The sequence below is a fragment of the Isoptericola maris genome, from assembly GCF_048065335.1.
GTDB classification, from domain to species: Bacteria; Actinomycetota; Actinomycetes; order Actinomycetales; family Cellulomonadaceae; genus Isoptericola; species Isoptericola rhizosphaerae.
The window spans coordinates 471,049-527,185 of sequence record NZ_JBLUNY010000001.1; the positions used below are offsets into that span (position 1 = coordinate 471,049).

Sequence of the window (56,137 nt, forward strand, 5' to 3'; positions counted from 1 at the left end):
GCTGCGCCTCGCCCTGCGCGGCGTCTTCGCCGTCATCCGCGCCGTGCCCGAGGTGATCATCGCCCTCGTGCTGCTCACCGTCACCGGGCTGACCCCGTTCACCGGAGCGCTGGCGCTGGGCATCGCCGGGATCGGCACGCAGGGCAAGTGGACCTACGAGACGATCGAGACGCTGCGCGACGGCGCCGCGGACGCCGTGCGGGCAGCCGGCGGCGGACGGACCGCCGTCGTCCGCTGGGCGCTGTGGCCGGCCGCCCTTCCGGCGCTGCTGTCGTTCGCGCTCTACCGGTTCGAGATCAACATCCGCATGTCCGCCGTGCTCGGCATCGTCGGCGCGGGCGGGATCGGGAGCATGCTCGCGAACTACACGAACTATCGTGCGTGGGACACCGTCGGCATGCTGCTGATCGTCGTGGTCGTCACGACGATGGCCGTCGACGCCGTCTCGGGCGCGCTGCGCCGCCGCATCATGGAAGGGCCCTGACACCGTGACCTGGACCGGATCCACCGATGCTCCCCCGACGGTGCGCATCAGCGCCCTGTTGCCCTCGATGCACCCCGGCGAGCGCCGCGTCGCCGAGGCCGTCGCCGCCGACCTCGGTGCCGCCGTCGAACGCTCCGCCCAGCAGGTGGCCGACGTCGTCGGCGTGGGCCGTGCGACCGTCGTCCGCGCCGCGCAGACCCTTGGCTACGAGGGCTACCCGCAGCTACGTGTCGCGGCAGCCCGCGAGCTCGCACTGCGCACGACGGCGGATGCCCCGGCCGACGGCACCATGCTCGGTGTGCTGCGCAAGTCCGTCGCCCGGTTCGCCGCCCGCCTCGGCCACACCGTCTCGGGCCTCACCGAGGAGGTGCTGCAGGACTTCGTCGCCGCGCTCGACGACGCCGGGCGCGTGCTCGTCGTCGCCAACGGCCTCTCCTCGCCGCTCGGCCTCGACCTCGTGCTGCGCCTGACGTCGGCGGGCCGGCCCGCGGAGCTGCTGCAGGACGCGCTCGCGCAACGGATCGCAGCACGCCAGCTCGGCCCCGATGCCGTCTGCCTCGTCGTCTCCGGGTCCGGCACCAACGACGCCACGCTCGCCGTCATGCGCGCGGCGCACGACGGCGGCACCCCGGTCCTGGCGATCACCTCGTTCGCGCAGTCCCCCGTCGCCCAGCTCGCCGACACGGTGCTCGTCGTCCCGCCGGTCAACGACTCGTTCCGCGACGAGCTGATGCACACGTCCCGAGCCGCGCTGATGCTGGTGACCGAGGCGCTCGTCGAGGCACTCGTCATCCGGCGCGGCGACCGCGGCCGCGACGCCCGAGCCGCCGCGCTGGGCGAGCTCGGCTCGACGATCCAGGAGTAGTCGGCGGGGTCCGCAAGGTGGCTGCAGGACGTGGGTGGGTCGAGCGTCGACGCTCTGCTACTCGGCGGGATCGACGACGGTCAGCCCCAGGCCGACGGCGACCTCCTGCATGCGGAGGTCGTGCGTCACCACGGTGATGCCGTCGGAGGCGAGCAACGTGGCCGTCCCCAGATGAATAGCGTCCAGCGAGCGAAGATGCTGCCCGGTGCTGATCGTCGAGGCGGCGCGCACGACGTCGTCGTCGATGTCGATCAGCCACAGCGCCGACAGCACCGGCACGCTCAGTGCCAGCGAGAACCGTTCGCGCTGGAGGACGCGAGACATCTCCACCTGCAGGAGCTTGGACGAGTAGATCTCCTCACCCGCGTTCCGCGCGGCCGTCCACCAGGCGCGCACGGCCGCGCTGCCCGGGTCATCCAGGATCATGCGGAGCGCGATCGACGAGTCGATGTACGCCACCACGTCAGTGGTCGCCCTTCGACTCGTCGATGAGCTGGTCCAGCGAGAGCCCAGACCTGGCCGCGACGAGGTCAGGAAGCGGCGTATCAGGTGCCGACGGCGGCGTGATCCGACCTTCGGCCTTCTTGCGCTCCAGCCACGTCGCCTGATCCGTGGCGGGCACGAGGCGTGCCACCACACGCCCGTGCATCGAGATCTCCAGCTGCTCACCCTCCTGCACCTCACGGAGCACCCGGGAGGTCTGCTGGTTGAGCTCCGTGATGCTGATCACTCGCATGAGTCCAGCGTCCCACAAAGTAGAAGATCCTTCTACTAGTCGTTCCACGCTACCGATCGCACGGTTCCTGCGCTACCGATCTCCCCCCAGTCTGACGCCGTGACCTGCACCGGATCCACCGAAGCGCCCCCGACGGCGCATCAGCCCGCGGCCGCGAGGCCCAGGCCGTCGCGCTGGGCGAGCTCGGCTCCACGATCCAGGAATGACGAGCTGCCTGGAAGCTGCCGATCAGCCGTCTTCTCCAGGCACGAGCCCGAGGTAGCGCGACACGGCTTCCTCGATCTCGGCGATGCTCGCGGGGTCGAGATAGTCGATAGGGTCGCCCCGCCCTGCCCGAGGCACTGCTCGCGCCGTCGTTGGCGTCGTTGCTCGAACGGTCCGGGCTGCCCGCGCCCGCCGCCGCCCGCTACGCCGAGCACATGCGCCAGGAGGGCGCCCTACGGGCCGCACTGAACTGGTACCGCGCGCTGCCCCTGGGCGGCAGGCCCGTCGGCAGGTCCCGTGTTCCCCCCACGTACGTGGGGGGCAACCGCGATGTCGCCCTGGGTCGTCGCGCCGCCGAGGACACCGAGCAGTACGTCCGCGCGCCGTACCGGTTCGTCGAGCTCGATGCGGAGCACTGGCTGCCGGAGCTCGCACCCGACGACGTGGCGGACGCGTTGGTCGACCGCGCAGCGACGACAGGCTGACCGGCAGGACGGACCCGCCAAACGTCGTGACGGCGGGCGACGTCCGAGGCACCATGGAGCCATGCCCCCGCCGACTCGTGACGGAATCGTCGTCAGCCCTGCCCTGACCATCCCCCGGGGCGAGCTGACCGAGCGGTTCTCGCGCTCCTCCGGTCCCGGCGGGCAGGGCGTGAACACGACCGACTCCCGCGTCGAGCTGTCCTGGGACGTCAGCCGCTCGGCGGTGCTGAGCGACGTCCAGCGCGAGCGGCTCGTCGCGCGGACGGGTCATCGTCTGGTCGACGGCGTCCTCACGGTAGCGGCGTCCGAGCACCGCGAGCAACGGCGCAACAGAGAAGCAGCCGCGCACCGCCTGGCAGCGCTCGTCGCCGACGCCGTCGCCCCTCCTGGCCCGCAGCGTCGCGCCACCCGGCGCACCCGCGGGTCCCAGGAGCGGCGACTGACCACCAAGAAGCAGCGCTCCACGACGAAGCGGCTCCGCTCGTCCCGGCCGTCGCGCGACGACTGACCGAATCAGCGCCTACAGATCCACGACGCGACGCAGCCCGGTATCGACGGCACGGAGTAGGTTGTCAGGAAGCACCGCACCCGTCGGGTCGACAACGCTCCGGTCGACCGTCGTCGGCTGCGAGACATTCACCACGGAGTCCTTCGGCAGCCCCGCGGCGGCTGCCGGCACGAATACGTTGCCAGGATGGCGCGCCAACGCCGTGTTCGATCTCATGGGGAGTACGACGACCGTCGCGATCAGCGACGCGTTGTACTGGTCGGACTGAACGACAACGGCGGGCCTCCTCTTGACCGGAGCGCTTCCCCGCGTCTCACCGAAGTCGATCCAGCACACTTCTCCGCGCTGGATCACCACTCGTCCATGCCCTCGACCAGTCGGGCGTTGGCAGCCTGCCGCCACTCGGCGGCTTCATCGCCAGGCTGCCCGACATCGTCGATCGCGGCATCGATCTGCCTCGTCAGGTCGGCTTCGCTGAGCTCGTCCGCATAGCGCTCCGCGGCACGTCGGTAGAACTCCGACCGTGTCATGCCGTGTCGACGGGCAACATCGTCGAAGCGTCCCGCTGCGTGGTCCGGGAGACTGATCGCTGTCTTCATGGCTCCAGGGTATAACTTCTTCTACCCCGCGGCGATACCCCAGCGCCATCAACGCCGGCTTGGTGCACAGACCGTTCGCGAGCGCCGTCGGCGTCCTCAGGCGTGGGCTGACCGGAGCCCGGGACCTCGCAGACGCCGGTCACCGGGTCGCACGCCACGGCGTCGTCGGCCCCGACGAACGCCAGCGGCTGCACGTCGGACTCAGGCATCGACGTGCTCCCATGCCTGGACGATCGCCTGACCGTAGGCCTCGGTCGGCACGGCCCCGGGGATGCCGATCCGGCGTCCGAGCACGGTGAAGGGCACGCCGCGAGCGCCCAGCGCGATCGCCTCCTGGTGCTCGGCACGCACCGCGTCGGCGTACCGGTCGGTGGCGAGGACGTCGCGGATCTCGGACTCGGGGATGCCGATCCCGGTGCCGAGCCGGACCAGGGTGTCATGGGCGAACGCCCCGTCCTCACCACCGAAGAGCGCGGCCTGCATCGCCGTCATGTACTGCCAGCCGACCCCGTGCTCGTTGCCGAGGTGTACCAGACGCAGCAGGTCCAGGGTGTTCTGGACGGGGTGGTTCGGTGCGTAGGCGAGCCCCTCGGCCCGCGCGAGCTCGGCGACCTGCGCCTCCATCTGCTCGGCCTGCTCGACGGGCAACCCCTTCTTGGCCGAGAGATAGTCGACGACGGGCGTCGGCGTCGCCGGGAAGTCGGGGTCGAGCTGGAAGGTGCGGATCCGCACGTCGATGCGGTCGGCGTGCGGCGAGTCCTTGATCGCGGCCTCGAGCCGCGCGTCGCCGATGTAGCACCAGGGGCACAGGACGTCGGACCAGACCTCGATCTCGAGGCGGGTGTCAGGAGAAGTCACGGCCAGTACAACTCCCGTGCGCGCGGATCATTCCGGGTGACGCCTGTGACGCTAGAGTACGCAGACCGAAGAGGGAGGCCAGCCGTGGGTTCGACGATCCGTGACGTCGCGAGCGCCGCAGGCGTCTCGCTCAAGACGGTCTCGAACGTGCTGCACGACCACCCGCACGTGCGCCCCTCGACGCGCGAGCGGGTGCTCCAGGCGATCGACGACGTCGGGTACCGGCCGAACCTCTCGGCGCGCGGGCTCCGCTCCGGCCGTACCGGAGTCATCGGTCTGGCCGTGCCGGCGCTGCGCGAGAACTACTTCGCGGAGCTGGCCGACGCGGTGATCCGCTCCGCGGCGCAGCGCGGCGTCAGCGTCCTGGTGGAGCAGACGGGCGGCGACCGCGAGGCGGAGCTCCTCGCCGTCGCGGGCACGTCCAGGCCGCACTTCATCGACGGGCTGCTGTTCAACCCGATCAGCCTCGGTCAGTCGGACGCGAGCACGCTCGACACGAACATCCCGGTGGTGCTGCTGGGTGAGCGGATCTTCGACGGGCCGACGGACCATGTCACGATGCACAACGTCAGCTCGGCGCGCGCGGCGGTGGAGCACCTCATCGGCATCGGCCGCCGCCGTATCGCCGTCGTCGGGGCAGATCCCGACGCCGAACGCGCCGGGGACCTCAGCTCCGCGACCCTGCGCTCCCGCGGGTACCGCCAGGCGCTGGAGAACGCCGGCCTGTCCGTCGATCCGCAACTGGTCCGGCCCGCCGAGCACTGGAGCCGGGCGGCCGGCGCGGCCGCGACCAGGGCGCTGCTCGACGAGCGCATCGCCTTCGACGCCGTCTTCGCCCTGAACGACACGCTCGGCCTCGGGGCCATCCGCACGCTCGGCGCGTCCGGTGTGTCGATACCGCAGGACGTCGCCGTGATCGGCTTCGACAACATCGAGGAGTCGCAGTACTCCACGCCGTCGATGACGACGGTCGACGCGGGGCGGGAGCAGATCGCGGACCAGGCCGTCGCCCTCCTGCTCGACCGCATCGGTCCGAGCCGGAGCACCGCGCCACCGCAGACGGTCAAGCCCGAGTTCCGGATCGTGCCACGGGAGTCGACCGGGTTCTCGGCCCCCGACTGACGCTCCAGCCCACGCGCGGTGCGGCCGGTGGGACGAACCCTCCGACCGCACCGCGCGTGCGAGCCCGTTGCGCTCAGTCGCCGCTGACCGTGAACAGTCGCGGCAGGAAGTCGATGACCGACTTCTGCCAGACGTCCCAGCTGTGCGGCCCCGGGATGATCGGCGCGAACTCATGGTTCACGCCGCGGCTCTCCATGGCGGACACCAGCTGCAGCGTCGCGCCGTAGGTGAAGTCCTGGACATCGCCCGAGTACACCCGCAGCAGCCGGGTGCCCTCGTTGATGGCCTCGACGTCCGCGTCGGCCGGCGGACCACCGAACGCCGACATGGCGCCGATGTAGCCGAACTCGCCGGGGTGCGCCCACAGGGTGCTGAGCGTGTGGCCCGAGCCCATGGACAGGCCCGCGAGCGCCCGCTGGTCGCTCTCGGAGCTGACGTGGTACTGCTCCTCGGCGGCCGGCGCGATGCGCGTGGTCATCTCCGTGGGGAAGTCCACGCCGTTCCCGTCGGCCATGACGACCACCATCGGCACGATGGTGCCCTGCAGGTAGTGGTTGTCGAGGATCCGGTCGATGTAGCCCACCTCGAGCCAGTCGGTCCAGGTCTGCCCGCCGCCGTGCTGCAGGTAGAACACCGGGTAGGCCTCGGCGCGGTCCGGGTCGTAGTCCGGCGGCGTCCACACGTACGCGGAGCGCTCCTGCCCGCCGCCGGCGGTGCTGGCGTAGCTCATCACGCTGACCTCACCGCGCGCCTCGGCCGGCACCTCGGCCGTGTACCGACCACGCAGGTTGTCGCCCCCGACGGCGAAGGTGCTCCACGTCGGCTCGGAGAACACGCTCGTGGGGTTCACCTCGTCCTTGTGGTCGACGCCGTCGACGACGAACTTGTAGTAGTAGGAGCCGCCGTCGACGGCGAGCGACAGGCGCCACGACCCGTCGTCCTGCTGCACCATGGGGGTACGCGGCCAGCTGCCGGACGGCCCGAAGTTGCCCCAGACGGTGACGTTGTTCGCGTCGGCGAACTCGGGGCCCATCTCGAAGGTGACGACGCCGTTGTCGTCGATCCACGGCGTCGGGGTCGTCCCCGGGGCCGGCAGCTCGTGCTCGACGAACGGCAGGTGGCCCTCGCTCGGGCCCTCGTCCTCGACGTCCTGGAAGAGCCGCTGCGCGAAGTCGTGCAGGTTCTTCTGGTACGTGTCCCACGTGCCACCGGTCTCGGGATCGGACCCGTCGGACTGGAAGTCGACGCCCGCGCCGGTCAGGGTCTCGGCCAGCGCCACCGTGTCGTCGTACCCGGGGTCGGTGACGTTGCCCGCGTAGAGACGGACCATCTCGGTCGACCTGTTGATCTGCTTGACCTTGCCGCGGTGCAGCCGCTTGTCCAGGCCGCCCGAGAACGAGCCCACGTAGGCGAAGTCGCGCGGCTTGTGGACGAGCGCCTGCAGCGCCTGCTCCGCGCCGCGGCCGATCCCGGCGATCGCGCGCTCCGAGCCGTCCTTCGACACGTTGAGCTCACGCTCGGCCGTGCGGAAGAGGTCCCGGGGCACGCCGTGATGCCCGACGGCGTCACCGTCTCCCATGACGACGACCATCGGCTCGGCATCGCCGTCGAGCGTCAGGTTGTCCATGATCTGGCCCAGGCGGCCGAGCTCCGCCCACTCGCGGTGGCTCTGCCCTTCGTCCTGCACCAGGTACAGCACCGGGTAGGGCTCCGCACGGTCCTCGTCGTAGCCGGGCGGCGTCCACACGAGCGCCTCGCCGTCGCGCTTCGGCCCCTTGCCGTCGAGCGGTGCGAGCTCACCGCCGTCGTCCACGTCGGCGAGCCACTCCGCCCCCGGACCGGGGACGAACAGCGTGCTGTACGTGGGCTGCGACGTCACCTCCTGCGGGGCGTCGGGGTTGCGGAACGCGACCGCGTCCTGGTCGGCCGCGGGACGCACGGCGTACTGGTAGTAGTACAGGCCGGGCTCGAGAGGTCCGTGCGTCGCGGTGAGGTCCGACCCGCTGGCCCCCATGTTGAGATCGGTCCATGCCTTGCCGGGGCCGAAGTTTCCTTGCACGGCGACGAGACCGTCCTCGATGCCGGTCGCCTCGGCCACGGCCTCCGAGGGCACCGTGAACTGGTAGACGTCCGAGATCGGGTTGTCCGGCACCTCGCTGACCCAGGGGTCCTCGCTCACCGCGTCCGCCGCGGCAGGCTGGGCGGCCATCATCGCGGACGCCCCCATGCCGGCCGCGGCCACGATCGCGAGTGCTCTTCGCCCTCGCCGGTTCGGCAGGGCAGCGGCCCCCGCGTGAGATTCCATCACCATCGACTTGCCTCTCGTTAGCAGCTCGATTCCGTCGGACACGAGGACCGGCAGCAGTGCCGTGCCCCGCCAGAGGGATCCACGACAGGGAGGAAAGCTGGTTACAACGTCGTAATCCCGCTACGCACAGAATGAGGGCACGTCACAGGCGTGTCAAGAGATGGCGGACGCCCCCCGGCCTGTGCCGGGGGGCGTCCGGTTCGAAGATACGTCGGGGACTACCGGATCACCAGACGCGGGTCCGACCGGCTCCGGCGGGCAGCGTCGCCAGCGGACCGGCCGGGTAGGTCTGCCCAGCCTCCCGCGGGGCGCCGAGGAGGTCGGTGCCGATGACGACCGGCGACCCGTCGGGCTCCTCGAAGTCCGCGTCGGCGACCCTCGCCCGCGGCAGGTCGGCGCCCGTCACAGGACCGCTCCACCCGGTGGTCACCAGCTCGGGGAGGTCCGTCTCGAGGTAGACCTCGTCACCCTCGTCGACGACGGCGAACCGCACCGGGGCGTCGAGCACGACGGCGTCCCGCTCGGCCTCGTAGGAGCGGGCACCGTTGGCATAGACGTTGTGCTGGATGTACGCGGCCTGGCGCACGCCGAGGAACCGCGAGTGGTCCCCCACGGTCTCGTTGACCGCGACCAGGTACCCCTCGAAGTCGCGCGGGCAGCCGTCGTACCCCGCCGTGCCGTAGGAGCTCACGCCGTAGCCGTCGCTCCCGGGACGGTACGCCGCACCCAGGTCTCCACCGAGGAACACGTTGCCGATGTAGCGGTCGTCTCCCCCGTCGATGATGGCGAACCCGGCCACCTGGGTGCTGTGCGGGCGGTGGTACGGCGTGGCACGGTCGAGCACCGCCTCCAGCCGCACGGCGCCGGCGACGAGGTTGTTCACGATCGCGCCGCCCTGGCTGAAGACCTCCAGCGCGACCTCCGAGGCGAGGACGTTGTTGTCCACCACGTACGGACCGTGACTGACCTCGACGAACAGGTCACGGGTGTTCGCGTAGAAAACGTTGCGGGACACGCGCGTCCCCTGGGTCTGCCAGTCGAGCCAGGTGCCCAGGGTGCAGTCGTGGATGCGGTTGTGCACGATCTGCACGTCGATCGCGGCATGCAGCTTGATGCCGCCGATCTCGTACCCGTAGAACTCCCGCTTGGTCCCGATGTGGTGGATGTGGTTGTCCTCGATCCGCGAGAACACCGCACCGAGGTGCCCGACGACGCCGTTCTGCCCGCAGTCGAAGATCGTGTTGCGGCGCACCAGGTGGGAGCCGACGTGCTCGCGGTCCCACCCGATCTGCCGGGCGGAGAACACGGACTCGAGCTGGTACTGGTAGCCGGGCTTGTCGCCACGGTGGAACGAGAAGTTGTGACCGGTCGAGGCCTCCTTGCCGAGCGAGATCGCCGAGCACTTCGCATCGTGGATGACGTTGTCCTCGATGATCCAGCCCTTGGCCCAGCCGGGACCGACCAGACCCGGCTGGTCGGCCGTCGGCGGCGCCCACGGCGTCGCCGCCTGAGCGAGCTCGAACCCACGCACGGTGATGTAGTCGAGGTGATGGTCGGTCGGGTAGAACACCGACCGGCGCACGTTGACCTCCACGAGGTGGGCGTGGGGGTCGGCGCCCTGGAAGTTGGCCCACACGGTGGTCACGTCCGGGCCGACCTCGGCGTACCAGACGTAGCGCGTCTGCTCGGGGTCGTCGATGACCTGGGCCGTCCCCGTCCAGCCGTCGATGTTCTCGGTGCGCCGGGGCGGGTCCGCGACCGCGGCGCGATCCTGCACCTCGTAGAAGCTGCGCCCGTCGAGGTACACGTCCCCGAGGTGCGTGGTGCCGCCTCCGGCCGGCGGCACCAGCCAGTCGCCCTCCATGACCTCGGCGAACGGGTTGAAGTCGCCGAACACGGCGTTCGGCACCTCGGCCCGCCAGACGGTGCCGTGCTCCTGGGTCCAGCTCGTCACCGGCTCCGACCCCTTGATCACCACATGTTCGCCCGGGGCGGCCTCGTAGGTGATGCGACGGGCGTCGCTGAGGCCGCCACGAGCGGGCTTGACCCATTCACGGTACTCACCGACGTGCACGCGGACGGTGTCGCCCGGTCCGGCCAAGGCTGCGGCGCGGTTGATCGTGCGCAGCGGAGCGGTCTCGCTCCCCGCCGCTTCGTCCGATCCGGTGGTGGCGACGTGGTAGATGGTCATGAGGCTTCCCTTCGGGCGACGATGCCTGAGGTCGGGCGGTCTGAGCGAAACCTTTTCGCTCAACCTTTCGGCGCACGTCAGGCTAGGCATCCGGCGCGCGCCCCGGCAACCCTTGACACTCCCCGCCGCGATTCCTACGCTGACGCGGGAAAACGTTCGCCAACAGCGCAGAAACGTTTCGTCGACAAGGGAGTCCGAGAAATTGACCACGCTTCGCAGCAGCGAGTGGTACGGGGGCGACGACCGCAACGCCTACCTGCACCGCGCATGGATGCGCCGCGGCGTCCCCTCCGCCGCCTTCGACGGTCGGCCGCAGATCGCCGTCGCCAACACCGCATCGGACCTCACGCCCTGCAACGCGCACCTCGACGAGGTCGCGCAGTCGGTGAAGAACGGCGTCTACGAGGCGGGCGGGATCCCGCTGAACCTTCCCGTCATGTCGCTCGGTGAGACCCTCGTCCGGCCCACGGCCATGCTCTGGCGCAACATGGCCGCCATGGCCATGGAGGAGATGTTCCGCGCCAACCCCGTCGACGGCCTGGTGCTGCTCGGCGGGTGCGACAAGACCATCCCCGCGCTGCTCATGGCCGCGGCCTCGGTGGACCTTCCCGCCGTCGTCGTCCCGGGCGGACCGATGCTCAACGGCACCTTCCGCGGCGAGCTGCTCGGGTGCGGGACCGGCGTGTGGAAGCTGAGCGAGGAGGTCCGGGCGGGTCGCCTCGACCAGGAGACGTTCCTGCGCTCCGAGTCCTCGATGATCCGCAGCCGCGGGCACTGCAACACGATGGGGACGGCCTCCACCATGGCTGTCATGGCCGAGGCGCTCGGCATGACGATCCCCGGGCTGGCCGGCACCCCCGCCGCGGACAGCCGCCTGCTGGAGTCGGCGCACGCCTCCGGCCGGCTCGCCGTCGAGCAGGTGTCGGCGGGACGCACGATCAGCCAGGTCATCACGCGCGGCTCGTTCCTCAACGCGATCGTGGCCCTCGCCGCCGTCGGCGGCTCGACCAACGCCGTCGTGCACCTCCTGGCGATCGCCGGACGGCTCGGCATCGGCCTCACGCTCGACGACTTCGACCGCGTCGGCGCCGACGTGCCGCTCCTGGTGAACCTGCAGCCCGCGGGCACCCACCTCATGGAGGACCTGTTCCGCGCCGGTGGTCTGCTCGCGGTCCTGGACCAGGTGGCCGACCTGCTCGACGACGAGCCGATCACCGTGACCGGCCGCCCGCTCGCCGGCTACCTCGGCAGCAACGACGTGTGGGACGCCGACGTCATCGCTCCGCGCTCCGAGCCCCTCGCACCCGACGCCGGCATCGCCGTCCTGCGCGGCAACCTGGCCACGGACGGCGCCATCATCAAGCCGGCCGCAGCCACCCCGGACCTCCTGGTGCACCAGGGCCGCGCCGTCGTCTTCGACTCGATCGAGGACTTCCACGCGCGCATCGACGACCCCGACCTCGACGTCGACCCGACGTCCGTCCTGGTGCTGCGCGGCTGCGGACCGAAGGGCTACCCGGGCATGCCCGAGGTGGCCAACCTGCCGCTGCCGCCGAAGATCCTCGCCCAGGGCGTGCGCGACATGGTGCGCATCTGCGACGGGCGGATGAGCGGCACCGCGTACGGCACCGTCGTGCTGCACGTCGCCCCGGAGGCGGCGGCCGGCGGCAACCTCGCACTCGTCCAGGACGGTGACGAGATCCTCCTCGACGTGCCGGCGCGCCGGCTCGAGCTCCTCGTCCCCGACGACGAGCTCCGCTCACGTCGAGTCCCGGCGGCCACGGCCGACGGGTTCGCCGCGCCCGACCGCGGCTGGGAAAGGCTGTACGTGGACCACGTGCAGCAGGCAGACACCGGCGCGGACCTCGACTTCCTCGTCGGCTCGAGCGGTGCGGAGGTAGCACGTGAGTCCCACTGACGCTCCCCCGGCGCAGGACGCCGGGACGCCAGGAGCCATCGTCCGGGTCGCGGGGGCCGACCGGCCACGATGGGCCGTCCGGGCCGACGACGGCGGGCTGCGCGGTCTGGGCACCTCGCTCGCCGCGCTGCTCGGCCTGCCGCTCGACGAGGCCCGGCACGTGGTGGCCGCGGCCCTCGCCGACGGCCCTGCGGTCGACGCCGGTGGCGACCTGCTGCCACCGGTCGACGAGCAGGAGGTCTGGGCTGCCGGGGTCACCTACCGGCGCAGCCGGGACGGGCGCACCGAGGAGTCGACCGACCCCTCGATCTACGACCGCGTGTACACCGCGGAGCGGCCCGAGCTGTTCTTCAAGTCGACGGCAGCACGCGTGGTGACCGACGGCGACGACGTCGGCATCCGGGTGGACTCCGGCTGGGACGTGCCGGAACCGGAGCTGGGGCTGGTCGTGAACCGGTCCGGGGCCGTGTTCGGGTACGTGGTCGGCAACGACATGAGCAGCCGCTCGATCGAGGGCGACAACCCGCTGTACCTCCCCCAGGCCAAGGTCTACAGCCGCTCGTGCGCGCTCGGGGCCGAGATCGTCCCCGTCTGGACCGCTTCGGCCGGCCCCTGGCCCGTCCGGGTCACCATCGAGCGCGACGGCGGCACGGCGTTCTCCGGGACCACGTCGACGAGCGAGCTCGCCCGTGATCTCGACGACCTCGCGGAGTGGCTCGTGCTCGCCCTGGACCTCCCGGCCGGCGCCGTCCTGCTCACCGGCACCGGCATCGTCCCCGGCGCCGACTTCACCCTCGCTGCGGGCGACGTCGTCCGGATCGAGATCGACGGGATCGGAACCCTGACCAACAGCGTCGTCGTGGTAGGACGCCGCCTGCACGCCGAGGAGTCGCGATGAACCAGCCGAACGCACCCGCACCCACGTCGGACGCCGACTACGAGCAGGTCGTGTCCACCGCCGCGGCAGCAGCGGCGCCCGTCGCCGCCGCGACCCCCGCCGACCGGGCCGGGTGGCTCGAGGCCGTCGCCGCCGCGCTCGCCGACGCGGCTGACGAGCTCGTCGAGATCGCCCAGGACGAGACCCGGCTCCCCGAGCCGCGGCTACGTGGCGAGCTGGTGCGCACGACGTTCCAGCTCGGCCTCTTCGCCGACGTCCTGCGCGAGGGGTCCTACCTCGGCGTGCGCGTCGACCACGCCGACCCCGAGTGGGGCATGGGCCCCCGGCCCGACCTGCGCCGCATGCAGCGCCCGCTCGGCCCGGTCGCGGTCTGGGCCGCCAGCAACTTCCCGTTCGCGTTCTCCGTGGCCGGCGGTGACACCGCGTCGGCGCTGGCCGCCGGGTGCCCCGTCGTCGTCAAGGCGCACCCGGGACACCTGCGCCTCTCGCAGCGCACGGCACAGGTCGTGACGAACGCCCTGCACCAGGCTGGCGCCCCCGACGGGACCTTCGCGCTCGTCGTCGGCACCGACAACGGGCGGCTGCTCGTCACCGACCCCCGGATCAAGGCCGGCGCCTTCACCGGGTCGCTGGCCGGCGGCCGGGCCCTGTTCGACCTCGCGGCCGCCCGACCCGAGCCCATCCCGTTCTTCGGAGAGCTCGGCAGCGTGAACCCGGTCTTCGTGACACCCGGCGCCGCCGCCGAGCGGTCGCAGGACGTCGCCGAAGGGTTCCTCGGGTCCGTGACGCTCGGTGTGGGCCAGTTCTGCACCAAGCCGGGACTCGTCTTCGTCCCGTCCGGTTCCGGACTGGTGGACCGCCTCGCCGAGGGCGCCGCCGGGCTGCCGGGCGCCCCCATGCTGAACGACCGCATCCGGGAGGGGTTCGCCACGGCGGTGGGTGAGCTCGCCGCACGACCCGAGGTCACGGTGCTCGCGGGCAGCGCCGAGGTGGCGGAGGAGCCCTCGCTGGCGCTCTTCACCACCACCTACGACCAGCACGCCCGGGCCCGCGAACAGCTCGAGGTCGAGTGCTTCGGCCCGGCCGCCCTCATCGTCTACTACGACGACCCGGCACAGCTCCTCGAGGCCGCGGCCGCGATCGAGGGCCAGCTCACCGCCACGGTCCAGGGCACCGAGGCGGAGGCGGGTGTCGTCGGCCCGCTGCTGGACGTCCTCGCCGACCGAGCGGGGCGCGTGCTGTGGAACGGCTGGCCCACCGGGGTGTCGGTGACCCACGCGATGGAGCACGGCGGCCCCTACCCGGCGACCACGGCCGCGTCGACGACGTCGGTCGGGACGGCCGCCGTCGAGCGGTTCCTGCGGCCGGTGAGCTACCAGTCGGTGCCCGACGACCTGCTGCCGCCGCCGTTGCAGGAGGCGAACCCGTGGGGCGTACCGCGGCGCGTCGACGGCGTCCTGCAGATCCCCTGACCGGAGGCCGGCGCTCAGCCGGCGTACGCGTGCTGCACCGCTCCCGCCACGCCGGCGTCGATCGCGAAGACGGCGCCGGCCAGCGGTTCCGCGGCCTCGGTGACACCGATCCGGGACGAGGTGACGAACAGCGTCCGGCCGTCCGGCCCACCGAAGGTGCACGCCGTCGTCCGGCTCACGGGGAGCTCGACGACCTCGGTGAGCGCGCCGTCCGCGTCGTACCGGTGCACCCGCCCGCCCTCCCACAGGGCGATCCAGATGCCGCCCTCGGCGTCGACGGCCATGCCGTCCGGCTTCCCGGCGTCGTCCGGCACGACGGCGAACGGGCGGCGGCCGGAGAACGCGCCCGTGCCGGGGTCGACGTCGAACACGTCGACCCGACCGGTCGGTGTGTCGTTGTAGTACGCCAGGGAGCCGTCAGCGCTCCACTGCAGCCCGTTCGAGATCGTCACGCCGTCCAGGACGGTGGTCACCGTCCGGTCGGTGTCCAGGCGGTACAGGCTCCCCGCACCGGGGGCCACGTCGTACGCCATGGTGCCGCAGTAGAACCGCCCCTGGGGGTCGCAGCCGCCGTCGTTCATGCGCGCCGACGCATCGCCGAGCACGGTGATCTGGTCCGTCACCGACAGGTCGTCGTCGGCGAGCGCGAACCCGCGCTCGAGCGCGAGGACGTATCCACCTCCCGCACGTGCCCGGACGACGGCCGCCACGTCCCCGACGTGGGAGCGGACGGGGGCGCCCGTCCCGTCGAGCCGGACGACGTCGCCCGCGAGCATGTCGACCACGAGCAGGCTCCTGCGGACGTCGTCCCAGAACGGCCCTTCGCCGTGGAAGGTGCACGGCGCACCGATCGGTTCTGCCCGCATCGCATCCACCCTTCGTCGACGACCTCGGCAACGTAGCGAGGATCGATAGATGTCGTCAAGGTTTCAGCGACGGAGGCGAAATGTTTCTACGACGGGACCTGCTGCGCCGGCGGACCGGCGGTGCTCGACCGCACGATCAGGCGCGTCGCCAGCTCGATCCGCTCGGGCGTGGTCTCCCGGCGCATCCGCAGCACGAGACGCGTGGCCGCGTCCGCCATCTCCGTGAGCTGTGCCCGCACCGTGGTCAGCGGCGGGCCCGCCCACGCGGCGGGCCGGATGTCGTCGAACCCGACCACGGACAGCTCCTCCGGGATCGCGACACCCCGCTCCCGGGCCGCCTCGTAGACGCCGAACGCCTGCAGGTCGCTCCCCGCGAAGATCGCCGTGGGACGCCGCTCCCCGCCGAGCAGCTCACGCCCCCGCTCCAGGCCGTCCTCGTGATGGAAGTCGCCAGAGACGACGAACCCGTCAGGGACGCTCAGCCCTGCCGCGTCCATCGCGGCCCGGAAGCCGGACAGCCGCGCGGTCGAGCACAACATGTCGTCAGGACCCGTGATGATCGCGATGTCGGTGTGCCCGAGCTCGACGAGGTGGCGGGTGGCCATGAACCCGCCCGACCAGTTCGCGGTGCCGACCGACGCCACGTCGGCCGCCGGGTCGCCCGCCGGGTCGATGACGACGAACGGGATGTCTCGCGTGCCCAGCATCCGACGGTCCTCCCGGGACAGGTCGGAGAACATGAGGATCACCCCCGCCGGCTGGCGCGCCAGCACGCCCGACACCCACTCCGGCCCGGGTGAGTGCCGGTCGCCGGTCTCCGTGAGCAGGACGCTCATGCCGACCTCGCGGGCCACCCGCTCCGCGCCGATGATCATCTCCAGCGCCCAACTGCTGTCGATGCGGCTGAAGACGAGCTCGATGAACTGGGCCGACGGCTGCACCTGGTTGCGGCGGCTGTACCCGTGCGCCTGGAGCGCGCTCTCGACGCGCTCACGAGTCGCCAGCGACACGCCGGCACGGCCGTTGAGCACCTTCGAGACCGTCGAGATCGACACGGCGGTCTCGGCTGCCACGCGGGAGAGCGTCGGACGTGCGGCGCCGTCAGCGGAGGAGGTCGGCATGCCCCCAGGGTAGCCAGTCGGAGCGCAACGTTTCGCGGTGCCGTGCCGGGCGGCCGTCACAGCCCGGCGGCTGCGCCGTGGCGGGGCCTACGCTCGGCCGAGGGAACCCGGTGCGCCGGCGACGGCGCGAGCGGACTCCAGCCGCTCCACGAGCGCCACGACGCCGGCGGCCACGGGCAGCAGCACCAGGTTGCCCAGCAGCATCGGGCGCAGGAACGGCAGACCCGCCACGTAGCTCGCCAGCAGGCCGTCCAGACCCGCCGGGTAGAACGTGCCGCGGCCCTGCAGCCAGACGCCGAGGTTCGTCCAGAGGTAGAAGCCGACCGAGCTGCCCGCCCCGAACATCACGGCGTCGAGCACCCGGCGGGTGCCCGACGACCGGCGCGTCCACCAGGCCGCCACACCGATGGCGGCCCACGCCGACCAGGTGAACAGCAGGATCGCCGAGTTGCTCAGGACCACGTCGCTGACGGCCACGACCACCAACGGTGCGAGCATCGCGAGCCGGTGCCGCAGCAGACCTGCCGCCGCGAAGGCGGCCAGCGTCGACAGCTCCAGGTTCGCCGGTGCGCCGAGGTCGTCCTTGACGAGCCGCCACACGACCGCTGCGACGACGAGGAAGACGGCGACGGCGGGGCGCCACCAGCGCTCGCCGAGGTCGCGCAGGGTCAGGTCCGGTGTCGATGCGTTGCTCACTCGATCTCCTCCAGCTTCCACTCGAGCTGCTGGCCGTCCACGGTCTCGAACGTGCCGGCGCCGACCTGAGCCATCTCGCCGTCGACGTACAGCGCCCAGAACTCCTCGCCGTCCTCGGCCGCGTGCCCCTGGACGGCCGTGACGTAGGCCATCTCGCCCTCGCCGCTCACCTCGGCCTCGGCGTCCTGGGCGAGCAGCAGGTCGAGCGCTGTCTCGCCGTCCGCGCCCTCGTAGGAGAACGTGGTGATCTCCTCGGTCGCGGCCGGGCTCGCACCCGGAGCCGCCTCGTCGTCGCCGGAGCAGCCGGCCAGGAGGCCCGCGGAGAGCACGCCGGCCGCGGTCGCGGCGAGCAGGCGGGTCGGCGTCTTGCGCGTCAGGATCTTCACACCTGGGAGCCTATCCGGCCGCCGCCGTGCGGACGGACCCGTGCCGCGATCCGGACGGTCGAGCGGCCTGCGCGGGCCGCGCCGTCGCACCGGTCCGCTCAGGCGTCGATCTGCGAGCGGTCCAAGGCGTGCGCACCGGCCACGATGAACTCCTTGCGCGGTGCGACGTCGGAACCCATGAGGAGCTCGAAGACGCGCTCGGCGGCCTCGGCGTGCTCCACCGTGACGCGGCGCAGCGTGCGGTGACGAGGGTCCATGGTCGTCTCCGCCAGCTGGTCGGCGTCCATCTCCCCCAGGCCCTTGTACCGCTGGATGTCGTCCTTGTAGCGACGGCCGGCCCGGTCGAGCTTCTTGAGCGTGGCGTTGAGCTCCGCCTCGGAGTACGTGTACAGGTACTCGTTCTTGCGGCGCCCCGATCCGAGCACCTCGATCCGGTGCAGCGGCGGCACGGCGGCGAAGACCCGCCCGTCGGCCAGCAGGGGCCGCATGTACCGGTAGAAGAGGGTGAGCAGCAGCGTGCGGATGTGGGCGCCGTCGACGTCGGCGTCCGTCATGAGCACGATCTTGCCGTAGCGGGCCGCCTCCAGGTCGAAGGAACGCCCCGAGCCCGCCCCGATCACCTGGATGATCGCCGCGCACTCGACGTTGCGCAGCATGTCGGAGATCGACGCCTTCTGGACGTTGAGGATCTTGCCGCGGATGGGCAGCAACGCCTGGAAGTCGCTCGAGCGGGCCAGCTTGGCCGTCCCGAGCGCACTGTCGCCCTCCACGATGAAGAGCTCGGAGCGCTCGACGTCGTCGCTGCGGCAGTCCGCGAGCTTGGCAGGCAGCGAGGAGGACTCGAGGGCGTTCTTGCGCCGCGAGATCTCCTTCTGCTTGCGGGCCGTGACCCGCGCCCGCATCTCGGCGACGACCTTCTCCATCAGCAGCGACGACTGCGCCTTCTCATCGCGCTTCGTCGAGGTCATGAGCGCCTTGAGCTCGTTCTCCACGACGCGCGAGACGATCTGGCGCACCGGTGCCGTGCCGAGGACCTCCTTGGTCTGGCCCTCGAACTGCGGCTCGGCCAGCCGGACGGTCACCACCGCGGTGAGCCCCGCCAGCACATCGTCCTTCTCGATGCGCTCCGCACCGTCCCGCGTCGAGACCTTCAGCCGGCGCGCGTTCGCCTCGATCTGCTTGCGCACCGTCTTGAGCAGCCCTTGCTCGAACCCCGTGCGGTGCGAACCGCCCTTGGGCGTGGCGATGATGTTGACGAAGGTGCGCAGCTCGGTGTCGTAGCCCGCGCCCCATCGCAGCGCGACGTCCACCTCGCAGTCGCGCTTCACCTCCTGGGGCGACATGTGGCCCTTCTCGTCCAGCACGGGGACCGTCTCGGTGAACGACCCTGCGCCCTTGAGCTGCCAGGTCGAGGTGACCGGTGTGTCAGGGGCGAGGAACTCCACGAAGTCCACGGCTCCGCCGGAGTGCTGGAAGACCTCCTCGTGCGGGCCGTCCTCCCCCGGCGTGCCCGGCAGCCGACGCTCGTCGCGGACGAGGATCTCCAGACCCGGGACGAGGAATGTCGTCTGACGAGCGCGGGTGACCAGCTCGTCGTAGGCGAAGACGGCAGACTTCGGGAAGATCTGGCGGTCGGCCCAGTACCGCACGCGCGTCCCGGTGGCCCGGCGCGGCGCCTTGCCGACGACGGGCAGCTCGCTGTGGTCGACGAACGGCTCGAAAGGAGCGTCCGGCGTCGGCCCGGTCGCCGGGTCGTCGAACAGCCCGGGCTCGCCCCGGTGGAACGTCATGCGGTACGTCTTGCCCGACCGGTCCACCTCCACGTCGAGGCGCGCCGAGAGCGCGTTGACGACGGATGCACCCACGCCGTGCAGACCGCCCGACGCGGTGTACGAACCGCCGCCGAACTTGCCGCCCGCGTGCAGCTTGGTGAAGACCACCTCGACGCCCGAGAGCCCCGTCTTGGGCTCGGAGTCGACCGGGATGCCACGGCCGTCGTCCTCGACCGTCACCGAGGAGTCCGCGTGCAGCACGATGCGGATCTTCGTGGCGTGGCCGCCGAGCGCCTCGTCCACGGAGTTGTCGATGATCTCCCACAGGCAGTGCATCAGGCCGCGGGAGTCCGTCGACCCGATGTACATGCCCGGACGCTTGCGGACCGCCTCGAGCCCTTCGAGGACGGACAGGTGGCGTGCGGTGTACCCGGACTCGGATGTGGCTGTCACGCGCTTGAGCGTAGTCCAGGCCACCGACAGAGCGGATCAGGCGCTCCGCCGTCTCCCCCGTGTGATCCAGACCCTGATCGCCGGGAGCGAACCCGGCCCCTGCGCGGGAACAACGAGGGCACAAGATGGTTTGATGGAGTCGTGAGCACAACGACCGAATCGACGACCCAGCCGCTGACCGCCGCCGACCGCTGCGACCGCTGCGGGGCCCAGGCCTATGTGCGAGTCGTGCTTCCCGTCGGAGAGCTGCTCTTCTGCGGGCACCACGCACGCGCCCACGCCGACGCCTACCAGTCCGTCGCCGAGCACATCCAGGACGAGACCGACCGCCTGCACGCCGAGCACGGCTCCCGCTGACCACACCGCGTCACGGCGCCCACCGGCGCCGGGACGACCCGAGACACGACGAAGGCTCCGCACCGATCCGGTGCGGAGCCTTCGTCGTTCCCCCGGGCGTCCCCAGGAGCCGGTCAGTCCAGGTAGTCGCGCAGGACCTGCGAGCGTGACGGGTGCCGCAGCTTCGACATGGTCTTGGACTCTATCTGCCGAATGCGCTCACGCGTCACGCCGTAGACCTTGCCGATCTCGTCGAGCGTCTTCGGCTGGCCGTCCTGCAGACCGAACCGCATGGACACCACGCCGGCCTCGCGCTCCGAGAGCGTGTCGAGCACCTGGTGCAGCTGCTCCTGCAGCAGCGTGAACGACACCGCGTCGGACGGCACGACGGCCTCGGAGTCCTCGATGAGGTCACCGAACTCGCTGTCGCCGTCCTCGCCGAGCGGGGTGTGCAGCGAGATGGGCTCGCGGCCGTACTTCTGGACCTCGACCACCTTCTCGGGGGTCATGTCGAGCTCCTTGGCCAGCTCCTCCGGCAAGGGCTCGCGGCCCAGGTCCTGGAGCATCTGACGCTGGACCCGGGCCAGCTTGTTGATGACCTCGACCATGTGCACCGGGATACGGATGGTGCGGGCCTGGTCGGCCATCGCGCGGGTGATCGCCTGCCGGATCCACCACGTGGCGTACGTCGAGAACTTGTAGCCCTTGGTGTAGTCGAACTTCTCCACCGCACGGATCAGACCGAGGTTGCCCTCCTGGATCAGGTCAAGGAACAGCATGCCGCGGCCCGTGTAGCGCTTGGCCAGCGAGACGACGAGACGCAGGTTGGCCTCGAGCAGGTGGTTCTTGGCACGGCGGCCGTCGTGCGCGATCCACTTGAGGTCGCGCCACATGCGGCGCTCCTCGGCACCGGCCTTGGTGCGGTCGAACTCGGCGTAGTCGTTGTTCAGGCGCTCCTCGGCGAACAGACCGGCCTCGATCCGCTTGGCGAGATCGACCTCCTGCTCGGCGTTCAGCAGCGCGACCTTGCCGATCTGCTTGAGGTAGTCCTTGACCGGGTCGGCGGTGGCGCCAGCGGTCACGACCTGCTGGGCCGGCTGGTCGTCGTCGTCGGTGTCCGAGACGACGAATCCGCCGCGCTCGTCCTCCTTCTTGCGACCGTTGCGAGGCAGTGCCGTGATCCGCTCGGGAGTCTGCTCCGGCTCGTCGTCGTCCTCGACCGGGACGCCGTCCGGCTCAGGCGCCGGCTTGTGCGCCTTGGCGGCGGCCTTGCGGTTGGTCTTCGGCGCCGGCGCCTTCTTGGCGGCCGGCTTCTTCGCGGGTGCCTTCTTGGCGGCGGGGGCGTCGTCGGAGGCGTCGGACGCCGCCGCGGACCCGGCGGATCCGGTCGCGGCGGAGGTGGGCCGCGTCGCGGTGGACTTCTTGCTCTTCGCCGCGGGGGCCTTGGCGCGCGCCTCGGTCTTCGTCGCGGCGCTGCTGGTCGACGCAGCGGCCACCTTCGTGGCGGCGGGCACGCCGATCTCGACGCCGGCCGTCGCGAACGCGCGCAGGACCGCCTTCAGGCGCTTGGGGTCACCCACAGCGGCGGTCTCGCAGGCGGTGCGGAAGCTCTCCGCATCGACGCGACCGTTCGCGGTCCCGTGAGCGAGCAGCTCCTGGAGGGCAGAGTTTTCGAACTCTCGGGGCAGCGGGGGGTTCTGCGCAGTGGACGCCACAAACCGACCTTTCGGCATTCGAGGGGACGGTGGACCGCTGTGTCAGCCGGGGACGGGGGCCTCGCGGCTCGAGCGGATACCTATATTGTACCGGCGACACCCGGTGCTGTGCGGTGACCGCGGTGATCACGCCGTGTCCCGGGCCGCGAATCCGCGCCCGGACGAGGGAAGATGTCAGTTGAACACCAGGTGACCGGCCGCCTATTCCCTCCGCCGACGAGGGTGCTGGGCCCGTCAGGGCTTGACGGCGAGGACGGGGCAGGGCGCCTCGAGAAGGATGCGCTGGGCACCGGACCCGAGGATCAGTTTGCCCACAGGACTGCGTCGCCGCAGCCCGATGACGATGAGCTCGGCGTCGTCCTCGGTCGCGGTACGGACGAGGTCCTCGGCGAGGTCGCCGGTGCCCGCCACGATCCGGTTCTCGACCCCGGCGCTCGTCAGCCGCGCCTGGAACGCCTCGAGCTCCTCGGCCGGCGCTGCCGGGCCGGATGTCACGACCAGGAGGCCCGTCCCGCGTTGCTGCGCCTCCGAGACCGCGGTGCCGAGCGCCTCCTTGCCCTCGGGCGTTCCCAGATGTCCCACGACGATCGCCATGGTGGCACGCTACCGGACACCACCTCCCCCACACCTGCACACCCTGGTCGCCCTGGTCACCCGCTCGAGGAGGCGGCACGGACCCACCCGGGCGGCAGCGCCGTGGAGATGACGCAGTGCAGGAGCTGCGCCAGGCGGTACGACTCGTCGGCGTCGAGAGCCTCACCGACCCGGTACGAGGCTCGCGGGCCGTCGCCGGCCCACCACGCGAGGAACGCCAGGAGCGTCAGCGCCGGGGCACGCAGGCGCTGTGGGACATGGGCGTCCACCTGTTCGAGCACCGCCCGCGCCCGGGCGACGACGTCGGGGTCGGGAACCACGGCGTCCGCCGGGTCGATGACGCGGCCCAGCACCCGGGCCGTCGCGTCGTCGACCGTGGCCCGGTCGGCCTCACCCGTCGTCGCACGCACCGCCTCCTCACCACCGGGCACCAGGGTCAGCAGGGCGACGTCGCGGACCACACGGTCCGCGAGCGCCGCCCCCACCCGACCGACGAGGGCGGGGGCCAGCCCGACCGGCTCGCCGTCCACGGCTGCGCCGGCTGCGGTCTCGACCCGGTGCAGGGCCTTCCTCCAGGCGTCGAGCGCCTCGTCGCGCCAGCACCCTGTCCCCGCGTCACCCGTCGCCCGCTGCCGTGCGACCTCGCTGCGCCGGGCGGCGCGCCCGGCGAGGTTGCGTGTCGCCTCGGGGGCGCGCGGGATCCGGTACGCCGCGTCGGCGGAATCGGCCACGACATGGCCGGCGAGCACGTAGGCCGCTCCGATCTCGCCGCACTCCAGGGCAGCGAGCGGGTGCCCGGGCTCCGGGCAGCAGGTGGGGTCCTCGCACCCGAGCCCCCGGTACCCGTCGGGGGCGACCACCCAGCCGTCGACGTCGACGACCGGCTGGAGGGCGCGGCGCACGTCCTGCACCACGTCGTCGGCAGCGGCAGCTCCGCGCGCGGTGTAGAGCACGAGGGCGCAGTAGGTGGGGTGCGTCCCGGCGACGGCACGGGCGAGCGCGGCCAGCCCCTCGGCCGCCCCGTCACCACGGAGCTCGTCGATGCCGACGCGTGCCACGAGCCCGGGCCGTCCGCGCTCGGCCGTGCACGCGATCACGATGCTCTCGGCCGGCCGGAAGCCGAGCCGGTACGGGACGGCCGCCAGCACGTCGTGGGGCGAACGCAACGGGATGGTCGAGGGTTCGGGGAGGTCGAGGCTCGTCGTCATGTCCTCGATGAGAGCGCAGCCCGGGCTTCACGCGCCGGGCACCGGACCACGGTCGGGGACGGCGGCCGGCTGGGGGTGGGCACCCGCTACCGTGATCCCGTGCCCACGACCCGTCATCACCGCGTCCCGCGCCGTTCGGCGTGCGCCGTCCTGGTGCTCTGCGCGCTCACGGTGGCCGGGTGCGACGCGGGACCGGCCGACCCACCCGCTGCCGCCACGGCGCCGTCCGACGGCCCGGGGCCGTCCGGCCCGGCGTCGGCTGCGGACCCGGGCGCACCCACGTCGTTGCCCTCCTTCGACCCGGCGACCGCCGTCGGCGGGTACGCGCCCGGCTTCCCGACCGACCTGCTGGCCGCGCCGGACGGCTCGACGGTGCTCGCCAGCTCCGCGACACCCACCGGGGACGACCTCGTGGAGATCTCGCTCAACCTCTCCACCGAGCTCAGCACGCAAGAGGTCGTCGACCGGTACGCCGAGCGCCTCGACGAGGCCGGGTTCGACGAGTCCGAGACGATCGACGTCTCCGCCCTGACCGTCCAGACCGCCTACACGCGTACCAAGGGCAAGAAGAAGCCGCGCGTCGAGACCGTCCTCATCGGGGTGCTCGACGAGTCGGAGCGACGCCTGGTCTCGCTCTCCGGCAGCGTCCTCGCACAGGACGCCTGAGCCGTTCCCCCGCGGCACGCATAGGCTGGGCGGCATGCCTGCCGATCCTGCCCTGGTCGATCTCGAGAACCTCCGCCACGACGTCGACGACGCCCTCGACCGCCACCTGACGCGGTTGCGCGACGAGGTCGCCGGCACGGGACCCGGCACGACGGTGATGACGGACCAGATCTCCACCCTCCTGGACGGGGGAAAGCGCCTGCGGGCCGCCTTCTGCTACTGGTCGTTCCGTGCGCACGGGGGCGCTTCCAGCGGTGCCGCACGGGACGCCGTCGTCCGCATCGGTGCTGCGCTCGAGCTCTTCCAGGCCGCCGCGCTGCTCCACGACGACGTCATGGACGCCTCCGACACGCGGCGTGGACGTCCGACGGCGCACCGGGTGTTCGAGGCCCGCCACCGTGAGCAGCGGTGGTCGGGTGACGCGGACCGGTTCGGTACCGCCGCCGCGATCCTGCTCGGCGACCTCTGCCTGGTCGCCTGCCACCGCGAGGCCGGGGCCGCGCTCGACGCGCTGCCCGCCGACGTCGGCCGGAGCGCCCGCGACATGCTCGACGCCATGACGAGCGAGGTCGTGGTGGGCCAGTACCTGGACGTGCTCGTGCAGGCGGAGGCCTGGGGGCTGGACCCGGTGGCCGACGAGGAGCGCGCCCGGCTCGTGCTGCGGGCCAAGTCGGCCCGCTACTCCGTCGAGCGGCCCCTCATGCTCGGCGCGGTCCTCGCCGGAGCGACGCCGGACCAGGTCGCGGCGATCAGCGCCGCGGGACTGCCGCTCGGCGAGGCGTTCCAGCTGCGCGACGACCTGCTCGGGGTCTTCGGCGACCCCGAGGTGACGGGCAAGCCCGCCGGCGACGACCTGCGCGAGGGCAAGCGCACCGTGCTGGTCGCCCGCACGCTGGCCGCCGCCGACGACGACGCCCGCCTCTTGGTGACCAAGCACCTGGGCGACCCGCGGCTCACGGACGACGACGTCATGGCCCTGCGGGCCGCGATCGCCGGTTCGGGCGCGGTGGCCGGTGTCGAGGACCTCATCGACGAGCTGGCGACGGCCGGGCTGTCGGCGCTCGCCGCGGCCGACCTCGACCCGCACGGCCGCGAGGTGCTCACGGGTCTGGCGCACGCCGCCGTCGACCGCGCCGCCTGAGCCGGCGGCCCGCCGTCAGGCCAGCGCCTGCGCGAGGCGTCGCACCTGGGCTCGGCGTCCGGCTCGCAACGCCTCGACCGGGGCCGCCTCGAGGGTGTCCTCCGGCGTGAACAGCCAGCGCAGCGCCTCGGCGTCGGAGAACCCGGCGTCCGAGAGCAGGATGACGGTCCCCCGCAGGGTCTCGAGGACCTCGGGCTCGCCGTCCTCGCCGGTCACGACGAACGCCGCCGGCACCTGGAAGGTCTTGCGCTCACCGCGCTTGACGCCGATGACGTGCCGCGACGCCACGAGGCCCCGGGCACGGCCCGGTTCGACGCCGAGCGCGTCCGCGAGGTCGGGCAGCGTCAGCCAGTCGCCGACGAGGTCGTCCAGGGGCAGGTCCTGCGATGCATCACTCACGGCGTCAGCGTAGCCTCGCCGCGCCTGCGCGCCGAGCGGCGTCGACCCAAATACACTCGCTGGCGTGGCCAGCACGACGACCGATCCCCTCCTCGGCCGCCTGGTCGACGGGCGGTACGAGATCGTCGCGCGCGTCGCACGCGGCGGCATGGCCACCGTCTACCGGGCACAGGACCGCCGCCTGGGGCGCGAGGTCGCGCTCAAGGTCATGCACGCCCACCTCGCCGAAGGGGTCGACGGCGCGAGCTTCGTCTCGCGCTTCCGGCGCGAGGCACGGGCCTCCGCCCGCCTGTCCCACCCCGGTGTCGTCGCCGTGTTCGACCAGGGGGTCGACGGCGACACCAGCTACCTGACCATGGAGTACGTGCCGGGCACCAACCTCCGCGGCGAGCTGCAGGCGGGCCCGGTCACCGTCGACCGCGCCCTGGCCGTCGCCGAGCAGGTGCTCGCCGCGCTGAACGCTGCCCACCGCGTGGGACTCGTGCATCGCGACGTGAAGCCGGAGAACGTGCTGATCGGCGAGGACGGCGCGGTGAAGGTCGCGGACTTCGGCCTCGCCCGTGCCGTCACGGAGGTCACGTCGACGACGACCGGGACGATCCTCGGCACGGTCGCCTACCTCGCACCCGAGGTGATCACGTCCGGCGGGTGCACGCCCTCGACGGACGTCTACGCCGTCGGTGTGCTGCTGCACGAGATGCTGACCGGTGCGCTCCCCTACCCCGGCGAACCACCCATCCAGGTTGCCTTCCACCACGTCCACGAGGACTTTCCGCCGCCGTCCGACCGCGTGGACTGGCTCCCGGCCGAGATCGACGAGCTGGTCGCGGCGTTCACCGCGCGGGACGCGGCCCGCCGTCCGACCAACGCCGCGGCGGCTCTCGCCGCCGTCGTCGGCTTGCGCGCCGTGCTCGATGACGACGTCCTGGCGCGGGCCGCCGAACCGACCGTCGCGCCCCTCCCAGCCCGGTCCGACTCGGGCGACCTCGATCTCGCCCACAGCCCGGACGGGCTGTCGGAGGACGGCGTCGACGAGATCCCCACCGGGTTCTTCGCGGAGGTCTCGGTCCGCGGCCACGCCACCGAGCACCTGGTGACGGCACCCACGAGGACGCTGTCGAGCGAGCCGGAGGAGCCCGAGGGCCGCACCGCTCCGCGCCGCCGTCGTCGGGCGCTGGTGGCCTGGGTGCTCGTGCTCCTGCTGGCCGGCGGCTCGTTCGCCGCCTGGTGGTTCGTCGACGGCCCCGGCGCGTGGACCGTCGTGCCGGCAGACCTGGTGGGCGTCCCCGAGGAGGACGCCCTGGGGGCGCTGGCCGCCGACGGGCTCCGGGCGAGCACCAGCGAGGCCCATGACGACCTCGTCCCGGCCGGGGACGTCGTCACCACCGACCCTGCCCCCGGCGAACGCGTGCGCAAGGACGGCACCGTCGCGCTGACCGTGTCGCTCGGCACGCTGCTCCTGGCCGTGCCCGAGGACCTCGTCGGCGCCACGCAGTCGGAGGCAGCCACCGCGCTGCGCCAGGCCGGGTTCGACGTCGGCCTGCCCCACACGGAGCATCACGACACCGCGCCTGACGGCCAGGTCCTCGACGTGTCGGTCCCCGAAGGTTCCGACCAGCCGCACGACACCACCGTCCGGCTCACCGTCTCGGTCGGCCCCGCACCGGTCCGCGTCCCCCAGGTGGTGGGCCGCAGCAAGGAGGGGGCGGAGTCCGACCTCGGCTCGGCCGGGCTCGAGGTCGAGTACGCCGACCCGGAGCCGTCCACCGACGTCGACGAGGGTCGGGTACTGAGCCAGGACCCGGAGCAGGGCACGACGGCGCGGCGCACCGACACGGTGACGCTCACCCTCTCCGCCGGCCCTCCGGACGCCGAGGTGCCCGACGTCGTCGGCATGTCGAGCAAGAAGGCCACCGCCGAGCTGGAGGACGCCGGTTTCGAGGTGGACGTCAACCGCTACCTGGGCGGGCTGCTCGACACCGTCCGGTTCCAGGACGTCGACGGCACCGCCCCGGTGGGCAGCACCGTGACGCTCACCGTCTGGTGAGCATCTCCGCGACCTGGAACGCCGTCTCCAACGACTGCTGGTGGTTGAGCCGCGGGTCGACGAGCGTCTCGTAGCGTTCGGCCAGCCCGGCGTCGGAGATCTCCTCGCTCCCGCCGAGCACCTCGGTGACGTCGTCGCCGGTGAGCTCCATGTGCAGCCCGCCCGGCACCGTGCCCAGCGCGCGGTGCACCTCGAAGAACCCGGTCACCTCGTCCAGGACGTCGGTGAAGCGTCGCGTCTTGTAGCCGGACTCCGAGGTGATCGTGTTGCCGTGCATCGGGTCGGTGACCCAGGTGACCGCGACGCCCGCTGCGGTCACCTTCTCCACCACCTCCGGCAGCACGTCACGGACCCGGCCGGCACCCATCCGCGTGATGAACGTCAGACGCCCCTCGCGGTTGTCGGGGTTGAGACGCCGGGCGAGGGCGATCGCGTCGTCGGGGCTCGTCGTCGGACCGAGTTTGACGCCGATCGGGTTCGCCACGCGGGAGAGGAACTCGACGTGCGCGCCGTCGAGCTGCCGAGTCCGCTCGCCGATCCACAGGAAGTGGGCGCTGGACCCGTAGGGCCTGCCGGTGCGGGCGTCGACCCGCGTCAGCGCCCGCTCGTAGTCCAGGACGAGCGCCTCGTGGCTCACGAAGAACTCGACCGTGCGCAACGCGTCGAAGTCCGCGCCGCACGCGTCCATGAAGCGGATCGCCCGGTCGATCTCCGTGGCGGTGCGCTCGTAGCGCGCGAAGGCCGGGTTCTGCATGAACCCACGGTTCCACTCGTGCACGCGGCGCAGGTCCGCGTACCCACCCTGGGTGAACCCGCGCACCACGTTCGCCGTCGCGGCCGAGATCCGGTACGCCTGCTCGAGGCGGACAGGGTCCGGGATGCGCGACCCGGGCGTGAAGGCGTGGCCGTTGATCATGTCGCCGCGGTAGCACGGCAGGGTGACGCCGTCGCGGGTCTCCACGTCGGAGGAGCGCGGCTTGGCGTACTGCCCGGCGAGCCGCCCCATCTTGACCACGGGCGTGCTGGCCCCGTGCGTCAGCACCACGGCCATCTGGAGGATGGTGCGGACCTTGTTGCGGATGCGCGTGGCGTTCGCGTCCGCGAACGTCTCGGCGCAGTCGCCGCCCTGCAGGAGGAACGCCTCGCCGCGTCCGGCGGCGGCGAGACGTTCCGTCAGCGTGTCCGCCTCGGCGGGCACCACGAGCGGAGCCGCGACAGACAGCCTCGCCACGACCGCGGCGAGCCTCTCCGGGCCGGGCCAGGCCGGCTGCTGGCGCGCCTCGAGGCTGCGGAACCGGTCCAGGCCGTCCGGGTCCGTCCCGGGAGCGACGGTGTCGACAGCGGTGCTCATGGTGCCCGGCCGCCTCAGTGCTCGGCCGGCTGCGCCGGGACCAGGGACTGACCGATGCCGGCCAGCAGCTCGCCGAACCATTCGGTGTGGACGTCGAACGCCTTGCCGCCGGCGATGCGGGGGAACTCGACGGCCTTGAGCCGGTCGCCGTCCTCCTCGTCGTGCCCGATGACGCCCGCCTCGCCGCGCAGCGCGCACTCCACGGCCAGGTCCGTCATCGACTTGATGAGGCGCAGGTCCTCGGCATTCGCGGCCGCGGCACGCGAGTAGTAGCCGGACTTCTGGACCATGACCTTCTCAGCACCCAGCTTCTCGGCGAACTGCTTCGCGAACCACTGGCCCGGGTTGATCGTGTCGAGCTTGACGTGCCCGAACGGGTCACGCTGGACCTCCTCGCCGGCCGCCTCGAGCTGCGCGACGATCTCGTGCATGCCGGCACCCTCCGACAGGAAGATGTTGACGTTGCCCTGCTCGTCCATGATCGTCCTGAGGCGCTCGGCCTCGCCGTCGATGTCGAGGGCCAGCTCGGGCAGGAACACCGCGTGGACGTCCCAACGCTCCCGGGTGAGGCCCAGGGCCGGCGCGAACTCCTGCGCGTCGAGCCACTTGCGGTACTCGGCGGCCGCGGCCGCGGTGAGCCAGCCGCAGTGCCGTCCCATGACCTCGTGGACGATCAGCATGCGCGGACCCGACCGGTGCTCACCGATGATGTTCGCGGCGAAGCCCGCGGCTTCCTCGGCTGCGGTCCACGCGCCGAGCGACTGCTTGATCGGCACCACGTCGTTGTCGATGGTCTTGGGCAGGCCCACGACGGTCAGGTCGTACTCGTTCTCCGCCAGGTACGCGGCGAGGTCGGCGGCGGTCGTGTTCGTGTCGTCGCCACCGATCGTGTGCAGCACGTCCACGCCGTCGGCCTGGAGCTGCTCCGCGGCCACGTGCAGCGGGTCCTGCCCCTCGGAGACGAGGCCACGCTTGACGCAGTCCGCCGCGTTGGTCAGCTTCACTCGCGAGTTGCCGATCGGCGAACCGCCGAACCGGTGCAGGACTCCGGCCTGCTGACGGGCCTCCGGCCCGATCTCGATCTTCGTGCCGGTGAGCAGGCCGTGGTAGCCGTACTGGTAGGCGATGATCTCGATCGACGGGTCGAGCTCGGTGTAGCGCTCGATGAGGCCACCGACCGCGGACGACAGGCACGGTGCGAAACCACCGGCGGTCAGGAGGGCCACACGACGGACCGACATGAGGGGATACCTCTCGATGGGGGATGAAGAACGCCCCCCATCCTATGAGCCCCCGCGCACCGCCGTGACGGCGTCTCAGCCGGTGAGGTCCTCGGGCCTCGCCGCCGGACTGCCGGGCGCCGGAGCACCCGTGGGCCGGTCGGTCACGAACGTCTCCGGCTCGGCGGCGGGGCGGGACGCCCCTGGGGTCGCGTCCACGGGCAGCCCTTGGGCGAGCCGCACCTTCGCCGTGGCCGCGTAGACGTCGACGTACTCCTGCTCGCTGAGGCGCAGGATCGCGTACATGATCTCGTCGGCGACGGCGCGCAGCACGAACCGGTCGGACTCCATCCCGCGGTACCGGCTGAAATCCAGCGGCTCACCGAACACGACCCCGACCGGCCGCGGCTTCGGCACCACACGGCCCAGCGGCTGCGCGACGTCGGTACCCACCATGGCCACGGGGACGACCGGCGAACCGGACTCCAGCGCGAGCCGCGCCACACCGGTCTTTCCGCGGTACAGGCGGCCGTCCGGGCTCCGCGTCCCCTCGGGATAGATGCCGAACAGGTCACCCTCGTCCAGCACACGCATCCCGGTGCGCAGCGCGGCCTCGCTCGCCTTGCCGCCGGAGCGGTCCACCGGGATCGTGCCGACGCCGCGCATGAAGCCCGCCACGAGACGCCCTTTGAGACCCCGTCCCGTGAAGTAGTCAGACTTGCCGAGGAACTTCACCTGGCGTTCCAGCACGATGGGCAGCACGAACGAGTCGATGACCGCCAGGTGGTTGCTCGCGAGGATCGCGCCACCGGAGTCCGGCACGTGCTCCACGCCCTTGGTCCACGGGCGGAAGGCGAGCCGGAGCCACGGCCCGACCAGCACGTGCTTCATGATCCAGTAGAACAACGGTCCTCCTCGCGGCGTCGCCCACGACAATAGAGTGGTCCCATGGCCTCACCGAACCGGGATGCGGAACCGGACGACCTGCCGGACGCCGTCATCGACGCCCGTTGGTCCGACATCGTCGCACGTCTGGACGACGTCGAGCAGTCCGGGTTCACCGTGGAGGCGGCGGAGCAACCGGTCTCCCGCGACTCCACGTCGTCCGCGGACGACGAGGAGGCCACCTCCCCGCAGCGTCCCAGCGGGCCGCGCGACTGGCCCACGACGCCGCAGGTGGAGGCGCTCGAGGAGGCCGAGGACCACTTCGTGCCGCCCGACCCGGAGCCCGTCGCCCACCGGTCCCCGCTGCTCACGCTCGCCTGGACGGTGGCCGTCGCGATACCGGTGCTGACGGTCGTCGGTGTCGTCGTGACCGCCCTGCTCCCGAACCTCTCGGTGCCGGGGTGGCTCGGACCGGCCGGCGGAGGGTCGTTCGTGGCCGCGGTCGCCGTCCTGGTCTGGCGGATGCCCCACCGCCGGGACCCGGACGACCACGACCCCGGAGCAGTCGTCTGAGCCGCGTCAGCGGCGCGCCAGGTCGGCTGCACCGATGATGCCCGCTTCGTTGCCCTGCTGTGCGAGCTCGATCTGCGCGACAGGACGGTGCCCGAGCGCCGAGAGCTGAGCCTCGTACGCCTTGCGCACGGGTGCGAGCAGCAGGTCTCCCGCCGCGCAGACACCACCACCGAGGACGATCAGCTCCGGGTCGAGCAGGGCGGCGACCGACGCCGAGCCTTCGCCGACCCACCGGCCGAGCGTGGCGAGCAGCTCGATCGACAGCTCGTCCCCGTCGCGGGCGGCCTGCGTGATCTGCGGCCCGGCGATCTGGTCGGGGTCTCCCCCGGCGAGCTCGACGAGCCGACGGGCGCGGTCCGGGGTCGCCGTCGCCGCCTGGCGCGCGTCGCGCACCAGCGCGGTGCCGGAGGCGTACTGCTCCCAGCAGCCCTCGTGACCGCACCCGCAGTAGTGCCCACCGGGGACCACGCGCATGTGCCCGACCTCGGCCGCCACGCCCCACTTGCCCCGGACCAGCTCCCGGTCGACGACGACGGCGCCCCCCAGCCCGGTGCCGATGGTCAGCAGCAGCATGTCGGTCGCCTCGCGCGCCGCGCCGAACCGGAACTCGGCCCAGCCGGCGGCGTTCGCGTCGTTCTCCACGACGACCGGCACGTCGAGGTCGATCAGCTCGGCGACCTTCTGCGCCAGCGGGTACTCGCGCCAGGCGATGTTCGGTGCGAAGAGCACCGATGAGCGGTCGGGGCTGACGAAGCCCGCCGCAGCCAGGCCGATGGCCCCGATCTCGTGCTCCTTGGCCAGCTCGGTGCAGGCGTCGGCGATGGCTCGGTCCATGCTCGCGACGTCGTCGGCGGCGGTGTCCCGCCGGACCTTGGCCAGGATGCGACCGGCCTCGTCCACGACCCCGACGGCGATCTTCGTTCCGCCGATGTCGACTCCGATGGCGTGCATGCGTCTGACCTCACGTTCGATCTCAGGGACGTCGGACGAGCGGTTCCGCCGCACCGACACGGGTCGGCACGCCCGTGCGCGCCGGGGACAACACTACCGACCCACGACCCCCGTGCACGTACCGTCCACGACGTGGTGACCCGGGGGTGTCCGAGCAGCCCGTGCGACCCGGTATCGTGACCGCCACGGACGAGCCCTGCCACTGGAGTCAGCATGGACGAGATCATCACCCCGCAGCTCGTGGAGCTGCCCCCGACGTCGAATCTCAACGACGTCCTCACGAAGAGAATCGCGGACGCCCCGGACGCCCCGATCGTGGAGCGTCCCTCCGGCGACGGCTGGGAGACCCTCAGCGGCGCCGAGTTCGACGCCCAGGTCGTGGCCGTGGCCAAGGGACTCGTCGCCAAGGGGGTCGAGCCCGGCGACCCCGTCGGCATCATGTCGCACACCCGCTACGAGTGGACGCTCCTCGACTTCGCCACGTGGGCCGCGGGTGCCGTCCCGGTCCCGATCTACGAGACCTCGTCGCCCGAGCAGGTCGAGTGGATCGTCACCGACGCCGGCGTCACCATCGTGGTCGCCGAGAACGCCGAGCTCGCGGCCGTCGTCCGCGGGGTCCAGGACTCCGCGCCGACTCTGCGCGAGGTGCTGTCGATCGACGACGGCGCGATCGCCGACCTCACCGCGGCGGGCGCACACGTCGACGACGCGGAGATCACCCGTCGCCGTGGGCTGGCCGGTCTCGACGACGTCGCCACCATCATCTACACCTCGGGAACCACCGGTCGCCCCAAGGGCGCCGAGCTGACCCACGGCAACTTCGCCTCGCTGGCCACGAACGCCGTCGCCGCGGTGCCGGAGGTCTTCGCCGAGGGGGGGCGCACCCTTCTCTTCCTGCCCCTGGCGCACGTGTTCGCGCGGTTCATCGAGGTCTTCGCGGTCGCGGGCGGCAGCGTGCTGGGGCACTGGGGGGACGTCAAGACGGTCACGAACGGACTCGGCACCTTCAAGCCCACCTTCGTGCTCGCCGTACCTCGTGTCTTCGAGAAGGTCTACAACTCCGCCGAGCAGAAGGCGGCCGTCGGCGGCAAGCTGAAGATCTTCCAGTGGGCCACGGCCACCGCCATCGAGTGGTCCCGCGCCCAGGACACCGGCGGCGCGTCCCTGTGGCTCAACCTCCAGCACATGGTGGCCGGCAAGCTCGTCTACGGCAAGCTCCTGGAGGCACTGGGCGGGGAGATCCGCTTCGCCGTCTCCGGCGGCGGACCGCTGGGCGAACGGCTCGGTCACTTCTTCCGTGGTGTCGGCCTCACCATCCTCGAGGGGTATGGCCTGACCGAGACCACCGCGCCCACCAGCGTGAACCGGCCCGCGGCGAACCGCATCGGGACCGTCGGGACACAGCTTCCCGGCTGCGGCGTCAAGATCGCCGCGGACGGCGAGATCCTCCTCAAGGGCGTCCACGTCTTCCGCGGCTATCACGGCAACGCCGAGGCGACCGCCGAGACGTTCGACGGCGAGTGGTTCCGCACGGGTGACCTCGGTGCGCTCGACGACGACGGGTTCCTGTCGATCACGGGCCGCAAGAAGGAGATCATCGTGACGGCGGGTGGCAAGAACGTCGCCCCCGCGGCGCTGGAGGACCGGATCAGGGCCCACGCGCTGGTGAGCCAGTGCGTCGTGGTCGGTGACAACAGGCCGTTCATCGGCGCGCTGATCACCCTCGACCCCGACGGTCTGCCAGGCTGGCTGAAGATGCACGACAAGGCAGAGATGAGCATCGAGCAGGCCAGGACGGACCCGGACGTGCTCGCCGCCCTGGACCACGCCGTGACACGGGCCAACCAGTCCGTGTCCCGCGCGGAGTCCATCCGCAAGTTCGCGGTGCTGCCGGAGGACCTCACCGTGGAGAACGGCTACCTGACGCCCTCGCTCAAGGTCAAGCGGTCGCTCGTCCTGTCCGACTTCTCCGCCGACGTCGACGCCCTCTACGTGGACGACCGGGGCCAGTCCCCCGCCTGACCTGCTGTCAGTGGCGGGGGCTAGCGTCCCCGCCATGTCGATCGCACCACCGCCGCCGGCGACGGCCGTCCAGCCCTCGTTCGCGGACATCGGGACACCTTTGCGGGACGTGACCTTCGTGGTCGTGGACCTGGAGACCACCGGCAGCCGGGCGGACGACGCGGGAATCACGGAGATCGGTGCGGTCAAGGTCCGTGGCGGCGAGGTGCTCGGCGAGTTCCAGTCGTTGGTGAATCCCGGTCGGCCGGTCCCCGCCTTCGTGGCCCGGCTGACCGGGATCACCACGGCGATGGTCTCGACCGCCCCGGGCGTCGAGCTGGTGCTGCCGGGGTTCCTCGAGTTCGCGCGCGGCACCGTGCTGGTGGCCCACAACGCACCGTTCGACATCGGGTTCCTGCGTGCGGCCTGCGCCGGCCTCGACTACGCGTGGCCCGGGTTCGACGTCGTCGATACCCTGCCGCTCGCCCGCCGGACAGTGCCGCGCGACGAGGCCCCCAACCACAAGCTGGCCACGCTGGCCCGGCTCTTCCGCGCGCAGACCTCGCCCGACCACCGAGCCCTCGCCGATGCCCGTGCCACCGTCGACGTGCTGCACGCCCTGCTCGAGCGCCTCGCCCCGCTCGGCGTGACGCACCTCGAGGACCTCGCCACCGCGGCCGACCCGGTCCCGCCCGACATCCGTCGCAAGGCGACCCTGGCAGACGGCCTGCCCGCCGCGCCCGGGGTGTACCTCTTCCGAGGCCCGGGCGACGAGGTGCTGTACGTCGGCACGTCCACGAACATCCGCAAGCGGGTGCGGTCCTACTTCACGGCGGCGGAGAAGCGCCGACGGATCACCGAGATGGTCCGGATCGCGCACGCCGTGACCCCGGTCGTCTGCGCGACGCCGCTCGAGGCCCGGGTGCGCGAGCTGCGCCTCATCACCGAGCACGCGCCGCGGTACAACAAGCGCTCCAAGCATCCCGAGCGCCAGACGTGGGTGCGCCTGACCGACGAGCCGTACCCGCGGCTCTCGGTGGTGCCCGAGGTCCGGGGAGACGTCCCGCACATCGGCCCCTTCACCTCGCGTCGTGCGGCGAACGCCGCTGTCGAGGCGATGCACGACGCCATCGGTCTGCGCCAGTGCACCCAGCGTCTGCCGGTGGTGGCGCGCACCCCGCGCAGCCCGTGCGCGCTGGCCGGACTCGGTCGCTGCTCCGCACCGTGCACCATGACCACCGGACCTGACGCCGAGTACCCGGCCGTGGTCGAGGAGGCGCGGACGGCGCTCACGGGTGACCCGGGCGCGGTCGTCGAGGCGCTTGCCGCACGGGTGGCGCGGCTGGCCGCGCAGGAGCGCTTCGAGGAGGCCGGGCAGGTGACCGACAGGCTGCACGCCTTCGTCCGTGCGGCCGCGCGGACGCAGCGGATGGAGCCGCTGAGCCGCTGCGAGGAGCTCGTCGCCGCGCGCCCGACGGCCGCAGGCGGGTGGGAGATCGTCGTCGTCCGGCACGCGAGGCTCGCCGGCACGGCGGTCACCGGCCCTCACGAGGACCCGCTGCCCGTGGTGGACGCCCTGCGGGCGACGGCCGAGGTCGTCGAGCCGCCGCAGGCCCCGGCGCCCGCATGCCACCCGGAAGAGGCGGCCCTGGTCCTGGACTGGCTCGACCAGCCGCACGTGCGGCTGGTCCACGTCTCCGGCCCGTGGACGTGCCCGGTCCGGTCCGCGCTGGCGCACGCCGACCTCGACGACGTCTCGGCGTCGGTCGCGCTCGCCCTCGGTCGCACGGATACGATGACGGCATGCTGACCGCGATCGTCATCATCGACACCGTCCCCGACCGGATCCCCGAGGTCGCCACCCAGGTCACGAACCTGGACGGGGTGAGCGAGGTCTACTCCGTCACCGGCAAGGCCGACCTCGTCGCGATGGTGCGGGTCGGCGAGCACGACGAGCTCGCGACCGTCATCGCCGACGGCATCAGCAAGGTGGACGGCGTGCTCCGGACGGAGACGCTCATCGCGTTCCGCGCCTACTCCAACGTCGAGCTCGAGCAGGCGTTCGCGCTCGGTCTGGACGACTGACCGACCCTCCACCGACGGCGTCCGAGACCGAGTCTCATCTCGGCCTGCGCGCCGTCAGCCCTGGGTCGCTTTCACCCACCGCTCGACGACCTCGCCGGCACCGCCGTCGTCGATGCTGCGACCGGCGTGCCCCAGGCCCGCCGCGAGACGCTGGGCGAGCGTGCCGTCCGCCGTTCCCGGCAGCGCGCCGTCGGCCACGAGCGCGGCCGCGGCGTTCAGCAGCACGGTCTGGCGGACCGGCCCCTGATCGGTCCCGGTGAAGACCTCCCGGGCCACCTGGGCGTTGTGCACCGCGTCGGCGCCGCGCAGGTCGGCGATCTCGAGCCGGTCCAGACCGAGCTCCGTCGCGGCGTCCAGGCGCTGCTCGACCACCTCGCCGTCGCGCACCTCCCACACGGTCGCCCCACCGGTCGCGGCGAGCTCGTCGAGCCCGTCGTCACCACGGAAGACCAGGGCCCTCGTGCCACGCTCCGCGAAGACGCCGGCCATCAGCGGTGCCATCCGAGCGTCGCCACAGCCGACGGCGGTCGCGCGCGGCTGCGCCGGGTTCGTCAGCGGTCCGAGGAAGTTGAACGCGGTGGCGATGCCCAGGTCCCGGCGTGCGGTGGCCGCGTGGCGCATCGAGGGGTGGAACATCCCGGCGAAGCAGAAAGTGATGCCGACGTCGTGCGCGATCGCCGCGACCCGGTCGGCGGGCTGGTCGAGCCGCACACCCAGCGCCTCCAGGACGTCCGCGGAGCCGGACGACGACGACGCGGCCCGGTTGCCGTGCTTGACCACCCGCACGCCGGCCCCTGCCACCACGACGGCCGCCATCGTCGAGATGTTGACCGTGTGGTGCCGGTCGCCACCCGTCCCGACGAGGTCGATCGCCGGCCCGTCGACCTCGATCCGGACCGCGTGCGCCAGCATCGCGTCCGCCAGGCCGGCCAGCTCGGCTGCCGTCTCACCCTTGGCGCGCAGACCGACCAGGAAGCCGGCCAGGCGGGTCGGGGGGACCTCGCCCGACATCACCTGGTCCATGGCCCACGCCGTCTGCTCGGCGGTGAGGTCGGCACCGGCGACGAGCTCGGTGAGCACGCCGGGCCAGGTGAGGTCGGTCTGAGCGTTCGTGGGCACGGCAGTCACCTTCGGCGGGAGGACAGGGGTGGCGGGACCGGGTTCGGCGGGTTCAGGCAGCTTGCGTCAACGTCTCCGCCACGGCGCGCTGCACCACGAAAGCGTCGAGCGGCCGGGGGACGACGGAGTCCGCGAGCGACCATGATGCCAGCCAGGCGTCCTGCCCCCGCCCGGTGAGGACGAGCACCGGCGGGCAGTTGTAGACCTCGTTCTTGAGCTGACGGCACAGGCCCATCCCGCCGGCCTTGTCCGCCTCGCCGTCGAGGATCAGCAGGTCGAACGGACGACCCTCGACGGTCGCGACGAGGCGGTCCCGGGTGGCCACCTCCGTCCAGGAGATCTCTGCGGCGCCCGCTCGGAGGCGGGGGCCGACGGCGAGTCGCACCTGTTCCCGCACGGTGGGGTCGTCGCTGTACAGCAGCACACGGGGGCCGGTCGTCATCGAGCATCCCTTCGCAGACGTTTGGTGGCATCGTGGCACAGGTGCGTCACCTCGGTCAGCGACGATGCGTGGTCTTTTCGTGGCAGTCTCCCCCAATCCGTCACGAACCACGCCTCCGACGGCATGATTCTGCAGATCTGGTGAAACTTGTCTCCACCAACCGCCCTCCCCGAGTCCTCGAACCCGCCTCACGTCAGCCATAATGGCTGACGTGTCGACTGCAACGGCTGCTGCCCCCCACGCCCATCAGCACGTGACCGTCAACCGACCGAACACCGTCTCGGTCGGGACGATCGTGTGGCTGGCCAGCGAGCTCATGTTCTTCGCCGGCCTGTTCGCCATGTACTTCACCGTCCGCTCGGTGCTGCCCGAGGCGGAGTGGGAGGCGCAGGCGGCGCACGTCTCGTTGGTCTTCCCGCTGATCAACACCTGCATCCTCGTCGCCTCGTCGATCACCTGCCAGGCAGGCGTCCTGGCGGCCGAGCGCTTCCAGCCGGTGCGCACCGGGTCGCTGCTCCAGGTGTCCAGGTGGGGCATGAACGAGTGGATGACGCTGACGTTCCTCATGGGCGCGTTCTTCGTCTCCGGCCAGATCTTCGAGTACGCCGAGCTCGCCCACGCAGGCCTGACGCTGTCGTCCAGCGCCTACGGTTCGGTCTTCTACCTGGCGACCGGCTTCCACGGTCTCCACGTGGTCGGCGGCCTCATCGCCTTCCTCTTCCTGCTCGGCCGCTCCTTCCGCGCCAAGCGGTTCACGCACCACGAGGTCACCACGGGTCTCGTGGTCTCCTACTACTGGCACTTCGTCGACGTCGTGTGGATCGCCCTCTTCCTGGTGATCTACATCCTGAAGTGACCTCCGGGCGGCACGGCTGCCGCCCCGTCCCTGACCCTGCACCACCCACCTGCGAGACGAGGACAATTTCGTGAAGGCACTCGCCGCCCGCCGGCACCACCGGGCCGCCCCGGTCGTGCTGCTGCTGCTGGCGCTGCTGGTCACGGGCGGCTTGTATGCCGTCCTGGCGCCGAGTCCGGCCACCGCCGAGACCGCCAGCACAGCGACCGACGTGGAGGAGGGGCATCGGCTCTTCCAGGCCAACTGCGCCACGTGCCACGGCCCGAACGCCGAGGGCACCCCGGAGGCCCCGTCGCTCGTCGGCGTGGGTGCTGCCGCGGTCGACTTCCAGGTCTCGACCGGCCGCATGCCCATGCAGATGAGCGGGCCGCAGGCTGCCGCGAAGCCGCCGCAGATGAACCCCGAGCAGACCGCCCAGCTCGCGGCCTACGTCGCCTCGCTCGGCGCCGGTCCGGCGATCCCCACGGAGGAGCAGGTCGACGCCTCGCTCGGGGACTCCGCCAACGGTGCGCTGCTGTTCCGCACCAACTGCGCGATGTGCCATAACGCCGTCGGCGCGGGCGGTGCGCTGTCCGAGGGCAAGTGGGCTCCGCCGCTGGACGACGTCTCGGAGCAGAACCTCTACCAGGCGATGCTGACCGGCCCGCAGTCGATGCCGGTCTTCAACGACGCCAACATCACTCCCGACGAGAAGCGCGACGTGATCGCCTACATCGTCGAGCAGCGAGACGGTTCGGCCGGAGGCATCTCCCTCGGCTCTCTGGGCCCCGTCAGTGAAGGCCTCTGGGCATGGGTCGTCGGCCTCGGGCTGATGATCGGTGCTGCCGTGTGGATCGGAGCGAAGTCCTCGTGAGCGAGAACCAGAACACCCCGGGCCGGGACGTCACGGCCCCGAACGCCGCGGCGCATCCCGAGCGCTTCGACGACCCCGGAGTCCCGGCGCACCGGTCGCGCCTGACCGACGTCGACCCGAAGGCTGCCAAGCGCAACGAGCGGCTCATCGCACTGATCTTCGGCATCTCGTGCGTGGGCGCCATCGCCAGCATCGTCGTCTACTTCGCGGTCCGCCCGGACGGCACGACGGCCGGCACCCGCCTCTCGACGGCCCTGCTGGGCACCACCATGGCGATCTCCCTGCTCGGCATCGGCATCGCCGCGATCCACTGGGCCAAGTCGCTCATGAGCGACCACGAGCACGTGGACGAGCGGCACACGCTCGCCAGCTCGCCCGAGGTCCGCGAGGTCGCCGTCCAGCACCTCGCCGACGGCGTCGAGGACTCGGGCATCGCACGCCGCGGCGTGCTCAAGGGTGCTGCGGTCTCGGCCCTGGCACTCTTCCCCCTGACGTTCGCCGTGCCGCTGATCTCCAGCGTCGGCGGCGACTGGAACGTCTCGAAGTTCCGGCACACCATCTGGGAGCGGAACAAGCGCCTCGCGTACGACCCCTCGGGTCGTCCGATCAGGGCCGCCGACCTCACGGTGGGCTCCGCAGCCCACGTGATCCCGGAGGCCTCCCAGGAGGAGATGCGGTCGCACGAGTGGATCACGGAGAAGGCCAAGGCCGTCGTGCTCCTCGTGCGCCTCAACCCGGAGGACCTCCGGTCCGACCAGTCGCCTGAGGGCGAGACCTGGTCGTACGACGGCATCGTCGCCTACTCGAAGATCTGCACCCACGTCGGGTGCCCCGTGGCCCTCTACGAGCAGCAGACGCACCACCTGCTGTGCCCGTGCCACCAGTCGACCTTCGACATGGCCGACGGCGCCAAGGTCGTCTTCGGTCCTGCGAACCGTCCGCTGCCCCAGCTGCCCATCACCGTCGACGACGAGGGCTATCTCGTGGCGCAGGACGACTTCGCCGAGCCCATCGGCCCGAGCTACTGGGAGCGCCTGAAGTGAGCACCGACACCAGCCCCTCCGCGGCCGACGCGCCGACGACGCCCGCCGGCAAGGCGGCCGACTACCTGGACCAGCGCACCTCCGTCGGAGGTGCCGTCAAGGAGTTCGCCCGCAAGGTCTTCCCCGACCACTGGTCCTTCATGCTCGGCGAGATGGCACTGTTCTCGTTCGTCGTGCTGCTGCTGACCGGCGTCTTCCTGACGATGTTCTTCGACCCGTCGATGGCCCTGATCGAGTACCACGGCGACGGCCCCGAGGCGATGCAGGGCCAGCTGATGTCTGTGGCCTTCGCCTCGACGCTGGACCTGTCGTTCGAGGTCCGTGGCGGGCTGCTCATGCGCCAGATCCACCACTGGGCGGCCCTGGTCTTCATGGCCTCCATCGTCGTCCACATGATGCGCGTGTTCTTCACGGGCGCCTTCCGCAAGCCGCGCGAGATCAACTGGCTCGTCGGCACGGTGCTGATGATCCTCGGGCTGGCCGCCGGCTTCTCCGGCTACTCGCTGCCCGACGACGTCCTCTCCGGCAACGGTCTGCGGATCACCGACGGCGTGGTGAAGTCGCTGCCGATCATCGGCTCGTACCTGTCGTACTTCGTCTTCGGCGGCGAGTTCCCGGGCGAGCACATCATCCCCCGCCTCTTCACGGTGCACATCCTGCTCGTGCCGGCGCTGATCCTCGCGCTGATCGGTGTCCACCTGTTCCTCATGGTGCTGCACAAGCACACGCAGTACCCGGGTGGCGGTCGCACGCACAAGAACGTCGTCGGCTACCCGCTGTTCCCGGTCTACATCGCCAAGATGGGTGGGAACTTCTTCATCGTCTTCGGCATCCTGGCCCTCATGGGTGCCACGATGAGCATCAACAACGTGTGGAACTACGGTCCGTACGACCCGTCACCGATCGGTGCGGGTGCGCAACCGGACTGGTACATGCTCTTCCTCGAAGGCTCGCTCCGTCTGATGCCCGGCGCCGGGACGGAATGGGTCATCTTCGGGTACACGCTGTCGCTGAACGTCCTGATCCCGGCGGTCGTCATCCCCGGCCTGCTGTTCACGTTCCTGTTCGTCTACCCGTTCCTCGAGGCACGGGTGACCGGCGACAAGCGCGAGCACCACGTGCTCGACCGTCCCCGCAACGTGCCGGTGCGCACGGGTCTGGGCGTGGCCTTCCTGACCGCGTTCGTCATCCTCGCGCTGGCCGGCTCGAACGACCTCATCGCCACGCACTTCGCGATGTCGCTCAACCAGATCACCTGGGCCTTCCGCATCCTGTTCTTCGTCGGTCCGGTCCTCGGGTTCTGGATCACCAAGCGGATCTGCCTCGGCCTGCAGCGCAAGGACCGCGAGCTCGTCCTGCACGGGCACGAGACCGGTCGCATCGTGCGGTTCGCCAACGGTGAGTACATCGAGGTGCACCGTCCGCTCGACGAGCAGGAGCGGTGGCTGCGGGTCAACTACGACGCTCACAAGCCGCTCGAGATCGAGCCCGCGACCGACGCCCGTGGCGTCAAGCGGCCCGGCTACAAGAAGGACAAGCGGTGGCAGAAGTTGTCGCGGTTCTTCTACGAGGACCGCGTCGAGCCCGTCACGCCCGCCGAGCTCGCCGCCGCGCACTCGCACGGTGAGCACGACGAGGTCGAGTCCGCCCAGCACTCCCCCGAGCTGGTCTCGGGGGCCGAGAACGCCGATCGGGAGCACTGAGTCTCCTGAGCGGATAGACGACAGGCCCGCGCATCTTCGCCCGCTGTGGCGAGCAAGATGCGCGGGTCTCTGTCTATCCTTCACCGGCGGGCACGTCCGCCGGATCGGCGCCGCACCATCGCGCACTCCCGCGGTGCGCGAACCCGACAACGGAAGGTACATGAGCATGGCTGTCTACACGCTGCCTGACCTGCCCTACGACTACAGCGCGCTCGAGCCGCACATCAGCGGCAAGATCATGGAGCTGCACCACGACAAGCACCACGCCGCCTACGTGGCCGGTGCGAACACCGCGCTGGAGAAGCTGGCCGAGGCACGCGAGTCCGGTGACCTCGCCACGGTGAACCTCCACGAGAAGAACCTGGCGTTCAACCTCGGCGGTCACACCAACCACACGGTGTTCTGGCACAACCTGTCCCCCGAGGGCGGCGGTGAGCCGGAGGGCGAGCTGGCCGAGGCGATCAAGGACCAGTTCGGTTCCTTCGCCGCGTTCCAGGCGCACTTCGCTGCGACCGCCACGGGAATCCAGGGCTCCGGCTGGGCCGTGCTCGGCTGGGACTCCATCGGCCAGCGACTGGCCATCTTCCAGCTCTTCGACCAGCAGGCCAACGTCCCGGTCGGCATCACCCCGCTGCTCATGCTCGACATGTGGGAGCACGCCTTCTACCTCGACTACCTCAACGTCAAGGCCGACTACGTCAAGGCGTTCTGGAACATCGCGAACTGGCGTGACGTCGCCGCTCGCCTCGACCGTGCCCGGACCCAGACCACCGGGCTGATCCTCCCGGCCTGATCCTCAGGGCACACATCGACAGGAGCCCGGCTCGCACCTTCGTGCGAGCCGGGCTCCTGCGTCTGCTTTGACGGCTCTTCGTCGATCCGGTGGGGATCAGGGTGTGAGTCCACCCCCCGCGAGGAGCATGCGGAGTCGGTAGTTGTCGCGGTTGCGGTAGCCGCGGGCGAGGCGGCGGGCCAGTTCGATGATGCCGTTCATGGCCTCGGTGGGGCCGTTCGATGAGCGACCGGTGTCGAAGTAGGCGAGGAACGCCTCGCGCCAGCGGCGCAGGGTTCGCCCGAGGCGCGCGACTTCCGGGATCGGGCAGGAGTGGAACGTCGCCAGGACCTTCTCGGCCAGGGCCCGGCCCTCGGTGAGATCTTGTTGGCGGTAGGCGGCTCGTAGCTGCTGGGCGCACTGCCAGGCGACGAACACTTCCTCGTGCGCCTCGTGGGCGTTGATCGCGCGGGTCAGGCGGGCCTGTTGTTTCTCGGTGAGGTTCTCGGCGCCGGCGCGCAGGATGGTCTGGATCCCCAGCAGCGGGTCGCCGGAGCGTCCGCGGTGGCCGGTGGTGGTCTGCTGGACCCGGCGGCGGACCTCGTCCACGACGGCGGTGCCGAGTTTCACGACGTGGAACGCGTCGAGCACGGCGGTGGCGTCTTCGAGCTGGTCGTCGATGGCGGACTTGTAGCCGCCGAACGGATCCAACGCCGCGACCTCGACGCCTCTGCGGAACTCCTGACCGCGGGCGGTCAGCCAGTCGGCGTAGGCCTTCTTCGACCGGCCGGGCACCAGGTCCAGCAGCCGAGCGTGCACCCGCCCCTGGTCGTCTCGGGTCAGATCGACCATCCCGGTCAGCTCCTTGGGGCCCTTCGTGCGCCGGTCGCCGTGGTGCCAGATGTGCTCGTCTACCCCGAGGCTGGTGACGCCGCCGAAGCGGGACTCGTCGTCGGCAAGGCGCTCGAGCTCGGGACGCACGGCCCGCCACAGCGCCCACCAGGACACGCCCAGACGGCGAGCCAGCCCGGCGATCGTGGCGTGCTGGCGACGCAGCTGCCCGATCGTCCACGCCACCGCCCGGGCCGTGATCGAGGCACGTGGCGCGACAAGGTCGGGCACCTGCTCGACGAACGTCCCGCGAGGGCATGCCGCCTCCGGGCAGCGCCAGAGGCGTTGGCGCCACACGAGCCGAGCCCGTGCATCGCCGTGGGGCACGTCGTGCAGGACCCGCCGCCGGCGACCGCGGCTCGGGGCCACGACCCCGCAGTCCGGGCAGCCCATCAGCTGCCACGGTGTCGAGACGGTGACCGTCATCCGGTCCTGGTCACGCTCGACTGCCTCAACGCGCACGTCAGGCAGGCCGAGCAGCACGTCACAACGGTCGCAAGGGTCAGTAGTGGTGGGCGCGCCAGCGCACCCCGTAGCGTTGGACAACGTCGAGGTCCTCGAGATCGATCAGACTGCTTGGTCGCTTCTGATCATCGGGGACCTCGACCCCTACACCCAGCCCGCCGTCACCCCGCCCGGGCTACTCCCCACCGGATCGGCGAAGAGCCGCTTTGACGGTCACAGCTCCGGCCTCGCCCTGGAACGACACGGTCCCCGCAACCCCCAGGACGTCTGGGCGTTGCGGGGACCGCTAGAACCTGTGCGCAGAGACCGCCCCGTCGCGGAACGACTCAGTGGGCGTGCTGCCCCCGGCTGAACTCGAAGACCCAGCCGACGAGGCCGACCAGACCCAGGATCAGGCTGATGTAGAAGACCCACCAGCCGACGGCGAGCCCGAGGAATGCCACAGCGGCACCGCCGGCGAGCACCAGCGGCCACCACGACCACGGCGCGTAGACGCCCTGGTCGCCGGCGCCCTGATCGATCTCGCCTTGCTCGTCGTCCTCGGGACGCGGGTCGATGTGCCGGGCCTGCAGCGCTAGGTACGCGCCGACCATCGCCATCAGCCCACCGATGAGGGGAAGACCGAGATACCCCACCGGTTCGCTCCAGCCGCCGAAGAAGCCGTAGAGCACACCGACGACGACGAAGAAGGGGGCCAGCCAGATGAAGAGCCGAATCTCGATCTTCACTTGTTCTTCTCCTCGTCCTCAGGGTCGTCGACGGCCGTGGCCGACTCGCTCTTCTCGGGATACTCCTGCATCGAGAGCTGCTCGACGTGCTCGGCCTGCCCCGTCCTGTCCGCCCCACCGTAGACAGCCTCCAGGCCGTTCTGGTTGAGGTGCGGGTCTTCCATGGCCGCGACCTCAGGGTGGTGCAGGTCGAATGCCGGCGACTCGGAACGGATACGCGGCAGCGACGTGAAGTTGTGCCGCGGCGGCGGGCAGGAGGTCGCCCACTCGAGCGAGCGGCCGTAGCCCCACGGGTCGTCGACGGTCACGCGGGGCGCGTTGCGCCAGGACGCGTAGACGTTCCACAGGAAGGGCAGCGTCGACGCGGCGAGGATGAACGCACCGACCGTCGAGACCTGGTTCTCCCAGGTGAAGCCTTCGTCAGGCATGTAGTCGGCGTACCGACGAGCCATCCCCTCGACCCCGAGCCAGTGCTGGACGAGGAACGTCATGTGGAAGCCGACGAACAGGACCCAGAAGTGGATCTTGCCGAGCCGTTCGTTGAGCATCCGGCCGGTGAACTTGGGCCACCAGAAGTAGAAGCCGGCGAACATGGCGAACACGACGGTGCCGAAGACGACGTAGTGGAAGTGCGCCACCACGAAGTAGGTGTCCGAGACGTGGAAGTCCAGCGCAGGGCTCGACAGGATGATGCCCGTCAGGCCACCGAAGAGGAACGTGACGAGGAACCCGATCGACCACAGCATGGGTGTCTCGAACGTCAGCTTGCCGCGCCACATCGTGCCGATCCAGTTGAAGAACTTCACACCGGTCGGGACCGCGATGAGCATCGTCATGAAGGCGAAGAACGGCAGCAGCACGGCACCCGTGACGTACATGTGGTGCGCCCAGACCGTCACCGAGAGCGCGGCGATCGCGATGGTCGCGTAGACGAGGCCCTTGTACCCGAAGATCGGCTTGCGGCTGAACACCGGGAAGATCTCGGAGACGATGCCGAAGAACGGCAGCGCGATGATGTAGACCTCAGGGTGCCCGAAGAACCAGAACAGGTGCTGCCACAGCACCGCTCCCCCGTTGTCGGGGTTGAAGATCTGCGCGTTGAACCGCCGGTCCGCGCCGAGGGCGAAGAGCGCCGAGGCGAGGGGCGGGAACGCCATGAGGATCAGCAGGCTGGTGACCAGCGTGTTCCAGGTGAAGATCGGCATCCGGAACATCGTCATGCCCGGCGCGCGCATGCAGATCACCGTCGTGATGAAGTTGACGGCACCGAGGATCGTGCCGAAACCGGCCAACGCCAGGCCGAAGACCCAGAGGTCCCCTCCCAACCCCGGACTGAACGTCGTGTTCGACAACGGCGCGTAGGCGAACCACCCGAACGACGCCGCACCCTGCGGGGTGAAGAAGCCTGCCGCGGCGATGAGCCCGCCGAACAGGAACAGCCAGTAGGCGAACATGTTCAGGCGCGGGAACGCCACGTCGGGCGCGCCGATCTGCAGCGGCATGATGACGTTCGCGAAGCCCGCGAAGAGCGGTGTCGCGAAGAGCAGCAGCATGATCGTGCCGTGCATCGTGAAGAGCTGGTTGTACTGCTCCTTGCTCTGCACGATCTGGATGCCGGGCAGGAAGAGCTCGGCGCGGATGAGCAGCGCGAGTATCCCTCCCACGGTGAACCAGAAGAACGACGTGATCAGGTACATGTAGCCGATGGTCTTGTGGTCGGTGGAGGTGATCCACTTCACGACCGTACGGCCCAGGGTCTGCCGCTCGGAACGGAGGCCGGGAACGACCTCGGCTCCGTACGCGGTCTCTGTGGTGGCCATCAGCCCTCGACCTCCGGAGTGGTGTCTTGGTCGGTGAACTCGCCGTGCTGCTGGCGGTTGAGCTCCAGGCCGAGCTCACCGGTCTGTCCCTTGGCCTCGAGCTCGGCCATCTGTGCGTCGTACTCGGCGCGGTCCACGACCTTGACGTTGAAGAGCATGCCGGAGTGGAACTCTCCGCAGAGCTCGGCGCACTTGCCGGCGTAGGTCCCCTCACGCTCGGGCACGACCTGGAAGCTGTTCGACCGCCCCGGGATCATGTCCATCTTGAAGAGGAACGCAGGGATCCAGAACGAGTGGATGACGTCACGCGACTCCACGGTGAACTCGACGCGCTCGCCGACGGGCAGGTACAGCGTCGGCAGCGCCTGCGACGTGCCGGGCGCACCGTCGATCTCGTCCTCCGCGGTCTGCGAGCCCGGGTCCAGCAGCTGCTGGCCCGACTCGTACACGCCGTCGTCGAGGTAGTTGAAGTCCCAGCTCCACTGCTTGCCGATGACCTCGATGCTGACGTCGGGCTGCTCGGACGTGGTGTCGACGATGGAGGTCATGTCGCGGTTCGTGTAGACGAACAGCACGAGGACCATGAGCGTGGGCACGATCGTGTACATGATCTCGAGCGGCATGTGGTAGCGGGTCTGCACCGGCAGGCGGTGGTCGTCGCGACGCTTGCGGTAGGCGGCGACGCACCACAGCATCAGCCCCCAGGTGATGACACCGACGGCGAGGGCGGCGACCCAGGATCCGACCCAGAGCTCTGTGATCCGTCCGGTCTGGTTGGTCACCTCCCCGTCGGTGTAGCCGGGAAGGTATCCACGCTGGGCGGCGTCGCTGGCGCAGCCGGAGGCGAGCGTCGCGACCGCGACGGCGAGAGCCGTCGCACGCAACGCCAGTGCCCGCCGGGTGCGGGTGGGGCTCTTCGAGTGCAAGGGAGGCCTTTCACGTCTCGTCCGACCGCCGCACTCTGGCTCAGAGCGCACGGATAGGACCTTCGTCCTCGATGAGAACAGCCTAGCGTGACCTTCACGCTTTCGACGCCAGAAGCGCCCGGTTCCTACCTGACGAGCACGCCCCTCGGCGTCGCCATCCGGGCGGTTCGCGACAACCCCTCCGACGGTGTCAGATCGCGAGCACGTTGGCCGTCCTCCGCGGGCCCACGGCATCATGGTTCGTGCGTACCGCGCACCGTTCCACCACCGCTTCGAAGGGTTCCGTGTGACACACCCCACCGCAGGCACCGGCCGGACCCACCTGGACAACGGTGGCCGGGCGCCCTGGCACCCGCTGGCCCGGACGGCATTTCTCCAGGCGCTCGACGACGGGTGGGCGGACCCGCGCCGGCTGCACACCGAGGGTCGTCGCGCGGCGGCCCTGCTGGCCGGCGCCCGCGAGGCCGTGGCCGACGTGCTCGGCGCGCGGACCGAGGAGGTCCGGTTCACCCCGTCGCACACCGCTTCGCTGCACGCCGCCGTCGCACAGGTCGCCCAGGCACGACGGCGTCACGGCGGCGACGTCGTCGTCGGTGCGGCGGAGCGGGCCGCGGTCCTGCACGCCGCCGACCACGTGCTGGCCCCCGACGGCCGGCGGGTGACCGTCCCGGTCGACACCTCCGGACGCGTGGACGTGGACGCCTACGCCACGGCGCTCTCCGCCGGCGGCGTCGCTCTCGCGGCGCTGCAGCACGCCAACGGCGAGGTCGGCACGACCCAGCCGGTCGAGGCCGTGCACGAGGCCGCCCGGACGGCCGGGGTGCCGCTGCTCGTGGACGCCGGTGCCAGCCTGGGCCACGCGGTCGTCGGTCCAGCCTGGGACGTGCTCGCCGCCGACCCGGCCGACTGGGGCGCGCCCGCAGGGGTGGGGATCGTCGCCGCACGGCAACGGACCCGCACCGTCGCCACCGGACCGGAGGACCCCGAGCCGTGGGCGCCCGGGGGCGTGAGCGTCCCTGCCGTCTTCGCGGCCGCCGTCGCGCTCCAGGCGGCCGAGGCGGACCGCGCGCAGGCCGACGCCCGTCGTCGCGCCCTGGTCGACGAGATCCGCGCACGGGTGGCACTCATCCCGGACGTGGAGGTGGTGGGCGACCCGTCGGAGCGGCTCCCGCACGTGGTGACGTTCTCGTTCCTGTACGTGGACGGCGAGGCGCTGGTGACCGAGCTGGACCGCGCAGGGTTCGCCGTCGGGTCCGGGTCGGCCTGCACCGCCAGCACGCTCGAGCCCTCCCACGTCCTCGCGGCGATGGGCGTGCTCACGCACGGCAACGTGCGGATCGCCCTCGACCGCTCGACGACGCGCGCCGAGGTCGACCGGTTCCTCGACGTCCTGCCGGAGGCCGTGGCCACGGTGCGGGAGATGCTGGGGGTCCAGGGGCTGTGAGCACGGACGAGGCGTACGACGGCCACGTGGTGGACGCTCGAGGGTTGCGCTGCCCGCTCCCGGTGATCCGGCTGGCCGAGCGTTCGAAGGAGCTGCCGCCCGGCACCGAGGTGACCGTCCTGGCCACCGATCCGGCCGCGCAGCACGACGTTCCCGCCTGGGCCCGCCTGCGGGGCCACGCCGTCACGGGGGCACGCACGCACGAGGCCGACGGTGGACCCTGGTGGGCCCTGACCGTCCGCCTCGGGGACTGACTCTGCCTCCGGCTCAGACCGAGTCGTCTCGGCTGAGCCGGCGGTTCCGCTCCGGGCGAGCGCCTCGTTCCTCGGCCCTCACCCTGCGCTGCACCTCCGGCTCAGCCGAAGGAGCCGCCGCAGGCGCAGGACTCGCCGGCGTTGGGGTTGTCGATCGTGAAGCCCTGCTTCTCGATAGTGTCGGCGAAGTCGATCTTCGCGCCGTCGAGGTACGGGACGCTCATGCGGTCCACGACGACCTCGACGCCGTCGTAGTCGCGCAGCGCGTCCCCGTCGAGCAGACGCTCGTCGAAGTAGAGCTGGTAGATGAGGCCGGAACAGCCGCCGGGCTGGACAGCGACGCGCAGACGCAGGTCGTCACGGCCCTCCTGCTCGAGGAGGGTGCGGACCTTGTTCGCGGCGACCTCGGAGAGCTCGACGCCGTGCGTGGCGATCTCGGTGGTGTCGGTCATGCTTCCTCCAACAGGTTGGCCGGGTCGGCTGTTCCCGATCCTACGCCGGAATCTCGTCGGGTCGAGGACTCATCTCACAGCGTGCCCCAGGACGGCGCCCAGGTGCGAGCCGCGCGTCCCACCGCGGCGACGTCCCACGGCTCGCCCACCTCGTGGACACCCACGACCCCGGCGGCCGACAGCTCGCGGCGGGACACCTCGGAGCGGCCCGCGAGCACCACGACGGGCACGGCGTACGGTGCCGCCGCACGCGCGGCGTCCGCCGCGGGACCCGCGTGCAGCGCCGCGCCGTCGAGCACCCGCACGTGCACCACGACGAGATCCACCCCGGCCGTGCGCTCCGCGAGCAGCGCGACCTCCGGGGCCACGCGCGGCGGCCCGACGCTCGACAGCCCGAGCGCCGTCGTCGGCACGAACACCCCGGGCGGCTCGGGCGACTCCCCCGGCCGACCTGGAGGCGGCGGCTCGGCCGTCGGCAGGACCAGGGGCTCGACGGCGCAGCGGGGCGCGGCGGCGGACCAGGCGGCCGCGAGCGCCGCGGCACCGGCGGCGGGGTCGTCAGGATCAGTGCCGCCGGACGCGGCGACGATGAGCGCGTGCACGGAGCCGATCGTGACACATTCGCGCGTCGTGGGAAGATGGGGCGCGTGAGCACTCTGCTGAACGAGACGTCGTCCTTCGTCGAGCCGGCATCGTCCCCGCTGCTCCTGCTCGGGCAGGGGCGCGACCTGGCGTCCGAACGCGGCGTCGAGTGTACCGGCGCCCTCCCCTCGCCGTCGGACCCGGACCTGGTCGAGCGAGCGCGCGCGGCGCGGGCGGCGCTCGGTGACCGCGCCTTCGTGCTCGGTCACCACTACCAGCGCGACGAGGTCATCGACTTCGCGGACGTGACGGGCGACTCGTTCAAGCTCGCACGGTCCGCCGCGGCGCGACCGGAGGCGGAGTTCGTCATCTTCTGCGGCGTGCACTTCATGGCGGAGTCCGCGGACATCCTCACGGCGGACACCCAGCAGGTCGTGCTGCCCGACATGGCGGCCGGCTGCTCGATGGCGGACATGGCGGAGATCTCGCAGGTCGAGGAGGCGTGGGCGGTGCTGGAGGACGCCGGCGTCGCGGCCGACACGATCCCCGTCACCTACATGAACTCCACCGCCGCCATCAAGGCGTTCACGGGGCGGCACGGGGGCACCGTGTGCACATCCTCGAACGCCCAGGTGGCGCTGCGCTGGGCCTTCGACAAGGTCGGGGGCGTCGACGGGACCGGCAAGGTCCTGTTCATGCCCGACCAGCACCTGGGCCGCAACACGGCGGTGCTCCAGCTCGGCATGAGCCTCGACGACTGCGTCGTCTTCGACCCGCGCAAGCCCGGTGGCGGCCTGACCGCCGCGGAGCTGCGCGACGCCCGGATGATCCTGTGGCGCGGCCACTGCTCGGTGCACGGCCGGTTCTCGGAGCGCAACGTCGCCGACATCCGGGCCGCGGTGCCGGACGTCAACGTGCTGGTCCACCCGGAGTGCAAGCACGAGGTCGTCAACGCCGCGGACATGGTCGGCTCGACCGAGTTCATCATCAAGACTCTCGAGAACGCCGAGCCGGGCTCGTCGTGGGCGATCGGCACCGAGCTCAACCTGGTGCGCCGGGTCGCCGCCGCGCACCCGGACAAGCAGGTGCACTACCTCGACTCGACGGTCTGCTTCTGCTCGACCATGAACCGCATCGACCTGCCGCACCTCGTCTGGGCGATGGAGTCGCTCGTCGAGGGTCGCGTGGTCAACCGCATCGTCGTGGACGCCGACGACGCGCACTGGGCCCAGGTGGCCCTCGACCAGATGCTGGCGCTGCCCGGCCTCTGAGACGGACGGAAGGCGATGACCGTGCGATGAGCACCGACGGCGGGCTGAACGTCGGAGTCCTCGTGTTCGACGAGGCGGACGAGCTGGACGTGGTCGGACCGTTCGAGGTCTTCACCACCTGGTCCGGGCACTCGGACCTGAAGCCGCACGTCAGCACGTTCTCGTGCAACGGCGACGGGGTGCGGCTCGCGGGTGGGCTGCGGATGCTTCCCAACCGGTCCGCGGACGACGTGGGTCCTCTGCACGTGCTGGTCCACCCCGGCGGGTGGGGCACCCATCGCCTGCTCGAGGACGGTGCGCACCTGGAGTGGTTGCGCGCCGTCCGGGCCCAGACCCCCGTCGTCGCCAGCGTCTGCACGGGGGCGCACGTCCTGGCCGCTGCCGGCCTGCTCGCCGGGCGCCCCGCGACCACGCACCGGGACCACTACGACGAGCTGACGCGGATCGACCCGAGCATCCTCGTCGACACCGAGGCCAGGTTCGTGGACGACGGCGACGTGGTCACCTCGGCAGGGGTGTCCGCCGGTATCGACATGGCGCTGCACCTCGTGGCCCGGCTGGAGTCCGAGGGCGCCGCGGCGGAGGTGCGCCGTGCACTGCAGTACGACCTCCTGCCGCCGGTGTGACGCCGTCGGGCACGGTCCGCCAGCGCCGATACCTGATACCGCGCGTCGCTGACATATCGTGGCGCCCATGACGAGGATGATCCAGCTCGCCAGGGCCTCCCTGCTCCCCCGCCGACCTGTTCCCGGGCGCGGGCTGCTCGAGGCGTCCACCACCGTGCTGCGCGTGCACCCCGGCGACCTAGACATGTACCTCCACGTCAACAACGGGTCGTACCTGCAGATGATGGACGTGGCCCGCTCGAACCTCATCGCGGACCTGGGAGGTTTCGCCCCGCTGAATGGCAAGGGCTGGTACCCCGTCGTCGCGGCCTCGACGATGACCTACAAGCGTTCGCTGCAGCTCTTCGACCGCGTCGAGATCAGCACGCGCGTCCTCGGCTGGGACGCCCGGGTGGTGTACATCGAGCAGGTCTTCACCTGCCGCGACACGTTCGCGGCCCGGGGCTGGGTGGCCGGGCGCTTCCTGGGGAAGGACGGGTCGCGCGTCGCGCCGGCCGACGTCGCCGCCCTGCTCGGCGGGACGCCGGTCGAGAGCCCCGCGCTGCCGCAGGACGTCGCCGCGTGGGCCCGGTCGGTCGATGTGGCGCACCGCGAGACCGACCGGGCCTGACCAGACCGGTTCAGCCTCGGACCGGCGGCCGCGTCGTCGAACCCGGCGAGCCGGTCATGCCCGGGCGCCCGCGAGCTGGCGCAGCAGCAGGGCCTCGGCGAGGACGACGTGGCGCAGCTCGCCGAGGTGCACCGACTCGTTGGCGCCGTGCGCCCGCGAGTCCGGGTCCTCCACACCGGTGACCAGCACGGCGGCCTGCGGGAACGCCTCGAGCAGGTCCGCGATGAACGGGATCGAGCCCCCGACGCCGATGTCGACGGGCTCGGTGCCCCACGCCGCCGCGAACGCGGTGCGCGCGGCCCGCATGGCGGGCGAGTCCGCCGGTGCCCCGAAGGCCTTGCCCTGCTCACCCGGCGTCCAGGTGACCCTGGCGCCGAACGGAGCGTGCGCCTCGAGGTGCGCGCGCAGCGCCTCCTCGGCCACCTTCGGCTCGAGGCCCGGCGGGATCCGCACCGAGATCTTCGCCGCGGAGCGCGGAGCGAGGGTGTTCGAGGCGTGCGCCACCGAGGTGGCGTCGATGCCGATGACCGCGATCGCCGGCTTGGTCCACAGACGTCCCGCGATGGTTCCCGTGCCCGCCAGCCGGACGCCGTCGAGCACCGAGGCGTCGCCGCGGAAGTCCGCCTCGGCGTAGTCGACCTCCGGTTCGCCGGCGCTGGTGAGCCCGGCGACCGCCACGTTCCCCGCATCGTCGTGCAGCGTGGCGACGAGCCGCGCGAGCAGGACGTTCGCGTCCAGCACCGGTCCGCCGAACATCCCGGAGTGCACGGCGTGCTCCAGCACCTCGACGGAGACGACGCCGTCGACCAGGCCGCGCAGCGACGTCGTCAGGGCCGGGACGCCGACCTTCCAGTTCGTCGAGTCCGCCACGACGATCACGTCGGCGGCGAGCAGCTCGTGGTGGTCGGCGAGGAACTGCGCGAAGCTCGGCGAGCCGGCCTCCTCCTCGCCCTCCACGAACACGGTCACGCCCACACCGAGCTCGTCGCCGGCCGCGGCCAGCGTCCGCAACGCTCCCACGTGAGCCATGAGGCCGGCCTTGTCGTCGGCCGCGCCACGACCGAACAGACGCTCACCGACCTGAGTCGGCTCGAACGGGTCGGTCTCCCAGGCCAGTGCGTCGCCCGGCGGCTGGACGTCGTGGTGCGCGTACAGCAGGACGGTCGGTTCGCCCTCGCGGGCCGGGCGGCGGGCCACGACGGCGGGGGCACCGGCCGTGCCGTCGGGCCGCGCCGACCGCAGCACGCGCACGTCGGGCAGGCCGACCCCGCGCAGCAGGTCAGCCACGGTGCCGGCGCTCGTCTCGACGTGCGTCTGGTCGAAGGCGGCCGCGGAGACGCTCGGGATCCGGACCAGGGTCTCCAGGTCCGCCTGGAGGGCAGGGAACAGCTCGTCGACGCGGGCGCGCAGGGCGGCCACGTCCCTCTCGGTGTGGTTCACGGCTCCACGCTACCGGGGCGTCTCGGCAGGGCCTCCCGCTCGACTACCCTGGACCCGTGATCTTCCGCAAGCCTGACACCGCCGACTCCGCTGCCACCGGCTCGGCCGACAGCCCGTCCACCGAGGACCCCGCGATCACACGAGTGGGCAAGGGCCGACCGACCCCCAAGCGCCGCGAGGCTGCGGCGAAGAACCAGCGCCCCCTGGTCCCGAACGACCGCAAGGCCGCGCGCAAGGTGAACAAGGACAAGATGCGCGAGGAGCGCAACCGCGAGTACAAGGCGATGCAGACCGGCGACGAGCGGTACATGCCGGTCCGGGACAAGGGCCCCGTCCGCCGCTACATCCGCGACCACGTCGACGCGCGGTGGAACCTCGGCGAGTTCTTCCTGCCCGTCGCGTTCCTCTTCATCTTCCTCAACCTGCTGGTGATGCAGAGCCCGACGCTCGGCGCACTCGTCCTCCTCGGCCTGTACGCGGTCGTGTTCATCACCCTGATCGACGCCGTCATCATGTGGCAGCGCCTCAAGCGCAGGCTGCGGGACAAGTTCGGCACGGTGGGCGCCGACGGCACGAAGACGTACGACGTGCCGCGCGGAACGATGATGTACGCGGTGATGCGCGCCTTCCAGCTCCGACGGTCCCGTCTGCCCAAGCCGATGCACAAGAAGCACGGCGTCTGGCCGGAGTAGGACCTCCGGGTGTCGTGCCGAACGGGTCCGACAC

Annotated in this window: 56 protein-coding genes (1 of these 56 cut by a window edge); 27 read left to right on the top strand and 29 right to left on the bottom strand. The window is 71.3% G+C overall.

Features of this window, described 5'->3' with window-relative positions:
- Both phnE and ACH5HR_RS02350 read left to right on the top strand, forming a co-directional pair.
- Positions 1–484, top strand: the 3' portion of a protein-coding gene (phnE, locus tag ACH5HR_RS02345) for a phosphonate ABC transporter, permease protein PhnE (protein WP_416476039.1). Its footprint begins 350 nt before the window's first position; the window shows 484 of its 834 coding nt (coding positions 351–834); the start codon falls outside the window, past its left edge; its stop codon occupies positions 482–484.
- A gap of 4 nt (positions 485–488) precedes the next feature.
- A complete protein-coding gene (locus ACH5HR_RS02350; protein WP_416476040.1) occupies positions 489–1,349 on the top strand; it encodes a MurR/RpiR family transcriptional regulator in 861 nt (286 codons plus the stop codon).
- Positions 1,350–1,406: 57 nt separating this feature from the next.
- On the opposite strand, the gene ACH5HR_RS02355 is transcribed toward ACH5HR_RS02350, so the two are convergent.
- Together ACH5HR_RS02355 and ACH5HR_RS02360 are read right to left on the bottom strand one after the other, a co-directional pair.
- Complete coding sequence (locus ACH5HR_RS02355; protein ID WP_416476042.1) at positions 1,407–1,808, bottom strand: type II toxin-antitoxin system VapC family toxin; 402 nt, start codon at positions 1,806–1,808, stop codon at positions 1,407–1,409.
- A 4-nt stretch (positions 1,809–1,812) separates the two neighbouring features.
- Entirely contained in the window at positions 1,813–2,085 is a 273-nt protein-coding gene (locus ACH5HR_RS02360) for a type II toxin-antitoxin system Phd/YefM family antitoxin (RefSeq protein WP_402371548.1), read from the bottom strand.
- A 365-nt stretch (positions 2,086–2,450) separates the two neighbouring features.
- Between ACH5HR_RS02360 and ACH5HR_RS02365 the strand changes: the two genes are divergently transcribed.
- On the top strand, positions 2,451–2,774 hold the full coding sequence (locus ACH5HR_RS02365; protein ID WP_402371546.1) for an alpha/beta fold hydrolase: 324 nt from the start codon (positions 2,451–2,453) through the stop codon (positions 2,772–2,774).
- A 61-nt stretch (positions 2,775–2,835) separates the two neighbouring features.
- The gene (arfB, locus tag ACH5HR_RS02370) at positions 2,836–3,282 is read left to right on the top strand and encodes an alternative ribosome rescue aminoacyl-tRNA hydrolase ArfB (RefSeq protein WP_416476044.1); all 447 of its coding nucleotides are present in this window, start codon (positions 2,836–2,838) and stop codon (positions 3,280–3,282) included.
- Between the two features lie 12 nt (positions 3,283–3,294).
- Here arfB and ACH5HR_RS02375 read toward each other — a convergent pair whose 3' ends face one another.
- From ACH5HR_RS02375 to ACH5HR_RS02385, 3 genes are all read right to left on the bottom strand, one after another.
- Positions 3,295–3,636: a type II toxin-antitoxin system PemK/MazF family toxin gene (locus tag ACH5HR_RS02375; RefSeq protein WP_416476045.1), complete on the bottom strand. Its 342-nt coding sequence runs from the start codon at positions 3,634–3,636 to the stop codon at positions 3,295–3,297.
- The gene (locus ACH5HR_RS02380; protein WP_416476047.1) at positions 3,633–3,881 is read right to left on the bottom strand and encodes a ribbon-helix-helix protein, CopG family; all 249 of its coding nucleotides are present in this window, start codon (positions 3,879–3,881) and stop codon (positions 3,633–3,635) included. Before ACH5HR_RS02380 ends, ACH5HR_RS02375 begins: the two co-directional genes overlap by 4 nt.
- Positions 3,882–4,082: 201 nt before the next feature.
- A complete protein-coding gene (locus ACH5HR_RS02385) occupies positions 4,083–4,739 on the bottom strand; it encodes a DsbA family oxidoreductase (protein ID WP_416476048.1) in 657 nt (218 codons plus the stop codon).
- Between the two features lie 84 nt (positions 4,740–4,823).
- On the opposite strand from ACH5HR_RS02385, the gene ACH5HR_RS02390 reads away from it, so the two are divergent.
- Positions 4,824–5,861, top strand: a complete 1,038-nt coding sequence (locus ACH5HR_RS02390; protein WP_416476049.1) for a LacI family DNA-binding transcriptional regulator — start codon at positions 4,824–4,826, stop codon at positions 5,859–5,861.
- 73 nt (positions 5,862–5,934) lie between these two features.
- Here ACH5HR_RS02390 and ACH5HR_RS02395 read toward each other — a convergent pair whose 3' ends face one another.
- Positions 5,935–8,103, bottom strand: a complete 2,169-nt coding sequence (locus tag ACH5HR_RS02395; protein ID WP_416476050.1) for an alpha/beta hydrolase — start codon at positions 8,101–8,103, stop codon at positions 5,935–5,937.
- Positions 8,104–8,395: 292 nt separating this feature from the next.
- Positions 8,396–10,360, bottom strand: coding sequence for a right-handed parallel beta-helix repeat-containing protein (locus ACH5HR_RS02400; protein WP_416476052.1), 1,965 nt, complete (start codon positions 10,358–10,360; stop codon positions 8,396–8,398).
- 202 nt (positions 10,361–10,562) lie between these two features.
- Here ACH5HR_RS02400 and ACH5HR_RS02405 point away from each other — a divergent pair, with 202 nt between their 5' ends.
- Genes ACH5HR_RS02405 through ACH5HR_RS02415 form a run of 3 tightly spaced genes read left to right on the top strand, consistent with a single transcriptional unit; the run spans position 10,563 to position 14,648 of the window.
- The gene (locus ACH5HR_RS02405; protein ID WP_402371533.1) at positions 10,563–12,278 is read left to right on the top strand and encodes an IlvD/Edd family dehydratase; all 1,716 of its coding nucleotides are present in this window, start codon (positions 10,563–10,565) and stop codon (positions 12,276–12,278) included.
- Positions 12,265–13,176, top strand: coding sequence for a fumarylacetoacetate hydrolase family protein (locus ACH5HR_RS02410; RefSeq protein ID WP_416476053.1), 912 nt, complete (start codon positions 12,265–12,267; stop codon positions 13,174–13,176). Before ACH5HR_RS02405 ends, ACH5HR_RS02410 begins: the two co-directional genes overlap by 14 nt.
- The gene (locus ACH5HR_RS02415) at positions 13,173–14,648 is read left to right on the top strand and encodes an aldehyde dehydrogenase (NADP(+)) (protein WP_416476054.1); all 1,476 of its coding nucleotides are present in this window, start codon (positions 13,173–13,175) and stop codon (positions 14,646–14,648) included. Before ACH5HR_RS02410 ends, ACH5HR_RS02415 begins: the two co-directional genes overlap by 4 nt.
- Positions 14,649–14,662: 14 nt before the next feature.
- Here the strand turns inward: ACH5HR_RS02415 and ACH5HR_RS02420 are convergent, their stop codons facing one another.
- From ACH5HR_RS02420 to ACH5HR_RS02440, 5 genes are all read right to left on the bottom strand, one after another.
- Complete coding sequence (locus ACH5HR_RS02420) at positions 14,663–15,514, bottom strand: SMP-30/gluconolactonase/LRE family protein (protein WP_416476056.1); 852 nt, start codon at positions 15,512–15,514, stop codon at positions 14,663–14,665.
- A gap of 86 nt (positions 15,515–15,600) precedes the next feature.
- A complete protein-coding gene (locus tag ACH5HR_RS02425; protein WP_416476058.1) occupies positions 15,601–16,635 on the bottom strand; it encodes a LacI family DNA-binding transcriptional regulator in 1,035 nt (344 codons plus the stop codon).
- A gap of 87 nt (positions 16,636–16,722) precedes the next feature.
- On the bottom strand, positions 16,723–17,331 hold the full coding sequence (locus ACH5HR_RS02430; protein WP_416476059.1) for a DUF6580 family putative transport protein: 609 nt from the start codon (positions 17,329–17,331) through the stop codon (positions 16,723–16,725).
- Complete coding sequence (locus tag ACH5HR_RS02435; RefSeq protein WP_416476060.1) at positions 17,328–17,717, bottom strand: DUF4430 domain-containing protein; 390 nt, start codon at positions 17,715–17,717, stop codon at positions 17,328–17,330. The genes ACH5HR_RS02430 and ACH5HR_RS02435 overlap by 4 nt, the downstream gene beginning before the upstream one ends.
- A 98-nt stretch (positions 17,718–17,815) precedes the next feature.
- Complete coding sequence (locus ACH5HR_RS02440) at positions 17,816–19,942, bottom strand: DNA gyrase/topoisomerase IV subunit B (RefSeq protein WP_402371525.1); 2,127 nt, start codon at positions 19,940–19,942, stop codon at positions 17,816–17,818.
- Positions 19,943–20,083: 141 nt separating this feature from the next.
- On the opposite strand from ACH5HR_RS02440, the gene ACH5HR_RS02445 reads away from it, so the two are divergent.
- Complete coding sequence (locus ACH5HR_RS02445) at positions 20,084–20,299, top strand: DUF7455 domain-containing protein (protein ID WP_402371524.1); 216 nt, start codon at positions 20,084–20,086, stop codon at positions 20,297–20,299.
- Positions 20,300–20,412: 113 nt separating this feature from the next.
- On the opposite strand, the gene ACH5HR_RS02450 is transcribed toward ACH5HR_RS02445, so the two are convergent.
- The 3 genes from ACH5HR_RS02450 to ACH5HR_RS02460 all read right to left on the bottom strand — a co-directional run bounded on the left by ACH5HR_RS02450 (position 20,413) and on the right by ACH5HR_RS02460 (position 23,795).
- On the bottom strand, positions 20,413–21,993 hold the full coding sequence (locus tag ACH5HR_RS02450; protein WP_416476062.1) for an RNA polymerase sigma factor: 1,581 nt from the start codon (positions 21,991–21,993) through the stop codon (positions 20,413–20,415).
- A 234-nt stretch (positions 21,994–22,227) separates the two neighbouring features.
- The gene (locus tag ACH5HR_RS02455; RefSeq protein ID WP_416476063.1) at positions 22,228–22,587 is read right to left on the bottom strand and encodes a universal stress protein; all 360 of its coding nucleotides are present in this window, start codon (positions 22,585–22,587) and stop codon (positions 22,228–22,230) included.
- A 56-nt stretch (positions 22,588–22,643) separates the two neighbouring features.
- The gene (locus ACH5HR_RS02460; protein ID WP_402371519.1) at positions 22,644–23,795 is read right to left on the bottom strand and encodes a DUF4192 domain-containing protein; all 1,152 of its coding nucleotides are present in this window, start codon (positions 23,793–23,795) and stop codon (positions 22,644–22,646) included.
- 99 nt (positions 23,796–23,894) lie between these two features.
- On the opposite strand from ACH5HR_RS02460, the gene ACH5HR_RS02465 reads away from it, so the two are divergent.
- Both ACH5HR_RS02465 and ACH5HR_RS02470 read left to right on the top strand, forming a co-directional pair.
- On the top strand, positions 23,895–24,461 hold the full coding sequence (locus ACH5HR_RS02465) for a hypothetical protein (RefSeq protein WP_402371517.1): 567 nt from the start codon (positions 23,895–23,897) through the stop codon (positions 24,459–24,461).
- A 34-nt stretch (positions 24,462–24,495) separates the two neighbouring features.
- Entirely contained in the window at positions 24,496–25,602 is a 1,107-nt protein-coding gene (locus tag ACH5HR_RS02470) for a polyprenyl synthetase family protein (protein WP_402371516.1), read from the top strand.
- Positions 25,603–25,617: 15 nt separating this feature from the next.
- On the opposite strand, the gene ACH5HR_RS02475 is transcribed toward ACH5HR_RS02470, so the two are convergent.
- Positions 25,618–26,001: an Rv2175c family DNA-binding protein gene (locus tag ACH5HR_RS02475; protein ID WP_416476065.1), complete on the bottom strand. Its 384-nt coding sequence runs from the start codon at positions 25,999–26,001 to the stop codon at positions 25,618–25,620.
- A 64-nt stretch (positions 26,002–26,065) separates the two neighbouring features.
- On the opposite strand from ACH5HR_RS02475, the gene pknB reads away from it, so the two are divergent.
- Positions 26,066–28,048, top strand: a complete 1,983-nt coding sequence (gene pknB / locus ACH5HR_RS02480) for a Stk1 family PASTA domain-containing Ser/Thr kinase (RefSeq protein ID WP_416476066.1) — start codon at positions 26,066–26,068, stop codon at positions 28,046–28,048.
- On the opposite strand, the gene ACH5HR_RS02485 is transcribed toward pknB, so the two are convergent.
- From ACH5HR_RS02485 to ACH5HR_RS02495, 3 genes are all read right to left on the bottom strand, one after another.
- Entirely contained in the window at positions 28,035–29,399 is a 1,365-nt protein-coding gene (locus tag ACH5HR_RS02485; protein ID WP_416476068.1) for a class II 3-deoxy-7-phosphoheptulonate synthase, read from the bottom strand. The two genes, pknB and ACH5HR_RS02485, sit on opposite strands and share 14 nt — an antisense overlap.
- A 14-nt stretch (positions 29,400–29,413) precedes the next feature.
- Positions 29,414–30,640 carry a pyrophosphate--fructose-6-phosphate 1-phosphotransferase gene (locus tag ACH5HR_RS02490; RefSeq protein ID WP_402371510.1) on the bottom strand — a complete coding sequence of 409 codons (1,227 nt, stop codon included), beginning with the start codon at positions 30,638–30,640 and terminating at the stop codon, positions 29,414–29,416.
- A gap of 75 nt (positions 30,641–30,715) precedes the next feature.
- Positions 30,716–31,525 (bottom strand): lysophospholipid acyltransferase family protein, encoded by an 810-nt coding sequence (locus ACH5HR_RS02495; RefSeq protein WP_402371509.1) that lies wholly within the window; start codon positions 31,523–31,525, stop codon positions 30,716–30,718.
- A gap of 42 nt (positions 31,526–31,567) precedes the next feature.
- Here ACH5HR_RS02495 and ACH5HR_RS02500 point away from each other — a divergent pair, with 42 nt between their 5' ends.
- On the top strand, positions 31,568–32,077 hold the full coding sequence (locus ACH5HR_RS02500) for a hypothetical protein (RefSeq protein WP_402371508.1): 510 nt from the start codon (positions 31,568–31,570) through the stop codon (positions 32,075–32,077).
- Positions 32,078–32,083: 6 nt separating this feature from the next.
- On the opposite strand, the gene ACH5HR_RS02505 is transcribed toward ACH5HR_RS02500, so the two are convergent.
- The gene (locus tag ACH5HR_RS02505) at positions 32,084–33,028 is read right to left on the bottom strand and encodes an ROK family glucokinase (protein ID WP_402371506.1); all 945 of its coding nucleotides are present in this window, start codon (positions 33,026–33,028) and stop codon (positions 32,084–32,086) included.
- A gap of 213 nt (positions 33,029–33,241) precedes the next feature.
- On the opposite strand from ACH5HR_RS02505, the gene ACH5HR_RS02510 reads away from it, so the two are divergent.
- The 3 genes from ACH5HR_RS02510 to ACH5HR_RS02520 are packed head-to-tail and all read left to right on the top strand — an operon-like array spanning position 33,242 to position 37,114.
- On the top strand, positions 33,242–35,050 hold the full coding sequence (locus ACH5HR_RS02510; RefSeq protein WP_416476071.1) for an AMP-dependent synthetase/ligase: 1,809 nt from the start codon (positions 33,242–33,244) through the stop codon (positions 35,048–35,050).
- Positions 35,051–35,084: 34 nt separating this feature from the next.
- The gene (locus ACH5HR_RS02515) at positions 35,085–36,839 is read left to right on the top strand and encodes a DEDD exonuclease domain-containing protein (protein WP_416476073.1); all 1,755 of its coding nucleotides are present in this window, start codon (positions 35,085–35,087) and stop codon (positions 36,837–36,839) included.
- Entirely contained in the window at positions 36,833–37,114 is a 282-nt protein-coding gene (locus ACH5HR_RS02520; RefSeq protein WP_402371503.1) for an Lrp/AsnC family transcriptional regulator, read from the top strand. The genes ACH5HR_RS02515 and ACH5HR_RS02520 overlap by 7 nt, the downstream gene beginning before the upstream one ends.
- Before the next feature lie 54 nt (positions 37,115–37,168).
- Here the strand turns inward: ACH5HR_RS02520 and trpD are convergent, their stop codons facing one another.
- Positions 37,169–38,242: an anthranilate phosphoribosyltransferase gene (trpD, locus tag ACH5HR_RS02525; protein ID WP_402371501.1), complete on the bottom strand. Its 1,074-nt coding sequence runs from the start codon at positions 38,240–38,242 to the stop codon at positions 37,169–37,171.
- Positions 38,243–38,285: 43 nt separating this feature from the next.
- Positions 38,286–38,675 carry a response regulator gene (locus ACH5HR_RS02530; protein ID WP_416476075.1) on the bottom strand — a complete coding sequence of 130 codons (390 nt, stop codon included), beginning with the start codon at positions 38,673–38,675 and terminating at the stop codon, positions 38,286–38,288.
- Between the two features lie 202 nt (positions 38,676–38,877).
- On the opposite strand from ACH5HR_RS02530, the gene ctaE reads away from it, so the two are divergent.
- The 5 genes from ctaE (at position 38,878) to ACH5HR_RS02555 (ending at position 43,923) form a co-directional block, all read left to right on the top strand.
- Positions 38,878–39,531: an aa3-type cytochrome oxidase subunit III gene (ctaE, locus tag ACH5HR_RS02535; protein ID WP_402371499.1), complete on the top strand. Its 654-nt coding sequence runs from the start codon at positions 38,878–38,880 to the stop codon at positions 39,529–39,531.
- 70 nt (positions 39,532–39,601) lie between these two features.
- Entirely contained in the window at positions 39,602–40,384 is a 783-nt protein-coding gene (gene qcrC, locus ACH5HR_RS02540) for a cytochrome bc1 complex diheme cytochrome c subunit (RefSeq protein ID WP_402371497.1), read from the top strand.
- Positions 40,381–41,427, top strand: a complete 1,047-nt coding sequence (qcrA, locus tag ACH5HR_RS02545) for a cytochrome bc1 complex Rieske iron-sulfur subunit (RefSeq protein WP_402371496.1) — start codon at positions 40,381–40,383, stop codon at positions 41,425–41,427. The genes qcrC and qcrA overlap by 4 nt, the downstream gene beginning before the upstream one ends.
- The gene (qcrB, locus tag ACH5HR_RS02550; protein ID WP_402371495.1) at positions 41,424–43,130 is read left to right on the top strand and encodes a cytochrome bc1 complex cytochrome b subunit; all 1,707 of its coding nucleotides are present in this window, start codon (positions 41,424–41,426) and stop codon (positions 43,128–43,130) included. Before qcrA ends, qcrB begins: the two co-directional genes overlap by 4 nt.
- 166 nt (positions 43,131–43,296) lie before the next feature.
- Positions 43,297–43,923 carry a superoxide dismutase gene (locus tag ACH5HR_RS02555; RefSeq protein ID WP_402371493.1) on the top strand — a complete coding sequence of 209 codons (627 nt, stop codon included), beginning with the start codon at positions 43,297–43,299 and terminating at the stop codon, positions 43,921–43,923.
- A 96-nt stretch (positions 43,924–44,019) separates the two neighbouring features.
- Here ACH5HR_RS02555 and ACH5HR_RS02560 read toward each other — a convergent pair whose 3' ends face one another.
- The 4 genes from ACH5HR_RS02560 to ctaC form a co-directional block, all read right to left on the bottom strand.
- Positions 44,020–45,339 carry an ISL3 family transposase gene (locus tag ACH5HR_RS02560; RefSeq protein ID WP_518486612.1) on the bottom strand — a complete coding sequence of 440 codons (1,320 nt, stop codon included), beginning with the start codon at positions 45,337–45,339 and terminating at the stop codon, positions 44,020–44,022.
- Positions 45,340–45,584: 245 nt separating this feature from the next.
- Entirely contained in the window at positions 45,585–45,986 is a 402-nt protein-coding gene (locus ACH5HR_RS02565; RefSeq protein WP_416476078.1) for a cytochrome c oxidase subunit 4, read from the bottom strand.
- On the bottom strand, positions 45,983–47,806 hold the full coding sequence (ctaD, locus tag ACH5HR_RS02570) for an aa3-type cytochrome oxidase subunit I (RefSeq protein WP_416476080.1): 1,824 nt from the start codon (positions 47,804–47,806) through the stop codon (positions 45,983–45,985). Before ctaD ends, ACH5HR_RS02565 begins: the two co-directional genes overlap by 4 nt.
- Entirely contained in the window at positions 47,806–48,732 is a 927-nt protein-coding gene (ctaC, locus tag ACH5HR_RS02575; RefSeq protein ID WP_402371488.1) for an aa3-type cytochrome oxidase subunit II, read from the bottom strand. The genes ctaD and ctaC overlap by 1 nt, the downstream gene beginning before the upstream one ends.
- 286 nt (positions 48,733–49,018) lie before the next feature.
- On the opposite strand from ctaC, the gene ACH5HR_RS02580 reads away from it, so the two are divergent.
- Both ACH5HR_RS02580 and ACH5HR_RS02585 read left to right on the top strand, forming a co-directional pair.
- Positions 49,019–50,176: a cysteine desulfurase family protein gene (locus ACH5HR_RS02580; protein ID WP_416476082.1), complete on the top strand. Its 1,158-nt coding sequence runs from the start codon at positions 49,019–49,021 to the stop codon at positions 50,174–50,176.
- On the top strand, positions 50,173–50,430 hold the full coding sequence (locus ACH5HR_RS02585; protein WP_402371485.1) for a sulfurtransferase TusA family protein: 258 nt from the start codon (positions 50,173–50,175) through the stop codon (positions 50,428–50,430). The genes ACH5HR_RS02580 and ACH5HR_RS02585 overlap by 4 nt, the downstream gene beginning before the upstream one ends.
- A 101-nt stretch (positions 50,431–50,531) precedes the next feature.
- Here the strand turns inward: ACH5HR_RS02585 and ACH5HR_RS02590 are convergent, their stop codons facing one another.
- Together ACH5HR_RS02590 and ACH5HR_RS02595 are read right to left on the bottom strand one after the other, a co-directional pair.
- On the bottom strand, positions 50,532–50,882 hold the full coding sequence (locus ACH5HR_RS02590) for a HesB/IscA family protein (protein WP_106269538.1): 351 nt from the start codon (positions 50,880–50,882) through the stop codon (positions 50,532–50,534).
- A gap of 74 nt (positions 50,883–50,956) precedes the next feature.
- Positions 50,957–51,484 carry a hypothetical protein gene (locus tag ACH5HR_RS02595; protein ID WP_416476084.1) on the bottom strand — a complete coding sequence of 176 codons (528 nt, stop codon included), beginning with the start codon at positions 51,482–51,484 and terminating at the stop codon, positions 50,957–50,959.
- A gap of 36 nt (positions 51,485–51,520) precedes the next feature.
- Between ACH5HR_RS02595 and nadA the strand changes: the two genes are divergently transcribed.
- The 3 genes from nadA to ACH5HR_RS02610 all read left to right on the top strand — a co-directional run bounded on the left by nadA (position 51,521) and on the right by ACH5HR_RS02610 (position 53,971).
- Positions 51,521–52,735 carry a quinolinate synthase NadA gene (gene nadA / locus ACH5HR_RS02600; protein ID WP_402371482.1) on the top strand — a complete coding sequence of 405 codons (1,215 nt, stop codon included), beginning with the start codon at positions 51,521–51,523 and terminating at the stop codon, positions 52,733–52,735.
- Positions 52,736–52,761: 26 nt separating this feature from the next.
- Entirely contained in the window at positions 52,762–53,361 is a 600-nt protein-coding gene (locus tag ACH5HR_RS02605; RefSeq protein ID WP_402371480.1) for a DJ-1/PfpI family protein, read from the top strand.
- A 67-nt stretch (positions 53,362–53,428) separates the two neighbouring features.
- A complete protein-coding gene (locus ACH5HR_RS02610; protein WP_416476086.1) occupies positions 53,429–53,971 on the top strand; it encodes an acyl-CoA thioesterase in 543 nt (180 codons plus the stop codon).
- Between the two features lie 54 nt (positions 53,972–54,025).
- Here the strand turns inward: ACH5HR_RS02610 and ACH5HR_RS02615 are convergent, their stop codons facing one another.
- Positions 54,026–55,411 (bottom strand): dipeptidase, encoded by a 1,386-nt coding sequence (locus tag ACH5HR_RS02615; RefSeq protein WP_402371477.1) that lies wholly within the window; start codon positions 55,409–55,411, stop codon positions 54,026–54,028.
- Positions 55,412–55,467: 56 nt separating this feature from the next.
- On the opposite strand from ACH5HR_RS02615, the gene ACH5HR_RS02620 reads away from it, so the two are divergent.
- Positions 55,468–56,103, top strand: coding sequence for a DUF3043 domain-containing protein (locus ACH5HR_RS02620; protein ID WP_416476088.1), 636 nt, complete (start codon positions 55,468–55,470; stop codon positions 56,101–56,103).
- Positions 56,104–56,137: the final 34 nt, after the last annotated feature.

Bases quoted from the DNA above. Each gene is read 5' to 3' on its own strand.
- ACH5HR_RS02360 (WP_402371548.1), bottom strand. From the start codon at position 2,085: ATGCGAGTGATCAGCATCACGGAGCTCAACCAGCAGACCTCCCGGGTG.
- arfB (WP_416476044.1), top strand. From the start codon at position 2,836: ATGCCCCCGCCGACTCGTGACGGAATCGTCGTCAGCCCTGCCCTGACC.
- ACH5HR_RS02380 (WP_416476047.1), bottom strand. From the start codon at position 3,881: ATGAAGACAGCGATCAGTCTCCCGGACCACGCAGCGGGACGCTTCGAC.
- ACH5HR_RS02400 (WP_416476052.1), bottom strand. From the start codon at position 10,360: ATGACCATCTACCACGTCGCCACCACCGGATCGGACGAAGCGGCGGGG.
- ACH5HR_RS02415 (WP_416476054.1), top strand. From the start codon at position 13,173: ATGAACCAGCCGAACGCACCCGCACCCACGTCGGACGCCGACTACGAG.
- ACH5HR_RS02420 (WP_416476056.1), bottom strand. From the start codon at position 15,514: ATGCGGGCAGAACCGATCGGTGCGCCGTGCACCTTCCACGGCGAAGGG.
- ACH5HR_RS02425 (WP_416476058.1), bottom strand. From the start codon at position 16,635: ATGCCGACCTCCTCCGCTGACGGCGCCGCACGTCCGACGCTCTCCCGC.
- ACH5HR_RS02455 (WP_416476063.1), bottom strand. From the start codon at position 22,587: ATGGCGATCGTCGTGGGACATCTGGGAACGCCCGAGGGCAAGGAGGCG.
- ACH5HR_RS02460 (WP_402371519.1), bottom strand. From the start codon at position 23,795: ATGACGACGAGCCTCGACCTCCCCGAACCCTCGACCATCCCGTTGCGT.
- ACH5HR_RS02470 (WP_402371516.1), top strand. From the start codon at position 24,496: ATGCCTGCCGATCCTGCCCTGGTCGATCTCGAGAACCTCCGCCACGAC.
- ACH5HR_RS02485 (WP_416476068.1), bottom strand. From the start codon at position 29,399: ATGAGCACCGCTGTCGACACCGTCGCTCCCGGGACGGACCCGGACGGC.
- ACH5HR_RS02490 (WP_402371510.1), bottom strand. From the start codon at position 30,640: ATGTCGGTCCGTCGTGTGGCCCTCCTGACCGCCGGTGGTTTCGCACCG.
- ACH5HR_RS02500 (WP_402371508.1), top strand. From the start codon at position 31,568: ATGGCCTCACCGAACCGGGATGCGGAACCGGACGACCTGCCGGACGCC.
- ACH5HR_RS02505 (WP_402371506.1), bottom strand. From the start codon at position 33,028: ATGCACGCCATCGGAGTCGACATCGGCGGAACGAAGATCGCCGTCGGG.
- ACH5HR_RS02510 (WP_416476071.1), top strand. From the start codon at position 33,242: ATGGACGAGATCATCACCCCGCAGCTCGTGGAGCTGCCCCCGACGTCG.
- ACH5HR_RS02515 (WP_416476073.1), top strand. From the start codon at position 35,085: ATGTCGATCGCACCACCGCCGCCGGCGACGGCCGTCCAGCCCTCGTTC.
- ACH5HR_RS02520 (WP_402371503.1), top strand. From the start codon at position 36,833: ATGCTGACCGCGATCGTCATCATCGACACCGTCCCCGACCGGATCCCC.
- ACH5HR_RS02530 (WP_416476075.1), bottom strand. From the start codon at position 38,675: ATGACGACCGGCCCCCGTGTGCTGCTGTACAGCGACGACCCCACCGTG.
- ctaE (WP_402371499.1), top strand. From the start codon at position 38,878: ATGGCTGACGTGTCGACTGCAACGGCTGCTGCCCCCCACGCCCATCAG.
- ACH5HR_RS02555 (WP_402371493.1), top strand. From the start codon at position 43,297: ATGGCTGTCTACACGCTGCCTGACCTGCCCTACGACTACAGCGCGCTC.
- ctaD (WP_416476080.1), bottom strand. From the start codon at position 47,806: ATGGCCACCACAGAGACCGCGTACGGAGCCGAGGTCGTTCCCGGCCTC.
- ACH5HR_RS02590 (WP_106269538.1), bottom strand. From the start codon at position 50,882: ATGACCGACACCACCGAGATCGCCACGCACGGCGTCGAGCTCTCCGAG.
- nadA (WP_402371482.1), top strand. From the start codon at position 51,521: ATGGGGCGCGTGAGCACTCTGCTGAACGAGACGTCGTCCTTCGTCGAG.
- ACH5HR_RS02605 (WP_402371480.1), top strand. From the start codon at position 52,762: ATGAGCACCGACGGCGGGCTGAACGTCGGAGTCCTCGTGTTCGACGAG.
- ACH5HR_RS02610 (WP_416476086.1), top strand. From the start codon at position 53,429: ATGACGAGGATGATCCAGCTCGCCAGGGCCTCCCTGCTCCCCCGCCGA.